The following is a 54,764-nucleotide window of genomic DNA, read 5'->3' on the forward strand; positions in this document are numbered from 1 at the left end:
GGTAAGCCGTATGCGGGAAAACCGCACGTACGGAATTGAAAGGGGGATGGGGAACCGGGCCTTCACGGCACCGCGCCCCTGACTACCAATGGACGACTCGCGGGAGACGCGCTGGCTCGATGCCGAGGAGCAGCAGAACTGGTACGCGCTCGCGTACGCGCTGATCCGGCTACCGGCCGCGCTGGACGCGCAGATGCAGCGCGACGCGGACATCAGCCACTTCGAGTACCTCGTGCTGTCCGGACTGTCGATGATGCCCGAGCGCACCCAGCGGATGAGCGAACTGGCCGTCCACACCGCCAGCGCGCTGTCCCGGCTGTCCAACGTCGTCATCAGGCTGGAGAAACGCGGCTGGGTGTCGCGTCGGCCGGATCCGGCCGACGGCCGAGTCACCCTGGTCACCCTCACCGAGGACGGCTGGGCCAAGGTCACCGCCGCCGCACCCGCGCACGTCGCCGAAGTCCGCCGTCTCGTCTTCGACCCGCTGACCAAGGCCCAGCAGCAGCAGATGGGCCGCATCGCCCAGCGCATCCTCAAAACCATCGACCCGCAGACGCCCCGCATCGAGGACTGCTTCCCCGAGGCCGCGCCCCCGCTCAACGGCGAGTAACACCCACACCAGACCCCGCCTGAGGATGCCCGCCGCACCCAGGCGTAGTTCGCCGCGCCCACAGGGCGTTCCCGTACGCACAGCAAGGAGTAGACGTATGCCCACCATCGCCATCGTCGGAGCCGGACCCGGCATGGGCCTGTCGATCGCCAAGATCTTCGGCCGTCACGGCTTTCAGGTCGCCCTGATCGCCCGCAGCAAGGACAACCTCGACGCCCTCGTGGCACAGCTGGCCGCCTCCGGCATCACCGCCGCGGGCTTCCCCGCCGACGTATCCGACCTTCCGGCGCTGGGCGCGGCGCTGGCCCAGGCCGCCGAACGCTTCGGCGGCATCGACGTCCTGGAGTACTCCCCGCACAGCGGCCTGACCATGGTCAACCCGCCGGAGGTGACCGTGGACAACCTCCAACCCGCGATCCAGCATCTCCTGTTCGGCGCGGTCACCGCCACCCAGGCGGTGCTGCCCGCCATGCTGGCCGCCGGCACCGGCACCCTCCTGTACACCACGGGCGGCGGCGCCATCGACCCGTATCCGATGCTCGCCACCGTGAACACGGCGCAGGCCGCCCTGCGCAACTGGGTCCGCAACCTGCACAACACCCTCGCCGACCAGGGCGTCCACGCCGCGACCGTGGCCATCAACCTGCTGCCCAGCGCCACCGCCCCCGAGGGCGTCCCGCACGCCGATCCTGATGACATCGCCCAGGTCTACTGGGACCTCCACACCCGCCGTGACAGGCCAGAACACCTCGTCACGGCCTCCTGAAAGGATCGCGACACATGATCCGCATCACCACGCCGTTCACCGCCACCTCCACCGCCGCCGACGTGGTGGCCGGCATCGACCTGTCCGGCCGCCGGGCCGTCGTCACCGGCGGATCGTCCGGCATCGGCGCCGACACCGCCCGCGCGCTGGCGGGTGCCGGCGCCGAGGTGACCCTGGCAGTCCGCGACCCCGCTGCCGGACAGCACGTGGCGCAGGACATCATCGCCACCACCGGCAACAAGCAGGTCCGCGTCGCCGCGCTGGACCTCGCCGACCAGGCCTCGGTCGCAGCGTTCGTCACCGGCTGGAGCGGCCCGCTGCACATCCTGGTCAACAACGCCGGGATCATGGGGGTCCCCCTGACCCGAACTCCGCACGGCTGGGAGCTGCATTTCGCCACCAACCACCTGGGCCACTTCGCGCTGACCACCGGACTGCACCCGGCGCTCGCCGCCGCGGGCGACGCCCGGGTCGTCTCGGTCAGTTCCTCACAACACCGGCTCTCCCGGGTCGTCTTCGACGACATCCACTTCGAGCGGCGACCCTACGACGCGCAGGCCGCGTACGGGCAGTCGAAAACCGCGAACGCGCTCTTCGCGGTCGAAGCCGCCCACCGCTGGGCCGGTGACGGCATCACCGTCAACGCCGTCATGCCCGGCGTGGTCCGCACCAACCTGATGCGCCACGTCGACCGTGACCTGCTGGCACGGTTCGAGGCGAGCGGAGCCCCCGCGCTGCCGTGGAAGACGGTAGAACAAGGAGCGGCAACCTCGGTTCTGCTCGCGACCTCACCTCTGCTCGCGGGAATCGGCGGCCGCTACTTCGAAGACTGCCACGAGGCCGAACCCCTGCACCCGGACAACCCCCACGGAGGCGTCGCCGCCTACGCACTGGACCCCGACCAGGCCGCACACCTCTGGCAGCTCTCCACCGAACTGCTCACCAGGCGATCGGATCCACACCCAGGTCACTGACCTGATCCTCAGTAGGTCTGTGGCCGCTCGGAGCGGCGCCGCCGGCGGAGAGCCGACCAACACGCCGGTCCCTTGAAGCGACGGTGACAACGAACACCCCGGCGTGGCGCCGCTCCTCATGATCGATTGTAGGGTGAGGCGTTCACTCCCATCCTCTCCGAACCCCCAGGAAGCGTCCCGTGTTACGTCGTCACCGTTCAGCCCTGCCCGCCCTGCTCGTCACCGGTCTGTACAGCGCCGCGCTGACGGTCGCCGTCGTCGTCGCCCTGATCTCTGGCGACCTCGGCCCGTTGTGGTGGCTGACGCTGTTCGCGTCCGTGACCGAAGGCGTCCCGGCGACAGGGGAGAACCTGCTTCTCCTGGTCCTGGCCGGGCTGTCCTGGGCATGGGGGATCTGGCAGATCCTGCGTGGGCCGCTGGCGGGGCCGCCGCCCCAGCAGGACCGGAACATCCTGCGGTTGCGCGTGGCGCTCTACGTCGCGACGGCTGTGACGTGGCTGCTCCACGTCACCGCGTCGTTGATCTGGGCAGATGCGACGGTGATCGACTCTGCGGCGATGTGGGTGGTCGTGCTGATGTTCATGCGGGTGTTGGGCCGCGACCGGCAGTACACGCGGGGCGCGGGGGTGCTGGGGTACGGCGGTTTCACCGTCATCGGCGTACTCGACCTCGCCGGCTGGCCCGTCCTGGACGGGGCGGAGCTGATCTGCGGCTTGGCCGCCCTGGCCTGGACGGCGCTGGTCCTGCGGGCCCAAGGGTACGACGACCGCTGGGGGACGGCGACCGTCGTGTACGGGATCGCCGCCCTGGTGGCGCCGATCTTTCTGGTACTGGCGGCTTTGCCGTTCCCGGACGAGGGAAGCGCCGTCGAGGCTCTCGGTGTGGTCTCCAGCGTCCTGATCATGATCTGGCTGGCCCGCTCCGCCCACGACCTTGCCGCCCCGCGCCGGCAACCGGCCGCCCAGACCACGTTGGGGGCATGAGCCGACGAGCAGTCGCCGGCCAATGGTCTGAGCTGCACGTTCTGGGCCGGCCGCGCCCGACACCTCCAGCCGGGCAGGGCGGGCGGGGGACGTCCAGGTAGCGGTTGGACGTTCACGGTCCTTCCTGGTGCGGGGTGGCGGTGAAGCGCACGCCGGTGAACGGGGCGCGCCAGGCGCTGACCTCGGCCGCGAGCCGGGCGGGCGCCGTGGCGGGATCCAGGGCGCGGGCGAGGAACGCGGCCAGCACCTGCATGTCGTCCTCGTTCATACCGATGCGGGTGATCTCCGGGGTGCCGAGCCGCAGCCCGTTCAGGTCCCCGGCCACCGGCTCGATGGGCAGGCCGATGCCGCACGCCAGCAGGTTGGCGGCGCGCAGCCGGCGGGCGGCGCGCTGCCCGCCGCCGTAGCGGTGAGCAGGCAGCGCGAACTGGTGCGAGCCGCTCGCACCGCGTTCGGCGGCGAACACCGGCACGCCCAGCGCCGGCAGGTCGCCATGAACGCGTACAGGTTGGCCAGTGCGCCCGAGCCGACCCGGACCTCGGCGTACCCGGCGTCGAAGACCTGCGCGGCCGGCTCGGCCGCGATGATCTCGATCCGTTCGATGGCCTCCAGCCCCGTCTCGTACTTCTCGCCCGGATGCCCGAGCGAGGCGCGCGGGCCGAGCCCGGCCGATAGCAGGGCCTCGGCCTGGGGGTTCATGACGTTCGACGCCGGGTTCAGATTGACGGCCTCGGTGCCGTGGATGCGCTCGTTCCACGCCACCAGCCGGCCGATCTCCGCCAGCGTGGCGGCGGGCGGCTGCCCGGCCAGGGGTTCGCTGACCTCGCGCGTCAGCCGTTCGCTGGCCCTCGACACCCACGGGCGGGGAAAACGGGCACGCATCATGGCGTCATCTCCCTGTTCGGCGCTGCTGCGGCACGACGATAGGCGGCCGACGGCGGCCGGCGCATCGGATCAACGGGCCGGTCGACGGTCAACGTGGGCATCCGTCCGGTCACGGTCGGGGCTGCCGAACCCTTGACATCCGCGGACCTGGCAAGTTAGCGTCCTCGAAACCTGGAATTAACGTTCACGTGAACGTTAATCCTGGTTATGGAATTTCTATGGGAAGGACGCCCTTGAGCGTGGAGACCACCCATGTTCCGGCCGAGGATCTCCGGCGCGCGCTGATCGCGGCGGATCCGAAACTATCCAAGTTCAACCCCCTGCCCCGCATTCTCGCTTTCGACGAGTTCAGCACCGGGACGCACGGCTGGTGCGAGCTGATCGGTAATCACGACGGCCATGGGAATCTCGACACGGTGGACGTGCACATGCGCGACTTCCGGCCGCCGCAGCTCAGCTCGTGCGATTTCTTCGACATCGGCACGCACGCCGCGATGAGCGGCAACTACGCGCTCAAGGTCGCCACGCGTCCGGTGACCGGCCACACGGCGGTCGCGATCCGCCGGCTGACCATGGCCCGGCGGGGCGTGGTGCAGTTCGAGACGTACTTCACCTACAAGAGCGAGGCGGCCACGGCCGAGTCCACGCTCGGCAACAGCTTCGGCGACATCGAATGGGACGGGAACCTGCACCCGTCGGAGGCCCAGTTCGGGGCGTTCACCGTGGCCACGGACCTGTGCGACGGCGAGGGCATCCGCTACCACTGCGTCGCCCGCTACCAGAACACCGACCTGGACAACCGGTTCACCAGGCGCTGGGTCTACCCCGTGGTGCCCGAGCCCACGCCCAGGGAGAACCTGCACAACCAGGAGAACCTCTCTCCCGTCGAGGACTTCACCGCCCCGAACCCCGAGGACTGGCGCCCGCTCGGCGAGGAGCCGCAGTATCTCTGCTACAACGAGGTCCCGACGAAGGTCAACTGGCATTACCTGCGCTGGCAGTTCGACACCAGGACCCGGACGAATATCGAACTCCAGGTGAACGACCGGATCATGGACATGCGGCACGTCCCGGTCCCGCAGTATCCCGACAAATACGAGGGCCTGGAGAACCTGCTCAATTTCTACGTGAGCGTGCGCACCCATTCTCCGGTACGCAACTTCCTCTTCCTTGATTCCGCACTGATTTCCGTGGATTGGTGAACACCGGCATGAGGCATGCTCTTACCGCCGTACTGGAGCGCAACACCACTTTCACCACCGATTTCGCGACCGAGCCGTACGAGGCCGGTTGGGCGGGCGAGGCACGCTGGTTCGTGCGGACCCTGGAGCTTGAGGGCGACGCACCCGCCCTGCGCCTGACCGCCCAGATCTCCCCGGACGGCCTGCACTGGTGCGACGACGACGAGAGCACCGCGCAGATCGCGACGGAGCCCGGAATGGTGTCCCTGCGGGTACGCGAGTTCGGCCACTGGCTGCGGTTGCGGGCCACGCTGACGGGCGGCGACCCGCAGGCGAAGGTGCTGATCTACCTGGCTCTCAAGAGCTGAGCCCCGGCAAGACCTGAGAAGGGAACGGACATGACAACATCGGAGGGAGTGGGCAGGCGGCGGTTCCTGACCCTCCTGGGAGCCGGGGCCGCCGGCGTCTCACTCCCTGCTCTGGTCTCCGGGTGCGCCCCTGGCGGCCCGGGGGCGGGGTCGGCCTCGGGGCGGAACCGGCCGTTCAGCGCCGCGTTCTACCAGGCGATCAACGACCTCGACCCGCACGGGGTGAGCGCGGTCGACGAGGCGTCACTGCTCGCCAACCGGCAGATCTACGACACGCTGGTGGCAAGGGACGGGGAGCAGATCGCGCCGCGCCTGGCCACGTCGTGGCGCCAGCCCGACGACAGGACGTGGGAGTTCACCCTCCGCGAGGACGTCGTCTTCCACGACGGCGCCAAGCTGACCTCGGCCGACGTCAAGGCGTCGCTGGAACGGCTGGTCAAGTCCGACGGGCCGCAGAAGCCCCTATGGACCGCGGTGGACGCCGTCGAGGCCCCCGACGCGCGCACCGTCAAGATCACCACCACGGACCCGCTGGGCACGCTGCTGGTGAACCTGACGCTCGCGTTCGTCATCCCGGCCGCCCAGATCGGCAAGGCCGACCTGTCGCGCAACGCCGTGGGCAGCGGGCCCTTCGCCGTCGAGGCGTTCACGCCCTCGTCCCAGCTCCTGCTCAAGCCCGCGCCCCGCTACTGGGGCGGCCCGGCCAAACTGTCCGGGCTGCGGCTGCCGTACATCCCGGAGGCCTCCACGCGCATGACCTCGCTGCAGAACGGCGAGGTGGACGTCACCTGGATCATCCCTCCCGACGAGCTCAAGCGGCTGGGCGGCGTCAACGGCGTGAAGATCGACAGCAAGCCGGGCGTGAACTACTTCCTCGCCTGGTTCAACTGCGGCCGGAAACCCTTCTCCGACCCGCGGGTGCGCCGCGCGCTCTACCACGCGCTCGACCTGAAGAGCATCGTCTCCAGCCTGTACGGCGACGCCGCCGCGGTCATGGACGCCCCCATCCCCTCGGCCGTCTTCGGCCACGCGCCCCAGCAGCCCTACGACCACGACCCCGAGCTGGCCAAGCGCGAGCTGGCCGAGGCCGGTTACGGCGCCGGCATCCGCACCTCGATGATGTGGTTCAAGGACACCGGCCCGCTGGCCACCGAGCTGGCACAGTCGATGATCTCGGCCTGGGCCAAGGTCGGCGTCATCGTCGAGCCGCAGCAGATCGAGAAGGCGGCCTGGCTCAAGCGCCTGACTGCGCTCGACTGGGACATCGAGCTCCAGGTCAACACCGTGACCACCGGAGACGCCGACTACACGCTCGGCCGGCTCTACACCAGCGAGGCCAACCGCATGGGCTACCGGAACAAGGAGCTCGACGGCATCCTCGCCAAGGCGCGCTCCACCTCCGACCAGGAGGAGCGCAAGTCGCTGTACGCCCGGGCATGCGAGATCATCTGGCGTGACGCGGTCGGCGTCTTCCCCGCGGGGCTGTCGGCCACGTACGGGCTGCGCTCCACGGTGACGGGATTCGTGGCGGCGGCCAACAGCCAGCCCGAGTTTCGCGCGGTGTCGACCGCCGGATGATCCCTACGGAACGAGAGTGACATGCGCGAGGCACGCCGTACCACTCTGAAGGACATCGCCGAGAGCCTCGGCGTCTCGGTGAACACCGTCTCCCGCGCGCTGGCCGACAAGGACAGCGTCGGCGTGGAGACGCGGAACCGGGTCAAGGCCGAGGCCGAGCGGCTCGGCTACGTGCCGAACGTGACCGCCCGATCCCTGGTCCTGGGCTCGGCGAGCACGCTCGGCATGGTCATCACCAACCCGTCCAACCCGTTCTACGCCCAGCTCATCAGCGGGATGGAGCAGCACTGCCGCCGGCACGGCTACTCCCTGCTGCTCATGGCGACCGAGGAGAGCCTGGCCAACGAGCGGCGCGCGGCCGAGGAGCTGCTGCGCCGCGGCGTGGACGGCGTGCTCGTGGTGACCGTACAGGAGGGGGCCGAGCACTGGCGGCGGTTCAGGTCGGCAGGCGTGCCGCTCGTCCTGATCAACCGTGACGTGCCCGAGCTGAACACCGACCTGGTCGGGGTCGACCACGTCCGGGGCGGCTACGAGGCCGCCAGGCACGCCGTCGCCCAGGGCGCCAGGAAGATCTACTTCCTGGAGGAGGACCTGCACGTCTCGTCGGTCGCCGATCGCGTCGAGGGCTACCGGCGGGCCATGGCCGACAGCGGGCTGCCCATCGAGCCGGACACCCTGATCAAGGTGCCGACCCGGCGGCTGGAGCAGAGCGCGATGCCGTGGGATCCGAGCGAGGCGTACCGGCTGGCCAGAGAGGTCGTGCGGACCGCCCGGCGGCCGATGGCGTTCGTGGCCGGCAACGACTACTTCGCGCTCGGCGTCTACCGGGTGGCGAACGAGGAGGGTCTGCGCATTCCCGAGGACATACTGGTCGTCGGCTACGGCGGCCACCCGTTCGCGCCGTACGTGATCCCCTCGCTGACCACCGTCGAGCTGCCCGCCGCCGAGATCGCCGTGTCGGCGGTCGACCACATGCTCCGGCGGCTGCGGGGACAGGCGCCCGAGGGGGCGCCGGAGCAGATCCTGTTCCCGCCGCGGCTGGTCAGCCGGGCGTCGAGCGGCGGGAGCGTCACATGACCGCCTTCGTCGGACGGCGGCTCGCCCAGGCGCTGCTGCAGATCTGGGGCGCCGTCACGGTCGTCTTCATCGCCCTGCGCGTGCTGCCCGGCGACCCCGCCGAGCTGATCCTCGGCAGCCAGGCCACGCCCCAGGCGCTGGAGGAGCTGCGCGGCCGGCTCGGGTTGCACGAGAGCCTGCCGATCCAGTACGTGCACCACCTGCGGGACGTCGTCACCCTCGACTTCGGCCGGTCCTGGCGGCAGGGCGTCAGCGCCTTGGACGCCTGCCTGGAACGGCTGGGCCCGACCCTGTCGCTGTCCGCGTGGGCCATGGTGATCACCATCGTGCTGGGGTTCGTCGCCGGGTCCTTCGCCGCCCGCCGCGCGAACACCTGGGCCGACCATCTGGTCTCGGTGTCCTCGCTGGTCGGCCAGGCCCTGCCGCCGTTCTGGATCGGCATCATGCTGTCGCTGATCTTCGCGCGGTGGCTGCAGGTCCTGCCGAGCACCGCCGACGGGACCATGGCCGGGCTGCTGCTGCCCGCATTCACGCTGGCGCTGCCGTTCGTCGGCTGGCTGGGCCGGCTCGTACGGACCGGAGTCCTCGAGGAGATGAACCAGGACTACGTCCGCACGGCCCACGCCAAGGGGCTGAGCCACCGGGTCGTCTTCTACGTCCACGTGCTGCGCAACACCCTGGTCCCGGTGGTGACCATGCTGGGCCTGCTCATGGGCTACTTCATCGCCAACGGCGTGATCGTCGAGGTGATCTTCGCCTGGCCCGGGATCGGATCGCTGCTGATCGACTCGATCACCTTCCGCGACTACGCCGTGGTCGAGGCCGTCCTCACCGTGATCACGGTCTGCTACATCGTGCTCAACCTGCTGGTCGACGTGCTCTACGTGTACCTCGACCCCAGGATCCAGTTGGAGAACGCCTGATGTCGGTGAAAGCCCCGAGCCGGTCGGCCGGGTTGCCGCTGCGGGCCCGCCTGGCGCTCGGGACCGTGCTGCTGTTCGTGGTGGCCGGCGTGCTCGGGCCGCTGCTGGTCCCGTTCGACGCCGCCAGTACCAGCCCCGTCGACCGGTTGCTGCCGCCGGGCACCCGCCTGTCCGACGGCGCCGTCGCCTGGCTGGGCACCGACCAGGTCGGCCAGGACATCCTGGCCGAGGTGCTGGCCGGTATGCGCACCTCGCTGACCGTGGCCCTGGTCACCGTGCTCGTCGGCGGGACGGCCGGTATGCTGCTCGGCCTGTTCGCCGGCTACTTCGGCGGCTGGGCCGACGGGATCATCTCCAGGATCGGCGACATCCAGCTGGCCTTCCCCAGCCTGCTGCTGGCCATCCTGCTGGCCGGCGTGCTCGGCCCGAGCATGATGAACGTGATCATCGCCCTCGCAGTCACCCGGTGGGTGATCTTCGCCAGGGTGGTGCGCGGCTCGGCGCTGGCGGTGCGCGACCGGGAGTTCGTGGACTCGGCCCGGGTGATGGGCGCCTCGCACGGGCGCATCCTCCTCCACTACATCCTGCCGTCGTGCCTGCCGCCGCTGCTCGTGGCGGCGACGGTGCAGGTCGGCCTGACCATGGTCGCCGAGGCGTCGCTGAGCTTCCTCGGCCTCGGCGTGCCGGCTTCCCAGGCGTCCTGGGGCGCGACGATCGCCGAAGGGCGCGACTACCTGGCCTCGGCCTGGTGGATCGCCGCCGCGCCGGGCGCCGCCCTGGCCCTCGTGGTGGTGAGCATCGGGATCCTCGGCGACCTGCTGCGCGACGCCTCCGACCCGATGACGGAGCTGTGACGATGGCAAACCTGCTGGAGGTCGAGGACCTCGCCGTGGAGTTCGACACGCCGAAGGGGCCGCTGCGCGCGGTGCGCGGGGTCTCCTTCGAGGTCGGCGAGGCCGAGACGCTCGCGATCGTCGGCGAGTCCGGCAGCGGCAAGAGCGTGACCGCGCAGGCGCTGATGGGCCTCGTGCCGCTGAACGCGCGGATCGCGGGCGGCCGGGTCGCCATCGAGGGCCGCGACGTCATCGGCCTGCCGGACCGCGAATGGCGCGAGCTGCGCGGCGAGCGCATCTCGATGATCTTCCAGGATCCGCTCAGCGCCCTCAACCCGTCCCTGACCGTCGGATACCAGATCGCCGAGATGTTCCGCAGGCACCGCGGCACCCGCCGGGCCGACGCCCGGCGGCGGGCGGCGGAGCTGATGGCGCAGGTGGGCATCCCGGACGCCGAGCGACGCCTGAACGACCACCCGCACCGCTTCTCCGGCGGCATGCGGCAGCGCGTGATGATCGCGATGGCGCTGGCCCTCGACCCCCTGCTGCTCATCGCCGACGAGCCGACCACGGCCCTCGACGTCACCGTCGAGGCGCAGATCCTGCGACTGCTGCGGCAGCGGCAACAGGCTCAGCGGCTCGGCATGATCCTCATCAGCCACGACCTCGGCGTGGTGGCGCGTGCCGCCGACCGCGTGGCTGTCATGTACGCCGGCCGCCTCGTCGAGACCGGCACCGTGGCAGAGGTGTACGAGCGGCCCGCCCACCCGTACACGCTGGGCCTGATGCGGGCGGTGCCCGATCCCCGCGACATCGGCGCCCCGCTGGAGGCGATCGAGGGCCACCCGCCCGACCTCACCGCGCCGCCCGCGGGCTGCGCCTTCCATCCGCGCTGCCCGTTCGCCAGGGACCTCTGCCGCACCGACGACCCCGTCCCGCGTGAGCTCGGTCCTCGCCGGGCCGGCGCCTGCCACTTCGCCGAGGAGGTGACCGCGCATGCCGGCCGAGGGTGAGCCGCTGCTGGAGCTGACCGACCTGGTCACCACCTACCGCCTGCGCGCCGGGATCGGCCGGCCGGGCGGTGCGGTACGGGCCGTGGCCGGCGTCAACCTGACCGTCCGCGCGGGCGAGACCGTCGGCCTGGTCGGCGAGTCCGGTTGTGGCAAGTCCACGATCGCGCGGACCATCGTCGGGCTGGCACGCCCGTCGGAGGGCAGGGTCCTGTTCGAAGGCCGTGACCTGGCCACCCTGCCCGCGAAGGAGCTGCGCAGGCTGCGCCGGGAGATCCAGCTCGTCTTCCAGGACCCGTACGCCGCCCTGAACCCCCGCATGACCGTCGCCGCCCTGATCAAGGAGGCCTGGCGGATCCATCCGGGGCTGGTGCCGCGCGAACGGTGGGACGAGGAGCTCCGTACTCTGCTCGACCGCGTCGGACTGCGCCCCGAGCACGCCGACCGCTACCCCCACCAGTTCTCGGGCGGGCAGCGGCAGCGCATCAGCATCGCCCGCGCGCTCGCCGTCAGCCCCCGGCTGATCGTCTGCGACGAGGCGGTCTCCGCCCTCGACGTCTCGGTACGGGCCCAGATCCTCAACCTGCTGCGGGAACTGCAGCGCGACCTGGGTGTCGCGTACCTGTTCATCTCCCACGACCTGGGCGTCGTCCGGCACCTGTGCGACCGGGTGGCGGTGATGTACCTGGGCAAGATCGTCGAGAGCGGATCCAAGGAGGACGTCTACCGCAGCGCGGCGCATCCGTACACGCAGGCGCTGCTGTCGGCGGCGCCCAGCCTGGACGACTGGCGGGACGGCGGCCACGGCGAGATCGTCCTGTCGGGCGATGTCCCCTCACCGCTGAACCCCCCTTCAGGCTGCCATTTCCGAACGCGCTGCTGGCGGGCCCAGGATCGGTGCCGCGACGAGGAGCCGGCGCTCGTCGACCGCGACACGGGTCACCCGGTCGCGTGCCATTTCCCCGAAGCGTCGGCAACCCCCGCGGCCGGTGGCGGCCGCCTCGTGAAGGAGTGATCCATGCCAGGCCGGTCCCTCTCACTGCTGACCGCGGGCACCGTCGTGGCCGCGGCCACGTTAGCGGGCGCCGTCCCGGCCTCGGCCGCGGCCACTGCCTGCGCTGACGCCCCCGTCCCCGCGCGCGTCACCACGACCGCCGTATTCAACGACCCGGCCGGTGGAGACCCGGCCGCCCTCGTGCGCGCGCTCTGCGGCCTCGTCCGGCAGACGCCCGCCGGGGCCCGCATCCAGGTCGCCCACTTCGTCATGTCGGGCGCCGCGGGCACCGAGTTCGCCGACGAGCTGATCAAGGCGCACCAGCGGAACGTGAACGTGCAGGTCATCCTGGACGGAGACACGCGCGGGGCGGCCGTCGCCGCCAAGCTCGCCGCCGAGCTGGGCACCGACACCGCCGCCGGCTCCTGGACGCACGTCTGCACCGGCCCGCCCTCCGGCGGCACCGCCGCGTGCATCGGCGACAAGGGCCAGCACAACAAGTTCTACCGGGATGTGGGCCAGTGCTCCGGCATTCACTCACGCCGGGGGTGAAGGCCCACGCGGGAAGGCGCTCCAGCGCCTGAGCGTGCCTTAAACCGGTCGGCTTTGCTGCTCGATGTACTGGCGCAGGACCGAGATCGGGGCTCCGCCCACCGACCCGGCGAAGTAGGAACCCGACCAGAAGCGTCCGCCCCACAGGTATTGACGCACGTGAGTCGGGTATTCCTGGCGCAGATAACGGGCCGAGACGCCCTTGAGGCTGTTGACCAGCTTGGACAGGGCGACTTTCGGCGGGTAGTGGATGAGGAGATGGACGTGGTCGTGCCCGCCGTTGAACTCGCGCAGCTCGACCTCGAAGTCCGTGCACACATCCCGCATGATCTCCTCGCAGCGGGCCAGCATCGCGTCGGTGAACACTCCACGCCGGTATTTCGTGACGAAAACCAAATGCGCGTGGAGGTCATAGACGACATGACGACCAGTTCGGACATCGGGATTGGCGTTCCATCGAGGTGACATAAACCAAATGATATGATCCGATCGTGGAGAGGGTGAAGTGGGTGCGCGCGCAGGTAACGCGCCTGAACCTCAGCCCGGCCCAATCCGGGGCGCTGGACGGTCAGGCGCACACCGCGCGCGCCCTGTGGAACCTGCTGCACGAGTACGTCACTTTCCGGCAGGGCAAGCTCGCGAGGCTCAAAGACTGCGACGAGGCGATCCGGGCGGCCCGCAAAGAGATCGACTGGCTGGGGCAACTGCCCGCCCAGGCAGCCCAAGCCGTATTGAAGATCTACCGGCAGGCGTGGGCGAACTTCTTCAACCCCGACCACCCCGCGCAGCGGCCCACGTTCAAGGCCAGGTTCCGCTCCCGGATGGCCGTGGACGTCCCCCAGGCCCGCGACCTGCACATCTCCCGGATCAACCGCAGATGGGGCGCGGTGAACCTGCCCAAGGTCGGCCGGGTGCGGTTCCGGTGGACGCAAGACCTGCCCGGCCTCACCAAGGGCGGTCCGGCCGGGCGGATCACCGGGGCTCGCCTGGTCAAGGACGCCCACGGGTGGAACATCGTGTTCCGCATCGAAACCCTCGCCGACCCACCCGCCCCACACCAAGGGCCGGCCCCATCGACCGGGGCATCACCATCCCGTTGGCCCTGTCCACCGGGGAGAAGATCACCCACCGCGAACAGTGGCTCTCCACCGCAGAGCGGGAGCGCCTGCTTCGCCTGGAACGCAAGGCCGCCCGCCAAAAAGCCCACCGCAAGCCGGGGCAGAACACCAGCACCCGGCTCAACCGCACCTACGACCAGATCGCCCGGCTCCGCGCGACAGCCAAGCGCCGCGCCCTCGACTGGCAGCACCAGACCACCACCGACCTGGCCGCCCGGTTCAGCGTGATCGTGGTCGAAGATTTGAAGATCGTGAACATGATGGCGTCGGCGGCGGGGACACCTCAGGAGCCGGGGACGAACGTCGCCCAGAAACGCGGCCTGAACCGCGCCATCGCGGGCGAAGCCTGGGGCCGTACCATGGAATTGCTGACCTACAAGTGCGCTGAGCGGGGCGGCCGGGTCGCCACGGTTCCACCGCACGGCATCTCCCGCCAATGCCACCGCTGCCAGACCACCATTCCCGGCAGCCGGGAGACGCAATCCCGGTTCGCGTGCAAGAACCCGCGGTGTGGGTGGATCGGCAACGCCGACACCAACGCCGCCCGCAACCAGCTTCATCGGTACACCTCTGCCGCCGGACGGGCGGTCACAGGACGTGGAGACTCCGGGATGCCGGGGCCTGTGAAGCGTCAAGCATCCTGTCCCACAGTCTCGCCCGCACCCGCGCCGCGAGCTGCTGCGTGAGCAGCACAGGAACCTCCGTCATTTATGGCGGAGAGCACGTCAACGCCAGTACGTGGCCAACTTTCGAACGCATGCGCGCCGTCGCACCCCTGGCCGGCTGATCCCGCGCCGGCGCCGGCCTGGTGGCGCTCTGCGAAAAGGCGCCTTCTCCGCTCATCACGGACCGATCCATCATCGCCACCTCGTCGCCGACCACGAGGCGATCCTGCGGTGTTTCGGCCACGTCGACGCGGAACCGGCGACCATGGTGCGGCACCACAGCCGGGTGCCCGAGGGCGCCTGCTCGGGGCGTTCGTGCCCGACAAGGCCGCCGTGACCCGTGAGCGAAAATCGCATTGCGGCCCTGCCCGAGTCTGCGGTATTGATCGCCAATGTCGTTGATAAGGGTGATCAGCGCAGTCGCCGACCTGCTCGACAAGACCTCCGGGATGCGGATGGGAAAAGCGTGGGAGGACCCCGCGCTGGACCTGGCTTTGCCGCAGGTGAAAGCAGGACGGTTGCACCACGGGCTCGAACTGATCAAGCAGGCCCGCGGGAACAACGAGCTGCGGGCGCTGCGCGTCGAGAAGCTGGCCGAAGCCGCCGGCGCGCACACCGGCGCGCTGTCACGGCAGGCGCAGGACGACCCTGACGCCCTGCTCTGGCTCGGCGCCGCGCACATCAAGCACGCCTGGGACATTCGCGGCGGCTCCTTCGCCGAGTACGTCGGGGCCAATCGGTTCCAGCGCTTTTGGCAGGTGCTGGCGGAGGCCGAGGCCCCCCTCCGGCAGGCGGCGCAGGCGCTGCCCAAGGACCCCGTGCCCTGGGACCAGTTGCAGTGGCACGCCATCGGCATGACATCCGGCCGGGACGAGCTCGACAGCATCTGGAAGGAGCTGACCGCTCGCGACCCGCACCTGTACCCCGGGCACTACGGCCGCGCCCAGGCCCTGTGCGCGAAGTGGTACGGCTCGCATCGAGAGCTTCTCGCCTTCGCCCGCGAAAGCGTGGCCTCCGCGCTGCCCGGCGATCCGGTGACCGCCATGCTGGCTCTGGCGCACTTCGAGATCGCGTGGAGCCAGGACCGCGACTCCGACCGCTCCACTCAGGACGGTCTGGAAGCGTACTTCGGCGACCCGGAAGTGGCGGGCGCGCTGAGCCGGGCGGCCGACAAGTGGCGAGAGGGCTCCCGGCCGCACCCGCGTTCCCTGGACGCCGCCCATCTGTTCGGCGCCGCCTTCTATTTCGGCGGCCACCTCCGCCGCGCGCAGGGCCTCTTGGGGGAGGTGGGCAGGCGGGTGCCGGAGGTCCTGCCGTGGGCGGCCGCGTCGCTCACCCCGGGCCGCCGCTACGCCCGCGCGATACGCGACCTCGGCCTCACATAGCCTTCGCCGGACAGAGCCCCGCCCCGCCCGGAGCTGGTCGCCCCGACGGACCCTTCGGATGCGCCCGTGCTCCTGCGGTCCCACCCAGCGAATCAGGATGAGCCGAGGTCACGGAGGTCGGCGGCCTGACCGTCGAAGACCTGCGGTGACCCGGGTTCGCTAGGTGGTTGAGGAGGCGGCTCCCGTGGTGCGATCGGGTTCCGGCAGGAAGGTGACGCGTTCGGCTGTCTCGATCATCTGGAGGGCGAAGTCGCCCGAGGTGAAATCCGCCCGGCTGGTGTGGAGCGAGGAGGCAATCGCCGACACGAGGTCCCCGATGGGGAGGGTACGGCGGGAGGTGAGGCGAAGTGAGACCGTCGGCGCGTGGCCGCCGCCGGGGGAGCGCAGAACCTTGGAGAACGTCGTCCGGTCCTCGGACACGCCGACCGCCGCATGCTGGGATTCGGGGGCGTGGTGCACGTCCAACCGGGCCAGCAGGCCCTCGAAGAGGCAGAGCAGGATGTTGGGTGAGAGCCGGTCGGAGCGCAGGAGCGGAAGCCGGGTCCGGCCATCGGTGTCGGCGTAGGCGTCGATGAGCAGGCCGGGGTAGCCGGAAACCAGGTCAGAGCGAATCAGTGCGCCGCTGACCTGCGGATACGTCAGCCCCAGCGGATAGGAGGAGTCGAGGACGGCGTCGGCCTGGGTGAGCCGGCCGACGCTGTAGGCGCCGTCGACCAGACATCGCACCCACTGCTGGTCCAGCCCGAAAAAGCGGATCGTTTCGACGGGGAGCAGGCGCTCGTCGGGGATCAGATAGCCGAAGGGAATGCCCTGGAGCCGGCTGAGCCCGCCGAGCCAGTTCCGCGCGGTCTGGGGGAGGACGGCGTCGATCTCCGTAACGGACAGCGGGTAGTCGTCGGCTTGGCCCATCGCCCGTTTGTGGTTCTGGTCCCGGCGGCGGCGCCACTGGTAGAGCGTGGTGGCCGCATCGGGGCTGCGCAGGGTGAGCAGCCGCCCGAGCTGCCAGGCCGCGGCGTAGCTGACGTCGAACATGCCGACCTGGGGGTGGAAGCGGAGCAGGGCGTCGGCGGTGCGGACGGGTGTCAACGGCACATCATCGCTCGCTGTCGGGCCCGTCGCCAGCGGTCCCCGATACCAGGCGATACTGCGCCCGCCCTGGCGCAGCCGGTGCCGCGCGGGCAGGAAGCCTTGGCTCAGAAACGTGTCCGTGAGCGGCTCGCCGCTGTCGGGGAGCCGGAAGGTGCCCGGGTCGTCGGCCAGCCGGCCGGCCATCCACCCGAACGTCTGCGCCTCGTCCACGCAGGCGAATCGCCAGCTCGCCAGGGTGACCAGGCGGACCAGCGGGCCGGTGCCGTAGTCGAACACCGGCGTCGGCGATGCGGCCGGAGCGTGGAACCGTCCTTCCAGAGAGACGAGGTGGACGGTGGTGGAGACGCCGGGTGCGGGCAGGCGGGCCGCTGTGATCACCGCGGCGGCCTCGCCGTCGCCCTCGCGTACATGGGCGAGATACCGAAGCTCGTCGTAGCTCGGAAGGAGCTCCGCCAGCAGTTCCTTGGGGACGTCGATGACCGTCACCTGGTCGGCCGGTGACTGGTGTGACTCACGCTGTACGGCCGGCAGGTCGGCGAGGGTCACCACGGCCGGTTCCGGGCGCTCGTCCTCGGAGAACACCAGGAGCGCCAGCCAGGGCGGCAGGTCGTCGCCGGTGCCGCCGGGGTCGCGTTCCCAGGGCAGGGTGGGCCGGTTGAGCGCGATGTGGGGCAGCACGCTGCTGTGCTCGCCGAGGCTGCCGTCGGGCGGGAACATCTCTCTGATCGCCGACGGCGCCAGAGAGAACCGTTCGCCGGCGATCGCGAAGGAGCCGGTGGCGGGGAAGCTGTCTTTCCCGATGGAATCGAGGAAGATGTCCTGCTCGACGGTGATGTGGTAGGTGCCGCTCTCCAGCGCGGGGCGCCAGTGGGAGGCGAAGCTGACGCGGGGCGTGCCGGTCGTCTGTGTCTCAGGCATACGAGGCCACCTCCGGGATCTCGTGGTATTGGGCGATGTCGAAGCCGTGTAGATCGAGCTGCGCTCCGGCGATCAGGGCTTGGGCGATGCTCGCGCGGGCGGCCACGACCCCGGGCTCGGCCAGGCTGCTCATGATCGCGTCGGCACGCGCGCGTGCCGAGTCGCCGGTCGAGGTGAACGGTGGTGGGGCCGCCAGGTCGATCGCCCCGTACGCGTCGAACAGCGAGCCGGCCGCCTGGAGCTCCGTACGGTCCAAGGAGGGCGGGTTCGTGGGCTTCGACGCCGCGATCGGCCGGATCTGGTAGCCGGTGAGCATCCCGGAGACCAGGCGGGGATCGCTGATCGAGGGGGCCAGTTTGGTGCCCCACAGCGCGAAGGGCAGGTTCTTGCGAACGGGCGTGAAGTCGAACCGGTCGAGGTCGACCACCTGGCCGTCCTTGGTGATGGTGATGCGGTGGGTGACCGCGACCTTGTCGGGGCCTTTCCCGGTGGGGCCGATGCCGAACTTCGAGGGCGCGCCGCCGAGCGGCAGCCCAGAGCCTGCGCCGGGTCCGTACAGGGCCACCGTGCTCGGGACGACCGAGTCGGTGGTGATCACGAGTCCGGCCGGGTCGGCGACCCCGAGGTCGATGCCTTCCACCGCGTTCCCCGAGGCCTGCTGGGTGTCGCTGCTGAGCGAAAGCGTGAGGATCGTTTCAGGCAGCAGAGCCGTTCGGAACTCGGTCCATGACAGGGCCGCCGGCGGGCGCTTCTTCTCACCTCCGAAGGAGATCGTGAAGGAGATCACGCTGAGGTGGATCTTGGCGGTGCCGGTGAACTCCGGGCCCCACAGCTGCACGTCGGTGCCGACGTGCGCGTTGATGGTGTGTTTGCCGAAGAACGAGTACGTGTAGCTGACCCCCACGCTCACGTGCATCGAGGCTTCGTAGTGGTAGGGCTGCCAGGCGATGAGGAAGTCCATCGAGGCGTCGAACCAGGCGCGCAGCGACCCGTCGTGGTAGGTCGCCGTCAGGCTGCCGCCGGCCATGAGCGCGCCGGGGGTGAGCGCGTAGTACGCCGTGCCGGTCAGCGAGAACTGCCGGGTCACCTGCCAGGAGAAGCTCAGCCTGGGCACGGCCGGGTAGTGCGCGGGGACGGGGAAGTGCGGATGGTATCCGCCTGCCGTGACCACGAAGTCGCCGTCGTGCTCGCCGGAGAACCAGGTGGAGAACGCCAATCCTCCGCTGAGGTGGCAGTCGCGGGACAGCACGAACGAGTTCCTGGTCAGCTGGGCCGACGCGGTGAGGTAGCCGTCCTCGGGCACGAAGGTCGCCCGCAGCGCGAGCTGCACTTCCGCGATGGACGTCTTGTTCGCGGACGTGGCGTTGGGGGCGGGCAGAATGAGCGTGGACAGACCGAGCAGATCCATCTCGAACCGGTGCCCGAACGCCGCCGTGAGCAGCACGAACGAGTCGATCATCGCGAACGAGGTGAAATGCACTCCCGCCGCCAAGAAGCTGTCGCCGAGCGCGGGCGGCAGATACGGCGCGAGCGCCTCCAGTTCCCCGGCCAGGGTGGTGCCGGCCGGCCGGGTACCGAGCGCCTCGGCGACCAGGGGGAACGTCGCGATGGCGTCGAGAGCCGGTGGCACCAGTTTCCGGTTGTAGCCGAACCCGGCCGCCAGCCCCTTCACGAAGAAGAACGGCGGCCCGCCGATGGGATCGTCCAGGTAGGCGTAGACGAACAACGTCGGGCCGCCTTTGAGCACCTTGTCGGGAAGCTGAGCGTAGGAGCCGAGCGCGGCCAGGCCGAACTCCTCCGTCTTGATCTGCGCCCCGCCGCCGTAGGACGGATAGGACGTCCCGTCGTACTTCACCGCCCCTTGGAGGAAGGCGCCGTCGATCTCGACCGGGCCGGAGGCATAGGACAGGCCCAGGCCGGTCAGGTCGAACGCCGGGAGGGCGGCCGGGTCCGACAGCGCCAGGCCGGCCTCCAGCCCGTTCAGCGAGAGCGTCAGACCGGCCGCGGTGATCGCGGCATCGAGCAGCACCGCGAGCCTCGGCTCGTCGCCCTGCCGGTAGGCAAGACCGACCCGCTCGATCTGCACCGGCCCGAACCCCCGATGGATCTTGACCCACTTCACGTTGTCACCGGTCTGCGCCTGCCCCTGGTCCGCAGCCCCCGCGGTCGCCGTCGCCGGCGCTGCCGGGGCGTCGGCCACGGGCAGGGCGAGCGGCTGCTCCAGCGAGCCCAGTTTGAGTACGCCGTCGATCGCGAAGCCCGCCGCGATGTCGCGCTCCGGCAGCGGGGAGATCGTCTCGGGCCGCATCGCGTTGAACGCTCTCACCTGGGCCTCGGAGAGAGCCGCGGACGCCGCCGTGACGCGCAAGGGGGAGACGCCCATGCCGCCGCCGAAGTGGTCGCCGACCAGGGGCAGCTCGGCCAGGTCGATGGTGGCGTCGATGTCGACCCCGAACAGGTACGCCCTGCCACCTTCTGCCGTCTGGTCCAAGGCGAAGAAGGCGTCGCGAAGGTCGACGGTGAGTGTCGCGGGGATGTGGTCCGCCGCCGTCGGCGAGAACGCCGCGACCAGGTTCCTGACGCCGGGCACGGGGCCGGTGTCGTCCGTCCGCGAGTAGGTGGCCGCGAACCGCTTGCCGGTGGCGCCCGCGTCGAAGTGCGCGTCGAACCGCAGGTCCAAGGTGCCGTCGTCGATGGGCACGGTCACGTCGAGCCGTCCGTCGAAGGTGGCGGCATATTGCGCATCGTTCCGAACGGTCTTGATCGTCGCGACGAGCCGCACCGGAACCTCGGTGATCCGCATGTCGCCCACGCACACGAAGTCGAACGCCCCGGTCCCGCTCGTGTAGGAGACGCCCAGCCGTTTCAGCGTCAGGGTGCTGATCGCTTCGGGCACGCCGGAGACGCCGAACTTCGCCGCCAGGTCGGTCACCAGGTCGCCGATGTCGAGAGCGGAACCGGGCCCGGTGGCACCCCTGAACGTCCATCCGAGGGGCTCACTGCCGTAGTCCGCCTGAACGAGTAGGTGGATGGACGCGCCGATGTCGATCGCTCCGTGCACGGCGCAGGTGAAGCCGCCGGTGCTCGTGTAGCCGACGACAACGTCCACGCCCGCGATGTCGATCGGTCCGGCCGCCCAGACCCGGTCCACGGCGAGCTCGGCCAGGTAGCGGCCGTCCGCCGGCCGGGCCAAGAATCTCACGTCCGCGATCCGCGTCTCCGGGTCGATCCCCTGGGTGGGCAGGCCGAACGAGCTCAGCACCTCGATCAGCGGCACCGTCGTGCCCCCGGCGAGGGCACCCCGTACCTCGAGCTCGGGCAGTCGCACCGCCACTTCGAGGGGGAGCTTTCCGAGGGTGAGCCGGCTGACGACCTCAAGGTAGTCGAGCTCGGCCTGCTCCGGCCCCCAATAGAAGCCGATCTTGACCGCCTCGATCGCGAGGTCGAACGCCGTCAGGTCGAACCCGACCGACCGGAAGGCGGAGCTCACCTCGGCGCCCGGGTTCTCGGAACCGCCGATCCAGTCCGCGAGCGCGGCCAGGCCGGGGAAGGCGGTGCCCTGCGATGGTTTCACGTACCCGTACCAGTCCTGCCCGACCTGCATACCGACGCCCACGTCCAGCTCCACGTCGTCCACGGTGATCCGGCCGGCGAGCAGCACCCCGTACGAGCGGGTGGAGAATGTGGCCCGCATCTCGACCCTGTCGAGGGTGAGGACCGAAGGGATGATCGTCCACGGATTGGCGGCCGGGAGCGGAATGTCGGCCGACAGGTACGCCTCGTCGGCGGTGTTCGGAAAGAAGGTCAGCTCGAATCCCGACACCGGGATGGACACGGCCCGATCAAGGAAATCCAGGCCGGGCGGGATCGAGAAGGGCAGGGACTGGCCGGGCTTGCCGAGCAGGAGCAGGTCGGTGGGAGAGACCTGGAACGCCTCGGGCACCTCGGCGGCGAGCTCGACCCGCCACGCGCCGGGCGTCTCAGGACGGGAGGTGACCGTGACCGGTGTCGTCGTGGACGCGCTGAGCGGCATGACCCCGGTCGCGGACGCGGTGACGGCGGCGGCGTCGGACACGACTAGCGTGATGTGGTCGAGAGTGATCGCGACGCCGGTGAGCCCCTGCACCGGCCAGACATCGGCCGATGGGCCGCTGATCGTCAGGGAAACATCATCTGAATTGAGCGCTGCAGAGAGGGTGATCCCCTTATTGGGGGTCACGGTCAGGAAGTCGCGTAATTCCTGAGGCAGGTTGTGGTCGTCTGCCATGAGCTGCAACGGGTCGGGGCGCCCGGAGAGATAATCATGGAGCTCTTTTAATTCCATGGCTCATCCGATTCTAGAGTGTAGGTTTCTACGATGATGGTGTCGGTCCGCGGAATTTCGTGCTCATTCAGGTAGGAGATCAGGAGTTGCACGAGCGTGTTACGGTCGAGGGTGAATGATTGTGCTTCGCTGATCAACAGCATGATGTCGCCGCGGACGCGTCCGGGGGCGCCGTGCGGCACAGTGCCATTGCCACAGGGCCGTGATTTCCCAGCAGTCGCGATCGGGGACATGTACGTCGAATAAAAGAATTGCACGGAGTCCGCCGCCTGCAGGCGGTCCACCACCATCTGCGACGGATTCTGGACCAGGGCGGGGCCGTTCGTGATGAGCGCGGCATGCGGCAGCGCGTCGCGGAGAAATTTATGGCTCGTGGACGTGCTGGATCCATGGTCTCCCCACTTGACGGACGAGAACGGCATGATTTCGTCGTGGTTCGCATGGAGCCTGCACAACATGCCTTTCGTCACGATGGCGTCGGCGACGCGTTCCGAGACGGCGGCCGGCAGATCCGCTGCCGTGTAGTGGAAATAATCGTTGAAACGCACGACCAGGCCGATGCTCTGCCTTTCCGCCCCGGTGAGGTTCGGCACGAAGGACCGCCTCGTGGCAGCCTCCGCGTCCATGACCTGCCCCCCGGCGTAGGCCACGAAGACCGCGGGCACGCCGTCGAGAACTTGGTCGCTCGGTCGCGCGTTCCAGAAGATCTCCGCACCCACCGCCGGGTTCTCGACGTGGGCGCGTGCGACCCCGGGCGGGACCAGCAAAGGCCGATCGGAGATCTGCTCGCCCTCGGGGAACGGCAGGTCGCCGCCCACTGCAGTGGTCAGCTCCCTGGTCTTGTTGGCGTAGGCGGTTGTGCTGTTCATGACGGGGCCCATGTCGATGACCTGCGTCGTGGTGTAGGCGTCACCCGTGTCGAAGCGCAGGTTCGCCGGCGTCACCGGGTGGAGCGTGACCTCTAGCAGGGTTTTGCGAACCCCCGGTTTGACGGCCTGCTGAGCGATCAGGGTCGGCGCGCTGCCGCCGTGTCCCTCTCTGATGAACGCGTCTCCCACCGCCAGCCCGGCGGCCCACGCGATCTCTTTCACCAGGGCGGGATCGAGGACGAGGAGAGGGTTGCCGTTCACCGGCGCCGGCTTGTTCGCATCGAGGTACTGCCAGGTCTGGTGCAAGGCGGCTTCGTCGGTCATGCCGGCTTTGATCTGGCCGCGTGCCTGCTGGGCCAGGTTCTGCGTCCACGCCCGCGCGCCGACCGCGTTGCCGAAAGGCTTGTCGTATCCGCCCATGCATACCGCGTAGGCGCCGGCGGTTGCGCCGGCGACCTGCCGGCCCGTATCGATGCCGGCTGCCCCCTCCCGCACGGCGACTTCGGCGAGCGTGGTGGCGAAGCTGGAGACGTTGTCGGCCACGAGCAGTCCGGCCACTCCTTGATAGTGCTCGTCGTTGTAGCTGCTCACCACGATCTTGTCGAGCCGGGGGATTTCCAGGCGGTCGAGCTTGCCTTTCACGTAATCGTGCACACGTAGGGCGGATGTCGCGGACCCGCCGTCGATCAGCATGCTTCGCGAATTTCCCTCATCATCGCGCGCGATGATGAGGGAACTGTCGCCATATCCGACGTCCATGATGTCGATGAATAGATTCCAGGCCATGAGTTTGCTCGATTCCCGCTCAGCCGACCGTGCCGGAGGCCAGCGCTTTGAGGACCCGCAGGATGGTGCATATGTCTAAATTCCATGGCATTGGCTTCTCGATTCTGTATCCGTTGTGACGGCCCGCCCCTTGTCGGGCGGGGCACGTCGTCGATCGCTCTGCGGTGTCTTGACCTGTGACGCCTGTGATCAGCGTCTTGAGAGCGTCGGGTGCACCGGCGCAGACCGTTGCGCCGCTGGGCCCGTAGATGCGGACGGGTCAGTCGCTCGCGCGGAACGGAGACCGGATCCGCCAATGCCCCACGTTGTCCTTGGGAATTAGGGGGTAGTTGGTGGGCGGACTGGTCCTCGTGTTCATCATTCGCCGTGTCGAGTCAACTCGACTTGCGTCGACGTAGGCGTTCTCCGAATACACCGTGTTCTGCAGGTCGAACTGAAGTTTTCCGTCGGCCAGGGCCTTCAGAATGCGTAGCTCGGCGGCTCCGACGGTGACGTCACCGATGGTGAGCGTGCCCTGACCGATCGCGGCTCCGTCCAGTACGGCCTTCTGCGCGTGGATGTTCCGCAGCGCATCGACCTCCAGATCGCCGTCTTTGAAATAGATTCCTTCGGCCCGGGCTTCGATCCGGTGAGAGAACTTGTTCGCGTGCGCGAATCGGATATTGGGAAAAACCGCTTCGGGGGTGGTCGTGTCTCCCTGGTACAGCTCCAGGAACAACTTCGTGCCGCTCCCGGCAGGCGCGTCGCGGCGCAACTGCAGATGACTTTGGTCCGAGCTGACCGTCAGCCTCGCTCCTGGCGCGGTGGTGCCGATGCCGACATTGTTCCCGCCGGGGTTGATGGCGAGGGGTTTGGCGAAGTGGGACTGGATCCAGCTGTAGTCCTGGTGGTGGCCGAGACGCAGGTTGGAGGCGGTGGTGGGGCCGAGGACGAGGGTTTTCCCGTTGATGTCGGTGTTGGCGCCGATGATGTGCAGCTTGGCATCCGGCGCGGTGGTGCCGATGCCGACATTGTTTCCGCCGGGGTTGATGGCGAGGGGTTTGGCGAAGTGGGACTGGATCCAGCTGTAGTCCTGGTGGTGGCCGAGGCGCAGGTTGGAGGCGGTGGTGGGGCCGAGGACGAGGGTTTTCCCGTTGATGTCGGTGTTGGCGCCGATGATGTGCAGCTTGGCATCCGGCGCGGCGGTCCCGATGCCGACGTTGCCGCCCTTGAACAGCAGCGGCGTCCGCTCCACCATGACGGAGACGAATCCGTCCTGGTAGCCGGGGATGTTGCGGTAGGCGACCACGACCGGCGCGTGGCCCGGTGACGCCAGCGCGTAGATGTCGTCCAGCTCTACGTTCAGTGGTTTGCCGCTGGTCAACGCGGTGTCGCCACGCGGGGTGAGCGTCCACTGCGCCCGCTGCCCCAGGTGCTCCTCCCGGATGTCCCAATCGACGTCCGGCAGAAGGGTGTTGACGGTGACGTCGGACGCCTTGCCTCCCCGGGTCAGAGCCCATTCGCGGCTCTCGTTCTCCAACTGCGTGTCGAAGGAGATCACGAAGGCGGAGGCGGCGTCCGCGGCGGACGCGGAGCCCGCGAGCCGGATCGTGTCGTCCCTGGACACGTTGGCGATGCGCAGGAGCAGCGTGCTCGCGCTGCTGCCGTCGCTCAGCACCCGGTCGCCGCCGACGAATCCGACGTCCAGCGGGATGTCGGGCCGGCCCCGGTGGTTGACGATGTCGAGGAACTGCAGGCGGCTGCCGGTCAGCTCGTCCGGTTCGCCGGTGTAGCCGAGTCGCTGGTGGTCCAGTTCGACCCGGGTGCCGCGGGTGCCGCCGGCCCCGTCGGCGTTCAGGCCTGTCAGGTCCAGGTCGATCCAGGCGCCGGGCTCGATCGCGGTGCGTTCGTCGGCGCGCAGGTAGAGGGTGGTGCCGTCGGCGGTGGCCTGCATGGACCAGCCCGGCGTGGCGAGGTGCGGAGTAGCGGAGGCGGCGAGGACGTCGGCCCGGAACCGCAGGGCCACATGGTGGTCGCTCACTGAGGCTTCGGGCGCTGGTACGTTCCCGCCGGTTGCGGGGACGCGGAATTCGAGCTGCTGCCGGGAGGAGTTGGTCAGCCGCAGGGTCATCGCCTGCCCGGCCAGGCTGTCGTCGATGTAGAGCACGCGCTGGTGGGCGGCGTTGAACAGCTCGAAGTCGAGCGGGTGAGTGCGGACGAAGGCCGCCAGAGCCGACTCGTCGGCGGCCATGTCGCGCTGGATCTCCTGCGCGCTCAGCGCCCCGCCGTACATCCTGAGGTGCGCCAGCGCGCCGGTCAGATAGTACGTCGGGGCGTCGGGAGACCGGCCCGCGATCAGCGCCGCTCCGGTCAGCAGATCACCGGGCACCGGGCCTTGCGCGATCTGGACGCCGTCGAGGTACGTTCTGGCGGTCGTCCCGTCACTGGTGACCGCGACGTGATGCCAGACGTCCCACTCCAGCGAACCGGTCGGGCTGGCGTAGCCGGCCTGCGTGTTGCCCGGCTTGGGCAGGGTGTGGACGATCGCGCCCTGCGGGGTCACCGCCACCCGATAGCCGCCCGCCTTACCCGCGATGGAGCCCACGGTGGCCATCGCCGCGGCGAGTTTCCGCTGGTACTCGGCGACCTGTTCGGCGCTCGCCCCTGGCGGGGGCGGGTCCACGACCGGGGGAACGGGCCGCGACGCCTTGACCCACGTCTGGACGGTGTAGGTGCGCGAGCGCAGGTCGGTGGAGTCCGGCGCGGACAGCGCGTCGCCGTTGCCGTCGAAGGCCAGGCAACTGCCCAACTTCCCGTCCGGTCGCGGCTCAGGCGTGCCTTCGACGGTCCCCTCGAGGCCGTTGCCCGAGGAGTCGACGGCGCGGCAGTCGGCGGACAGGTCGTCGAGTTGCCAGTGCAGCAGCAGTTTCGCGCTCATGACGCCATCTCCAGTCGTTCGCTGTCGTGGTCGGCCTGGGTGCTGGCCTGGCGGTGAATGTCGTCGACCAGCTCGTACACCTGCGCGTACGGCAGCCGGCCGAGCGCGTCGAGGATCAGGTTCGCCTGCGGTATCGACAATGTGAGAGTGATCTTCGGCATTACGCGTTCCCTTGTTCGGAGGGGGTGGTTTCGGTAGGCAGGGGGCGCAGGAGCAGCCAGCCTTCTCGTACGGTGAGGTCGGCGGGGAATCGTTCGGCCGGCTGCGGCGGGCTCGGCGTCTCCGCCCATCCGTCCGGCGCGTGTTCCCGCCAGATCCAGGCGAAGCCCGGCTCGGCGGGCCACGGGACGGTGACGCCGTCGGCGTCGGTCAGGACGGGAGCGGCCAGGAAGCCGGTTTCCATGTTCGCGACGGCGTCCTGGTAGTGCTCCACGGCGAGCCGGACCGACTCGGTCGGCAGGATGCCGCTGGTCGCGTGGATCTCGCCGCGCGGGTCGACCAGGAGCGTGAGGCGGCGGAGCGGCAGGTCGAGCGCCACTCTCAACGAAGGTTCGGACTCGCTCTGCACCGGGTGGAAGTCCGGCTCCATCGCCCCCGAGCGGTCTTCCGGCCAGTAGCCGAGCGTCCCGTCACCCAGCCGGCCGTGCTCGCCGATCCGGACCGCATAGCGCACCAGGGGAAAACCGTTGGTCTCCCGGCCGGCGCGCTCCATGTCCTGCCGGAAGACGTTCCAGTCCTGGTGGACGGCGGGCGGTTCCATCGCCTCCAGCCCCACCTCGGCCCGGACCACCGCGATCGGCCGGCCCGTGAACATGACCTTGCCCGCGGGCTGGGCGTGGTCGTCGGGCTCGATGGCCATCAGAGCCTCGTCCATCACCGCCCGGAACCTCTCGACCCCGGCCGGGCCGGAGTCGCGCAACCGCTCGACCACCGCACGCAGGTGAGCGTTATCGATCTCCGTCACGGCTTCGCCGGCGCCGGGCTCCCAGTACGCCCAGCCGTGGGTGATCGGATCCTCCGTGGGGTACAAGGTTCCCAGCAACGACCCTTGCGCGGCGTGGACCAGCAGGCCGCCGCCGAGGTGGTCGGGAACGATCCATCCGCACACGGGTGAGCCTCCGGGTCCGGAGAGCGGCCTGGCGTCGTGGTCGGCGTCCAGCAGTCGCAGCACGATCCGCGCGGGCTGGGCCAGCCGCGGCGGCATGGCCACCCAGTCGGGGTGATCGGCCATTCGGAGCTGGGTGGTGGTACGGAGCCGGCGCACGTCCACGTCGTGGCTGGCGCCGAAGTTGTCCAGAATGCGCAATCGGCGCACCTGAAGGCCACCGGCGCGGATCGGGTTGAAGTCGCTGAGCGGCTGCGGGGCGTGCCGGTTCTCGTCGCCGACGCCGGCCGCCACCCGCGCGGTGAACCGGCGCCAGGGCTCGAACCCGAGCGGGTCGTCGACAGGGATCTGGCGTGCGACCTTGAGCATGATCAACGCGTCGTTGAATCCGCCCAGGCTCTGCGCGAGATTGTCGGCCTCGTGGACGGCCAGATGGCGGTACGCCGCCACCAGCGTCTCCAGCCGCTCCTCGTGGCCGTGCGTGTCGTACCAGGCCAGGACGTCGGTCGGGTCGGCGCGGAAGGCGTCGACCTCGACCGGGGGCAAGTCCGCGTCGGCCCGCGCCTGGTTGTAGTCGGCGAGGACGTTTCCCGCCAGATAGCGCAGGATCCGGGACGACATCACCGGTCGCGCGGACGGCGACAGGATCGTCGTCCCCGAGTAGACGTTGGCGGCCTTGTCCGGAACCTTCCGCCCATCGAGCAGGCGAAGCTCCACGTCCCCGGCGGGCAGCTCGTAATTGTCGGTGACGAAGTCCCGGTCGTAGTCCCGGTCTCCGGTGTCGAGGTTGTTGCCCGCGCTGGTAGGGAAGAACTCCGCCTCCCACTGGAGGAGTACCGGGTGCCAGGGCGGGTGCTGCCAGGTCCTGACCGCGGGGCTCGGCTCGGAAAGCGACAGGACGGGCGCGCTCGCCCGCTCGCGCAGCGCGGTGACGGCGGCGGCGTCGTCCAGGCCGCCGGCCGGTCCTTCGACGGTCCAGCAGGCCAGGAGCCCGTCCGGATCATCCGCGCCGTCCTGGCCGTACCGGTCGGACGGCGTGGCCGCCGACCCGGTCAGCAGGACCACCGGCTCGTTGGGCAGATAGAAGGGGGACGCGGGCACCTGCTGCAGCACATAGGTGGTGCGCGCCAGTGCCTCGATGGTCTGGTTGACGTCGTCAAGGGCCGCCTCGACAGCGGCGCGTGCCGCGGTGAGGCGGTGCGCGAGTGTGTCGCCCGGGTCCTGCACGGGCAGGAGACCCGCCCGCCCGATCAGGTCCTCCACTTCCGCCACGGTCCGCTGCACGAAGAAGGCGACCTGGTCGGGGTCGGGGTAGCTGTCGCGGCTCGTCTCGGGCGGGTAGGCGCAGAGCATGTACTTGTGCCAGTCGGCGAACAGCCGCCGACGCAGGCCGGTGATGGTCCGCCACGCCTGGTCGTAGTCGGCCTGGGCCTGGTTGAGCGCGTCCAGCAGGTCGTCCAGGGCGGCCGGCGGCGTGAGCAGCTCACGGCTCTGCTTCTGCTGCGCGGTGATCGAGGCGGCGGTGCCGTCCTGCCGTCGGATGGTCCACAGCGTGCCGCCGGGAATTGGCGAGAAAGAAGCGGAATGCCGGGATTCTGCGAGCCCGATCGACAGATCCACGGTGGTGCTCTCCAACTCGTCGGCGTAGGTGAGCGCCTCCAGCAGATTCTCCAGTTTGTCGGCGGTTGCACCGGTGATCTGCGATCCCAGGTGCGCGGCCAGGGCTTCGGTGGCGGTGTTCCCGATGCAGACACCGGACTCGGAGTCCGCCACCAGAGGATTGACGGCGGCTGGGGCGGGCGCGAAAACCAGCCGGCCGAAACACGCCATCGACTCGGGCCGCTCCGCGTCCGGCGCGGCCGTCCAGCCCAGACGCTCCGCCACGGCGTCCTGCCAGGAGTCGGTCGGCGGCACCGTCAGCAGCGTCGCCGCCAGTTCGTCCTGCCGCGCGTCGCCGTACCAGCCGACGACGTCATAGCTCAGGCCCTGGATGTCGCCGTGATCCGGGTCGTGGAATCCGAAGACGCTGTGGCAGTTCGGGTAGAACGCGGCGAAGGCCGGCTCGCCGTAGCCGCTCACGGTGAGTTCCGGCAAGCGGTCCCACTGTTCCCGGGCCGGATCCCACTGCGACAGCCGCATCTTGCGGCCCAGGTGACGGTACGGCTTGCCTGCCGGGCCGGCGACCGGGTAGGCCACGCCCGCGAGATTGTCGTCGCTGAGCGCGTCGCTTTCCACCACCCACTCCTCCTCGACGGCTCCGCCGCGGCGGCGGGTCACCAGCCAGCGGTTGGGCACCACGGGGATCCGTGTCTCGTCCTCGCCCTGGACGTGCCGGGTCAGCGCGTCGGGCAGCGCCCAGTGCAGGTGGATCCCGCGTCTCAGCCGGAGGTTCTGGTCCTCGAACGGGGCGGGCAGCAGGACCTCGCCCAGGTACGGCATGCCGGCCCCCACGTCGCGGCCGGTGGCGGCGTCGACGTACGGCAGACGGGTGAAATCCACCGACGGGCCGGCCACGTCCAGGTCGGCGGTGAGCCACAGGGCATCGATACGCATCGGAACAATGAGCACGCTCAACGGAGCATCCCTCTCAGTGGGACCGGTTTCAGTGCGCCGGATTCAGCGGGGCCGGCGAAGTGGCCGGATCACAGGCAGGCAGTCGTTCCGCCCCCGGCCTTTGGTGCTCGCATCGCGTAGCCTGTGCTTCAACTCATGCACTACATGTACGGCTACGACTTAGCGCTACATGTAGAGTGAACCGGGGAATGACGTATGTCAAGGGCTCGCTTCGGTTGAGGGACTTTGGAGGGGCAACAGGTGACATCGCCCCCGGATCAGACCCCACGTCACACGCGTAACAGACGCGGCCAGGGCGAACGGCTACGGCAACGGCCTCGGGGAACAAGGAAACACCGCGGGTGCACGGCTGACTCAGAGACCGGCATCACGCATGGCGTACTCACGCCCGCGGCACCATCTCGACGGTGGAAGCGGGTCAGCCCGGCCCGGGGTGTTAGCCGGCTGCCGGCCCTGTGCAGACGCGCGCCGGCGCGTTCGGCACGTGGGCCGCGGTCAGGGTCGCCGTGTGGGCGACAGCGTTCGCCAGGACATCAGGGCGGCGATGGCCGAGGCCGCGCCGGCCAGTGTGACGACCAGCTCCGGGGCCGCGACTTCGCCCAGCGCGCCTCCGGCCGCGGCGGCCAGGCCCTGCAGCGTCATCGTTCCGGTCAGCAGCAGCCCGAACGCCTGACCGCGCTGCGTCTCGGGCACCGCGTCGAGAAATCTGCGGGCCAGTGCGAGCTGGTAGGCGACGCCGAAACCGGACACCGCCATCAGGATGGCGGCGTATCCCGGTGCGGGGCGCAGCGCGAACCCCAGCAGCGGCAATCCGAGCGCAAGCGCGAGGGGGCCGGCCAGCCGCTCCCGGCCCGCAGGGCGCACCAGGCGGCCGACGATCAGGTTGCCGGCGAACATCCCGGCGGCGACCGCTGCGAACAGCAGACCCGCCGCGTCAGGCGCGCCGGCCTGCGCGGCGTACGGGACCAGCACGCCCTCGGCGCCGACCATCAGCGCCGGTGCCAGCCACTGCGCCAGCAGCAGCGCCCGGACCGCAGGCCGGTGCAATAGCGCCCGGTTCACCTGCCAGGTCTCGCCGATGCCGGCCGAACCGCCGGTGCGGCGGCGTGGGTGGTCGGCCAGGCGCAGTCGCAGCAGGCCCGCCGAGGCCAGGCAGGTCGCGGCGGTGATCCAGAGCGCGCCGGGCGCGCCGACAGCGGCGATCAGCATGCCGCCGGCGGCGAAGCCGAGCACCTGCGTGCCGCCGGCCGCCATGGAGAACACGGCACGGCCGAGCACGTAGCGGTCGCCGTCCAGCAGGTCGGGCAGAAGGGCGGTGCGCGAAGCGGAGGCGACGGCGCTGGGTAGACCCGTGACGAACACCAGCGCCAGCATGGCCGGTACCGGCAGCAGACCGGCGGCGAGCACGGCGCTGACCGCGGCGCGCAGCACCTCGTAGCCGATCATGACGGTGCGCGGGGGCCAGCGGTCGGCGAAAGCCAGCAGCAGCGTGCCGCCCAGGGCATAGGGCAGGAAGCCCGCCGCATACGCCAGCGCCGACATCAGCGGTGACCCGGTTGCCGCGTAGACGGTCACCGACAGTGCGAGCATCCGCACCGTCTCGCCGATCAGGAAGAGCGTGTAGCTGCCGAACAGCACGCGGAACTGGCCCACAGCGAACACCTCGCGGTAGGTGGCCGGGCGTGACGCGACGGACGTGGTGGTCATGGCCGACAGCATCACGGCAGCCCGGCCACGGTGACTATGCTTTCGTGTGGAGGCGAAACATGCTGGCCATCGAGGTGGGACCCGTCGACGTGGCGCGTACCCGCTACGCGATCTCGCCGCTGGGCGAGGCGATGCAGGCGCTGCGCGTCGCAGCCGGCGTGCAGGCCGCCGGCCCGCTCCGGCCGTGGGCCGGGCGCATCGCCCCCCGGTACGAGCAGCTGCGCCGGCAGGTGCCCGCAGTCGGGGCGCTGACGGCGCTGTTCCGCCGCCACGGCTACAACGCCGACTTCATCCATCCGCCGCCGTCGGGCCCCGGTGGCGACTTCGCCGCCGAGCTGGCCGCCGTGCGCGCCACGCCGCTGCGCCGCGCACGCCTGGAACTGGCCCGCAACCTGGCGGGACTGCGGACGCCGCCACGCTACGTGCAGCGCATCCTCGACGCGCCGGACGTGGTCACCCGGCTCGCCGATGCGCTCGAGGCGAGCTGGCAGGCGCTGGTCGAGCCGGACTGGCCGCGGCTGCGGGCGGTGCTGGAGCGTGACCTGGTCCGCCGCGCCGGGCACCTGGCGATGTACGGCTGGGCGGCAGCGCTGTCCGATCTCGACCCGCGGGTGAGCTGGCGCTCCGAGGGGCAGGCCGGGACCATCGAGGTGCGTACGGGCTCGCGTACCGAGTGGGACCGGCACCGCCTGGCCGGCAAGGGCCTGCTGCTGATGCCGACGGTGTTCGGCACGCTGATCAGCTACGTCGAGCCGCCATGGCCCTACGCCCTGGTCTATCCCGCCCGGGGCATCGCGGACCTGCTCGGCCCTGTGGCGCGGGCACCGGGCGGTGAGGCCCTGAGCCGGCTGGTCGGCCCGCGCCGCGCGGACGTGCTGCGCGCGCTGGACGTGCCCGCTACGACGACGCAGCTGGTCGCCCAGCTCGGCCTGAGCCTGGGCACCGTCGGCAGCCATCTGGCGGTGCTGCGCGATGCCGGCCTGGTCACCCGCACCCGCGCCGGCCGGTCCGTCCGCTACGAGCACACGCCGCTGGGCGCGGCCCTGGCGGACAGCTGAACGCCACCGGGCGGCCCGCCTGCCCGCCCGGCTCACCGGGGAGTGGCTGCCGTCTCGACGTCCAGCGGGGCGCCGGTCCGCGACGGCAACAGCACGACGATGAGTACGGCGCCGAGCGCCACGCAGACCGCGCCCGCCGTGAGCCCGCCCGAGTAGCCCATGATGGCCAGCGCGGCCACCCCGATGGCCCCGCCGACCTGCTGGACAGAGGTGAACAGGGCCGAGCCGAGACCGGCGTCCTCCTCGGTGGTGCCGTCGACCGCGGCCACGGCCATGACGGGCAGGCTCAGCCCGTTGCCCACGCTCAGAATGAGCATGCCGGGCAGGACGTGGGCGGCGTAGGAGTCGCCCGCCGCCACGCCGGACAGCAGCAGCAGGCCGGCGATGTTGACCAGGAACGCCGGCAGGAGCGCCCAGCGCGTCCCGACCTTGATCGACACCCGGGAGGACAACCACATGCCCGCCAGGATGCCGGCGCCGTAGGGCAGGTACGCGATGCCGGCCAGGAGCGGGCTGTAGCCCAGAACGGTCTGCACCTGGATCATCAGCAGGAACGACATCGCGTACATCGCCATCGAGAACAGCAGGGTCGCGCTGTTGGCCACCGCCCGCGTCCGCGAGGCCAGGAACGACCCGGGCACCAGCGGCGCCGCCGCCCGCGACTCGACCACCAGAAACGCCACCGCCAAGGCGACCGAGAGCACGACGGCGCCGACGACGATCGGATCGCTCCAGCCGGTCTCCCCGGCCCGCAGCAGCCCGTACACCAGCGACACCGCAGCGCCGGTGACCAGGACCGCGCCGGGAACGTCGAGGCGGCGCCGACCGGGCGCGCGGGACTCGGGGACCAGGCGGGGGAGCAGGGCCAGAGCCACGGCGACGACGGGCAGGTTGATCAGGAAGATCCCGCGCCAGGACACCAGATCGGTCAGCGCCCCGGACACCACCAGGCCCGAGGTCCCGCCCAGAGCCGCGATGCCGCCCCAGATACCCAGCGCCTTGGCCCGCTCCTCCGGACCCGGATACAGCAACGTGATCATCGACATCGCCGCCGGGCCGGCCATCGCGGAACCCGCGCCTTGCACGAACCGCCCGATCACCAGCTGCCACGGCTCCTGCGCGAGCCCGCAGGCCAGGCTGGCCACCCCGAACAGCGCCACCCCGACGAGGAAGACGCGACGGCGGCCCAGCAGATCCGCCATCCGGCCGCACAGCAGCAACAGCCCGCCGAAGGCCAGGAAGTAGGCGTTGACGACCCAGGGCAACCCGGACGCACTGAAGCCCAGCTCATCGCGGATGCTGGGCAGGGCCACGTTCACGACGGTGTCGTCGAGCACGAGCATGAACTGGACCAGACACAACACAATCATCGGCACCCGACGACGCTATGATCCACCCCATTTGGCCACAATCCGCGATGGGGCCAAACTATGTCGCATGGAGGTCATGGGCGCGATCATCGTCGGCCATTTCCCGCTGGTCTCCGGGGACTGGATCCCCCCGCACAGCCACACCCACCACCAGCTCGCCTGGACCCGCCGCGGCGTCCTGAGCGTCAACGTGGGCGAGGTGTCCTGGGTCCTGCCGCCCGCCAGGGCGCTGTGGCTGCCCGCGGGTGTCACCCACGCGACCGGCGCGACCCGCGACGCGGTGCTGTGCAGCCCGTACCTGGCGCCGGAGCGCTGCCCGCTGGACTGGCCCGAGCCCACGGCGGTCGGCGTCGACGGCCTGCTGGCCGAGCTGATCGGGTACCTGGCCCGCACCGACCTCACCGACGGCGCGCGGCTGCGTGCCGAGGCGGTGGCGTACGACCTGCTGCGCCCGCTGCCCACCCGGCCCATCGACGTGCCGCAGCCCACCGACGAGCGCGTCCGGGTGGTGGCGTCCGCCCTGCTGGCGGTCGACGATTTCGAGGCCCTCCGGGCGGCCATGACGCCGTTTTGACCGGTTGCGGCGGCCCGTCCACCAGGCGAGCCGCCGCCCACAGCCCGGCACCCCCACGCCCGGCGGAGGCGGCGCCAGTAGCGAGGACGCCACCGCCTTCTCCCGGGCCGGGGCCGCCTGGAACCCGCACAACCTCCTCCGCTTCAACAAGAACATCACGCCCGCCCTCAGCCGACGGACACCACGACCATCCCGGCACCTTCCGCGAACTCGCCGAGCTGGAAGCTGCCGTGCCCGATCCGGGCCACCCGGTCACGGTCGCCGAGGAGTCCGGCAACCGCCGGCCGCTGCACCTGATGCCGCTGCACCTGTACGGGACGTTCCTGCGCATGCTGGATGCGGAGATCGCCGCGGCCCGACACCCGCCATCCGCGAGCGGCGCCGCCCGCTCGGCGAGCGCTTCGGGGCCCGGTACGGCCAGGCCGAGGCGGACCCTCCCGGCCCGTCGATCGAGCTGCGCAGGCTGGTCGCCGTCCTGACCGCGGCGATCCACCCGGCCGCAGGATGACAGGTCTGCCGCAGCCTGAGCCGGGTGGCGAGCGGTGGCAGCGCCCGGTCAGCCGGCCTGGCCGGTCGGCATGATGGTGACCTGCTGAAGGTTCGCCCGCGGCGGGAGGCTCGCGAGGAACCCGACCGTCTGAGCGATGTCCTGCGGCGTGAGCCACTCCAGCGTCTGCTTGGAGCCCTCCAGCCACTCCAGCGCCCCCTTGTCGGTGACGTGGTTCTGCAGCTCGGTTCCGACGATGCCCGGCTCGATGGCAGAGACCCGCACCTTCTTCGGGCCCAGCTCGACCCGCAGGTGGCGGGAGAGATGGGTGACGTACGCCTTGGTCGCGGAGTAGACGGCGAAGTTCGGGAAGATGTTCTGCGCCGCGATCGACGAGGTGTTGATCAAATCGGCCACCCCGCGCTCGGCGGCGGCCCGCACCAGCTGAGGGGTGAAGGCGGCGATGGCGTTCATCAGCCCGGTGATGTTGAGGTCGATCTGGCGCTGCCACTGGTCGGTGGCCAGCTCCTCGATCGGGGCGGGAAGCATGACGCCCGCGTTGTTGAAGAGCAGGTCCGCGTCGCCCAGCTCGGCCGCCACGCGGTCGGCGGCCGACCGCAGCGCCGCGGCGTCGGTGACGTCGACGGCCAGGGCCAGCGCCTGGCCCCCGGCCTTGTCGATCCGGGCGACCAGGTCGTCCAGCCGCTCGGCGCGCCGTGCCAGGACGGCGACGCGGGCGCCCAGCTCGGCCAGGTGCTCGGCGGAGGCCTCGCCGATGCCGCTGGAGGCGCCGGTGATGACCGCGACGCGGCCGGTGAGAGGACGGGCAGAAGTCTGCGTGGTCATGGTGAACACCTTTCAGGGTGGGTGGAGTGACAGGTGGCCGCGGCCGATCGCCGCCGGCTCCGAGACCAGGACACCACCCGCCCGGCCCGTCAAGGGCCGCCAAAATGCGCCCTGACCAGGCAGGTCTTGGCGAAGCTGGTACTGACAGGGCTACCCGTGCGGGAGCGGGGCATGCCCGGCTTGGCCACACTGGAGACATGGACCGAAGCAGCGAGATCGCCGACTTCCTGCGCTCACGGCGGGCCGGGATCAGCCCGGAGGGGGCCGGGCTGCCCGCCGACGGGCGCATCCGCCGGGTGCCCGGGTTGCGGCGCGACGAGGTGGCCCGCCTGGCCGGGGTCAGCACCGAGTACTACACCCGTCTTGAGCAGGGCCGCGGCGGCTCCCCGTCACCCGAGGTCATCGAGGCGCTGGCCCGGGCCCTGCAGCTCAACCCCTCCGAGCGCGAGCATCTCACCAACCTGCTGACCCGCCCCGCCACCCCGCGCCGAGCCCCGGCCGGCCCGCAGCGGGTCAGGCCCGGCCTGCACCTGATGCTGCACACCCTCGACCACGTGCCCGCCTTCATCCTGGGCCGCCGCACCGACGTCCTGGCCGCCAACCGCCTGGCCCACGAGGTGCTGACCGACTTCGACGCCCTGCCCGCGCCCCGGCGGAACCTGGCCCTCTACTACCTGCTGGATCCCCAGGCCCGCGAGAAGGTCGGGGACTGGGAGCGGGTCGCCGCCGAGACCGTCGCCGTGCTCCGCCTGGAGGCCGGCCGCCACCCCCACGACCGCCGGCTCGCCGATCTCGTCGGCGAGCTCACCCTGAAGTCACCCGAGTTCTCCACCTGGTGGAACGACCACCGCGTGCTGCGCCGCACCCACGGCGCCAAGTCGTACCACCACCCCCTCGTCGGGGACCTCCACTTCGCCTACGAGTCCTTCCAGGCGCCCGGTGACGCCGACCAGACCCTGTGCGTCTACAACGTCGAACCGGGCTCCACAACCGAGCAGGCCCTCCAGCTCCTCACCAGCTGGACGGCGCCCCAGCGGCAGGCACGCCTCCCGTCCGAGCCCCGCACTCCGCCCGCGGGAGCGTTGTAACCAGGGTGCCGCCACCCCAAATCCGCAGCAAGGTTCACGATTATCGGCAAGAATCGCCAAAGTGGATCTCCATTCGCAGAGGGGGCGAAGTGGTTGAAGCTGTGGGGGAGACCGCGGGCGCGGCCGGACGCGGCGGAAGGTTCGCGCGTGCGGTGACCGAGGTGTTCGCCCCGCAGTACGTGGGGATCGCCATGCCGCCGGTGGCCGGGCTGCTCGCCGAGGGCTGGGCGGGCCTGGCGTGGGGGGTGCTCGCCGCGGCGGTGTGCGCGGGCGTGCCAGCGACCGTGATCGCGGTGGGTGTGCGGCGAGGCCGGCTCGACTCGATTCACCTGGTCGAGCGGAAGTCGAGGAAGGGGCCGATGCTGATCGGGCTCGCCACGGTGGTGGTGGGCTTGATCGCGCTGGCGCTGCTGGACGCGCCCCGTGCGGTGGTGGCGTCGGTGGCCGTGATGCTGGCCTGGGTGCTGGTGATGGGACCGGTCACCCTGCTGTGGAAGATCAGCTTCCACACCGGGGTGTCGGCCGGCACCACCGTCGTGCTCGCGCACGTACTTCCTGCGGTGCCGGTCCTGGTGGTGGGCGCGGTGGTGGTGGCGGTGATCGGGTGGGCCCGGGTCCAGGTGTCGCACCACACGATCGCCCAGGCGCTCGCGGGCGCCGTGGCGGGGACGGCAGCGGCCTGGGGGACGCTCGCGCTGCTGCTCTGAGGCGCTTGCCGGGCCTCGGCCGTACCGTAGCGGAGGTCGGGGGTCCGTTCGACGGCGCGATGATCGGCGAGGTCAGGCTCGTCGCCGGGCGAGCCCAAGGACGAGCACGGCGCCGACGACCAGGTGCAGCAGGATCAGCACCAGCGTCGCGGCGGCGCCGGCGGCGCTGCCGAGCGGGCCGGTGAGGGACAGGACGAGCACGACCAGGGCGGTGATCGTCCAGACGCGGCCGGGCCGGGGCGCCCACCGTTCCAGGGCGGCCAGCAGCGCCCAGCCGGCGAGCCCGGCCACCAGGCTCGCCACGACGACCGATACCGGGCCGACGGTCTGCGTTCCGGCGCTCATCCGCACGGTCAGGGTGGTTCCGGCCAGCGGCACCGCCAGGGCCCACACGGCCAGGGCGGCCGCGGGCGCGCCGATCACGGTGAGGAGCAGTCTTCTGGTGGAGGTGTTCATGCCGATCAGGTTCGCCTGGCGGGCCGGGCCGCCACATCGGGCGCGCGGTCGCGCTCGGTCCTTCCCCGGCGGGGTACGGGTCCTCCTTTAGTAGGTGATGGCGCCTTTGTGGCGAGGGCTAGCCTGGGCCGGTGAGCAAGACGCTGGTGGCGGTGGCGAGCGTGGTCCTCGGGGTGAGCGCGCTGGCCGGCGTGACGCTGTGGGGGCTGGACGGCGGGCCGATGCTGGGGCTGGACATCGCGGTCGCGGCGTTGAGCCTGGTCGCGGCGGTCGCCCAGCTGTGGTGGCCGGTCCCCGGGGCGCTCGCCGCCACCCTCCTCGCCGCGGTCTCCCCGGTGGCCACGCCGGCGGCGGGCATGGGGGCGCTGCAGGTGGCCCAGCGCAGGCGCTTCCCCGTCGCGGCGGCGATGGCGGCGGCGGGCATGGCGGCGCACCTGGTCCAGGGGCTGTGGCGGCCGAACTCCGGCGTCTCCTTCAACTGGTGGTCGCTGCTGATCTGCGCCTCGTACGGCGCGCTGCTCGGCTGGGGCGCGCTGGCACGTTCCCGCCGCGCGCTGCTCGTCTCGCTGCGCGAGCGTGCCCGCCGCGCCGAGGCCGAGCAGGGCAGGCGGGTCGCCGAGGCCCGGATGGCCGAGCGGCGCCGGCTCGCCCGGGAGATGCACGACGTACTGGCCCATCGCCTGTCGCTGGTGGCCACGCACGCCGGGGCGCTGGAATACCGCCCGGACTCCTCGCCCGACCAGCTCGCCCGGGCCGCCGGGGTGGTCCGCTCCGGGGTGCACCAGGCCCTGGAGGAGTTGCGGCAGGTGATCGGCCTGCTGCGCGAGGAGGACGATCTCCTGGACGAGCTGGAACCCCAGCCCACGCTGTCCGAGGTGGCGCGCCTGGTCACCGAGGCGCGCCAGGCAGGTCAGGCCGTACAGGTCAGTGACGAGACCACCGGCGCCGCCCCGCCCGTCGCCGGGAGGACCGGCTACCGCGTCGTCCAGGAGGGGCTGACCAACGCCCGCAAGCACGCCCCCGGCCAACCGGTGGAGGTGCTGCTGAGCGGCGCCCCCGGCGCGCGCCTGCTGATCGACATCAGCAACCCCCTGCCCCCGCCCGGCTCGGCCCCGGCCGCGCCCGGCAGCGGCGTCGGCCTGGTCGGGCTCACCGAGCGGGTACGGCTGGCCGGCGGGCAACTGGACCACCAGAGCACCGGCGGGCAGTTCCGGCTCCAGGCCTGGCTACCATGGCCGGCGTGATCCGCGTGCTCCTGGTCGACGACGACGCCCTGGTCCGCGCCGGGCTGTCCATGATGCTGGACGGCACCGCCGGCATAGCCGTCGTCGCCGAGGCGGCCGACGGCCAGGAGGCCGTCACCGCCACCGACGCCCACGCGCCCGACGTCGTCCTCATGGACCTGCGGATGCCGCGGGTGGACGGCATCACCACCACCCGCCGGCTGCGCGCCCGCGCCCGCCCGCCGGAGGTGATCGTGCTGACCACCTTCGACACCGACGAGAACATCCTGCACGCGCTGCGCGCCGGCGCCAGCGGCTTCCTGCTCAAGGACACCCCGCCGCCGCAGATCGTGGAGGCGGTCACGCGGGTCGCGGCGGGGGACCCGATCCTCTCCCCGCGTATCACCCGGCGGCTGATGGAGCGCACCGTCGCCCAGGCCGGGGCCTATGAGCGGGCCCGCGCCGCGCTGGCCGCCCTCACCCCGCGCGAGTACGAGGTCGCCGTCGCGATCGGGCACGGCCGGGCGAACGCGGACATCGCCGCGGAGCTGGCCATGGGCATCACGACGGTGAAGGCGCACGTCTCCAACATCCTCACCAAGCTCGACCTGGACAACCGCACCCAGATCGCGCTCCTCGCCCACGACGCGGGCCTCGCCTGAACGCTCCAGGGCCTGGGCAGGGGGCTGACCCCGCGGCGTGATCAGGGGCGATCGTGGCCGAGCTCGGCGAGGCGGGTCAGGGCGGGGAGGGCGGCGGCGATCGCCTGGCGCTGCTCGGGGGTGAGCCGGGCGATGAGCGGGGCCAGGTGGCGGGAGCGGTCGTCGTGGCGGGAGCGGCCGATCCGGCGGCCGGCCTCGGTGATGTGGACGAGCACGGCGCGGCCGTCGCTCGGGTCGGGGCGGCGCTCCACCAGCCCGTCACGCTCCAGCCGGGTGACGAGCTGGGTGATGCCGGGCTGGCTGACCTGTTCGGTCCTGGTCAGGTCGGTCAGCCGCATCGGACCCTCGCTGAACGCGAGGGTGTCCAGGACCGACAGCGTCGTGAACGGCAGCTTCTCCAGCACCGGGAGCCGGATGTAGAAGCGGTTGAACTGCTCGATCGCCGTGGTGAAGGCGTCCACATCGAGGTCGTCGCGCGAGGTCTCGTCCACGCCGAGAACCTATCGAATCTCGGTCGGGGCGGGCTCAGTCGGCGAGGCCCTGCCGGCGGCACCACTCCTCGACGCTCTCCGCCCGGCTCTCGACCGCCTCCCGCCAGTGCGGATCCGCGGTGATCGCCTCGGGCACGGAAGGGTGCGGGGGGAGCACGGTGACGAGCCCGGTGATGCGGAAGACGCGCAGGATCCGCTCCGTGTCGGTGACCAGGGTGAGGGAACCGCCCTGGGTGCGCTGCCGCTTGAGGCCGCCGATCAGGACGCCGAGGCCGGTCGAGTCGAGGAACCCGACCCCGCGCAGGTCGGTGATGACGTGACGGACGCCCTTGCCGGCCAGCTCCACCAGCCGCGCGCGCAGCTCCGGCGCGGTCTCCACGTCGATCTCGCCCGCGATCCTGAGCACGGCGCAGTCGCCGACCGGCCCGATCACCTCTAAATGAAAATCACGCATCGCGACTCGCTTGTCATCGCAGAAATTGACATGTAAATCTGTATCGCTACAGTAGCTCCATCGAACCGCTGGTGTCAACGCGGACATATCAGCGTCATTGCCCACGATGACAGGGGGACGAATGCGGGTCGAAGAGGCCATCGGGCTGCAGATCGCACGATTGCGGGCGGAGCGGCAGCTGTCGCTCACCGAGCTGGGCGAGGCGCTGGGCCGCTACCTCGACAGGCCGTGGAGCCGGCAGGCCGTCCACCAGGCCGAGCGCGGCCAGCGCTCCTTCACCGCCATGGAGCTGACCGGCCTCGCCCTGGCGCTGGACACGTCCATCCCGGCCCTGTTCCGGGTGGAGGACGGGGGCGTCGAGCTTCCCGGCGGGGCCGTCCAGCCCGAGGACTACCGGGGGATTCTCCTGAACAGGGAGCGGGAGTCACCGATCGACGGGGTCGAGGAGCTGATCGTCGCGCTGCACGACATCGAGGAGGTGCTGTCGCGTCCCGCCCTGGCCCGGCTGGCCCGCATCGGACGGGTGGCCGAGCAGGTGGCGGGGCCCGAGCGGGTGTAGGCCACGCCACCTGCCGGGCGGGATCAGCCGTTCAGCAGCGGTACGAGGTGCTCCTCCTCGTAGTCGAGGTGGGCCTCGACCTCCCGCGTGAGCCGCTCGACCTCCGCCAGCAACGTGCCGGGGGAGAGGCCGTCGTCGGCGAGGAGCGTCTGGAGCTGCTGGAGGAGCCGCTGGACGGCCTCGTGCTCGGCCCGCAGCCGGGCCATCGCGGGCGCCAGCTCCGGGTAGCGCCCCTCCATCGCGGGGAAGATGAAGCCGTCCTCGCGCGTGTGGTGCTCGTGCAGGTTGTGGCACATGGTCAGGCAGTTGACGCGCAACTGCGCGACCACGCGCGGGCCCGAGCGGGCGACCTCGGTGCGGATGCGGGCCAGCTCCCTGCGGAAGGCGTCGTGCACCTGCTTGAGCACGTCGCCCAGGCGGCCCGCGGGCGGCCCGTCGAAACCGGGCAGCAGCGCGACCACGGGCAGCACCCGGCCCGCGTTCTCCTGATAGCGGCCCCAGCCGGGGTCGGCCTCCACGGCTCGGGCGAACATCCGATCGCGTTCCTCGCCCTCCAGCACGACCGCCTTCGCCTGATAGGTGAAGACGCCGTCCTCCACGGTGACCTGAGGGTTGGCGACGAGGTTGTGGTACCAGGCCGGGTGTCGCGGCGCGCCGCCGGCCGAGGCGATGATCAGGGTGCGCTCGCCGTCGGGCAGGTAGCCGAGCGGCGTGGTGTGACGCGCGCCCGTGCGCGCTCCGACGGTCGTCAGAAGGAGCAGCCTGGCTCCCTCGAACATGCCGCCGACCTGGCCGCGGTTGGCCCGGAATTCGTCGATGATCTGCTGGTTGAAGTCAATGGGCATGCGTGTTGGCACTCCGAAGAGAGATGGTTTCAGTCGATGACCTGGGAAACCCGGAACGGCACGCCGAAACGACGTGCTCGGGTCAGCTGCGTTCAGGCACGCCCAGCGATGTGAGAAGTCATCGGCCTCATCCCCTTCGGTACGGCGCCTCCATGCCGCCGCCGTGCAAACGGCCGGCGTCACGCGACGCGACGGCCATTACACGTTGATCCACGGCGGATGTCAAGCCGTGTTCGGTCGGCCTGGCAGGAGTCGAACCTGCGACGCCCGGTTTGTAGGACCGGCGCTCTGACCACCTGAGCTACAGGCCGTTCTGCAGCCCCAGCAGGATTCGAACCTGCAACAGACCCGGCTTCGTAGGCCGGCGCTCTCTCCATTGAGCTATAGGGCTATGTAAATCAAAACTCCGTACCCCGTACCGGACTCGAACCGGCGATTTCCCGGGTGAAGGCCGGGCGTCCTGACCGCTGGACCAACGGGGCCTTGTCCTTACGTACGTCCGGCGGGATTCGAACCCGCACCGTCCGGTTCCTTAGACCGGTGCCTCTGCCATTGGGCTACGGACGTGCCAGTACTTTCGTGGACCGACAGGATCTCGAAACCTGAACTCCTGCTTGCAGGGCAGGTGTGATGCCTTTTCACCATCAGCCCAAAGAGAAAGGCCGCCCGGATGCGTGCCCGGCGGCCTCTGGAGGATCCTTGAGAGGGATTATCCAGAAGCCCGCCCGGCTAGCACGAGCGCGCCGCCGCACGCCGCGCCCCGGCAATAGTGGCGTTCGGCTGCGAATCGCATGGCGGGCCTTTCCTTTCGTTCTTCCGACAAACCTGACAGTAGCGGGTGTGCGGCGGCCGATGCCATTGATTTATGGTGGAGCATGCGGATCGGAGAGCTTGCCGCGCTGCTCGGGGTGTCCACCCGGACCGTGCGCTACTACCACCAGCAAGGCATCCTGCCGGAGCCCGCGCGCCTGGCCAACGGCTACCGCGAATACGGCATGCGCGACGCCATCGCCCTGGCCCGCGTGCGGCGCCTGGTGGAGCTCGGGCTGAGCCTGGAGGAGGCCCGCGACGTCATCGCGGACGACCGCTCCCGCGAGCTGCCCGACATCCTCGCCGAGATCGACGCGGACCTGGCCCGGCAGGAGCACGAGATCCAGCAGCGCCGCCGGCGGCTGGCCGAGGTGCTCAAGCAGGCTGAGGCCGGGTCGCTCGGCCCCGACGACACCTCCTCGCCCGAGCTGCTGGCGTTCCTGCGCACGGTGGAGCTGCCGGCGTCGAAGGCCGCGGCCTGGGACCGGGAGCTGCTGGTGCTGATGGACAGCATGGCGGCGCGCGGCGAGCGGAAGCAGGCGTTCGCGATGTTCGACACACTGGCGGCCGATCCTGAGGCGACGGCGCGCGGCCACGACTTCTACCGCCGGCTCGACGCGCTGGCCGACGCCGCGCCGGACGATCCCCGGGTGGGGCCGCTGGCGGAGTCGCTGGCCGACTACAGCGCGGGGCACCTGCTGGCCGGCTCCGGCCCGCCCGACTGGGATCCGGGGGCGGTGGAGCCGTTCCTCGACGGGCTCGCCCCCGCGCAGGCGGAGGTCGTACGGCAGGCGATGCGCCTCATGACCCGCCGGTGACGCGCGGGGCGACCCCGTCGAGCACCCAGTCGAGACCTTCGTCGAAGTCGGGCTGGACGTCCTCGCCCGCGATCATCCTGGCCGTCGCCGGGTAGCGGCCGGTGGCCAGCATCCGGGTGAGGTAGGGGCCGACGGTGCGCCGCCACTCCTGTTCGTCCAGGCCGGAGGCGCGCTCGGCCCGCAGCTCGGTGATCTCCCACCTGACCGCACCCATCACGTACGCGTTCACGGTGCCGACGACCCGCAGCATCGTGGCGACCGGCGTGTCCGCCAGTGCCGCCAGCGAGGCCTCGCGGAAGGCCATCGCGTTGGGCCCCAGGTGCGGCCGCCCGCCCAGCAGGTCGGCGAACCACTCGTGGCGCAGCGCGGCCTGCCTGGTGCGCTGGGCGAGATCCTTCAGCGCCGCCCGCCAGTCGTCGCCGGCCGGCTCCGGCGGGACGATCTCGCCGTACACCTCGTCCACCATGAGGTCCAGCAGCTCTTCCTTGGTGGACAGGTAGCCGTACAGGCGCATCGGGCCCGCGTCGAGCGCGGCGCTGACCTTGCGCAGCGACACCGCGTCGAGTCCCTCGCGGTCGGCGAGGTCGATGGCCGCGCGCACGATCCGCTCCCTGCTCAGCGGGCTCGGCGTGGGCCTGCTCGGCGGCTCGGGCCGCTCCCAGACGAGCATGGGCTCACCTCCTGGGGAATGAGAGTACACCGCCTTCTGTTGATACAGTGTATTGACCAATGCGCTGTATCAATGGGCTCGTCTCATGACAGTTCCGCGCGCTGGCCCGGCCGGAGGGGCAGGAACGGCGCACCCTCGACGAGCACGGGACCCTGCATCACCACGAGCAGCCCGCCGACGGCGACGAGAGCATGCCGGAGATCGACCGGGGGCAGTTGCGCGGCCTGTTCATCGACTCGCTCGCCGACGGCACCATCCGCTGGGGCCACGGCGTCGAGGATGTCGCCGGGCGGAGCGTGCGCTTCGGCGACGGCTCCAGTGAGGAGTTCGATCTCGTCGTGGGCGCCGACGGCGCCTGGTCCCGGGTACGCCCGAGCGTGTCGGAGGCGCGACCCGCCTGCACCGGCGTCACCTTCGTCGAGACCGGTTTCGAGGAGCCGGTCGGCCACTCCTGGACCCACACTCCGGGCGTCACGCTGCTGGGCGACGCGGCCCACCTGATGCCGCCGCTGGGCGTGGGCGCCAACCTCGCCATGCTCGACGGCGCCGAGCCGGCCGACGCCCTGGCCGCTGCGCTGACCACCGGGCCCGACGTGGACGCGGCTGTCCGCGCTTACGAGAGCGTCATGTTCCCCCGCGCGGCGCGCTGGGCCCGCTTCACCGTCGACGGCCTGGAGGCTCTCTTCTCCCCGGAAGGCGTCAAGGGCGCCCTGCGCCTCTTCGACGGCCTCAACCGCTGACCGCGAAAGCCTGCCGGCCGCGGGCGAGGAGCTCCCGTACGGCCGGGCCGTGACCGGTGCGCCAGACCAGCGCCAGCAGAGCGGGCTCCGCGGCGTCGGAGATGGTGCGGGCGACGAGCCGGTCGCGGTGGCGGGCGGCCATGGAGTCGCTGAGGATGCCGACGGCGACGCCGCGGGCGGCGAGGTCGGCGATGGCGTCGGCGGCGCTGGCCTGCAGGGCGATCGCGGGCCTGCGGCCCTGCGCGGCGCAGGCCTGGTCGAACACCGCGCGCAGCCCCGTGCCCGGCGGCATGCACGCGATCGGGTACGCCTCCAGCTCGCGCAGGCCGACCTGGGGCAGCTCGGCCAGGGGATGGTCGGGCGGGACGGTCACGACGAGGCGCTCGCTGATGATCGTGAGCGCCTCCAGCCCTTCGAGGGCGTCGGTGGCCGTACCGACGAGGGCCAGGTCGATCGTGCCTGCGCGGACCCCGTCGATGAGCCGGTCGGAGTTGTCCTCCAGCAGCACGAGCTCCACGCCGGGGTGCGCCCGGTGGAAGGCGGCCAGCGCGTCGAACAGCGGCGTGACCGTGCAGCCGATCACCATCCCGACCGTGAGCCGCCCCCGGATCAGGTCGGTCACCTCGCCCACCGCCTCGCCGACCGCCCCCGCCGCCGCGAGCGCGGCCCGGGCGTGCTCGAGCGCCGCCCGGCCCGCGACGGTCAGCGTGGCGGTGCGGCCCGACCGGTCGAACAGCTCGGCGCCGAGCTCGCGCTCAAGCTGGCGGATCTGAGCGCTGACGCCGGACTGGCTGATGTGCACCCGCTCGGCGGCACGGGTGAAGTTCTGCTCCTCGGCGACCGCCACGAAGTACTCCAGCTGCCTCAGTTCCATAACTGGAAATTCTAGCTTCCATCAGAACCATCTGTTGGACTTCTGATGGGGTGGCCGGGCAGGCTGGGAGCCATGACGGAACACGAGAAGGCCATGCGGCCGGAGGACATCACCCGCCTGTTCGTCGAGCGGTCCAACGCCGGTGACGCGGCCGGGGTGGCGGCGCTTTACGAGGAGGACGCCGTGCTGGCCTACCCGCCCGGCAGCCAGACGGTGGGCCGGGAGGCGATCCGGGAGCTGTGGGAGAAGGTGCTGGCCGGGCGGCCGCGCTTCGAGCCCGAGCAGCCGCTGCCGACCCTGATCCACGGTGACATCGCGCTCACCTCCACCCCGCCGAAGGACGGGGCCGGCGCGCGGGCGCAGGTCGTACGCCGCCAGCCGGACGGGAGCTGGCTGCGCGTGATCGACCAGCCGGAGTTCGTCCCGCCTGCCCGCTGAGGGGCCGGGCTCAGAGCCGCTGCAGTCCGCTGAGCACGCGTTCCAGCAGGCCGGCGTCCGGCCGTCCGCCGGGCAGGCGCGGGTGGTACAGGTGCAGCAGCCCTTCAGCCGCCATGTCGGCGATCAGCACGCGGGCGACCCCGAGCGGGATCTGCAGCACCGCGGCCACCTCGGCCACCGAGCGCACCTGCCGGCACAGCTCGCTGATGGTGGCGTACTCGGGCGTGATCAGGGCGAAGGTGTGCGGCGGGGCGTCGGCGGAGCACACCAGGGCCTCCATCGCCAGCTTGATGCGCGGCGCGGTGCGCCCGCCGGTGACGGCGTAGGGCCGGACCGGCGAATCCTGGTCCTGCTCGTCGGGGTCGGGCGGCGGCCGCCAGCCGCCACCCCAGGGCGGGTCGGTCATGCCCGCTCACCAGGTCTGCCGGGCGCGAAGTGCCGGGGTGAGCACCTGCCCGGCGCGGTCGGCCAGCAGCGTCATCTGGTACGCCACCACGCCCATGTCACAGTCGGGGGCGGCCAGCACGGCCAGGCAGGAGCCGTCGCGGATGGCCACGTTCAGCATGAGCCCGCGCTGCATCTCGATGGCGGTCTGGATGACCGGGCCGCCCTCGAACAGGGTGGCCGCGCCCTGCGTCAGGCTGGCCAGCCCCGAGGCGACGGCGGCCAGCTGCTCGGCGCGTTCAGGGGGGAAGCCGGCCGAGACGGCGAGGGGCAGTCCGTCGGAGGAGACGACCGCGGCGTGGGCGACGCCGGGAACGGACCGGGCGAAGTCAGTGATCAGCCAGTCGAGATTGCCGGTGCGGGTCATGGGCCTTCCTCGCGGGTCGTGCTCCCTGCATCGAAAGGAGGGATAGCGAAAGGAGGGATGCTGCGCATGCAGATGTCGTCGCGGGCCGTTCGGAACCCCTGCTGGTAGCTGGCCATGCGGTCGCGGACCTGCTCGGGGGAGATCTGCGGGATGGGGGCGACGCCCTTGGGCACCGAGGGGGTCTCGGCGCTGCCGGGCACCAGATTGGCCTTGGGCACTCGTTTGGGCAGGCCGGAGGCGGTGGTGCCGTCGTTGGCGGGGCTGGCGGCGGCCTCGGCCGCGCTCCATCCGGCGTCGGCCTGGAGAGAGCTCCAGGCGCCGTCGGAGGTGTCGTGGTTGAACCAGGCCGACTCCACCGCCGCGAAGATCGGCAGGTAGCCGTCGGGCGTGGGATCGATGTTCACCCCCATCGACAGGGGGTCCGCGGGGGCTCTCCCGACGGGGCCCGCCGCGCCGCCGAAGGCCGGGTTCCCCGGGACCGGGCCAGGCCCGCCGCGCAGGAGGTCGAAGCGCGCCCTGGCCCCGGGCGTGTCGAACATGCCGGGCCAGATGGAGGGCGCCGACCGGCCGTTCGAGGGCTCGTCGGTCGCGGGATCGGTGGCGAACGACGGCCAGTTGGCCGCGCTCGGCTCCATGGACGGCGAGTACGGCCGCGGCGGCGGGACCACGGTCGGGGGATTGGTGGCCCAGGAGTCCGATATCTCGAAGGGCCGCCCGAAGGAGGCCGCCGCTCCAGCCGTCGCCCCAGCCGTCGCCGTCTGCTGGGCGGGCGCCTGCAGCAGCGCCTCCGGCAGGAACACCGTCGCGGTCAGGCCCTTGGAGTCGTTGAGGTTCAGCTGCACCCGGATGCCGTGGCGATGGGCCAGGCGGGCGACCACGAACAGCCCCATGCGGCGCGAGACCGAGACGTCCACCGTGGGCACGTGGGACAGGCGCTCGTTGGCCTGCGCGAGCTCGTCGGGGACCATGCCGATGCCGCTGTCGGAGATGGACAGCACGACGCCGCCGCCCTCGATCGCGGCGGCGGTGACGACGACGGGCGTGGTCTGGGGCGAGAACGACAGCGCGTTCTCCACCAGCTCGGCCAGCAGGTGGATGATGTCGTTGACGGCCTGCCCGGAGACGGCGCTGCGGGTGGCGACCCGGGGGGTGACCCGCTCGTAGTTCTCCACCTCCGACAGGCAGGCGCGTACGACGTCGGCCAGGCTGACCGGCTTGTTCCAGCGTCTGGGAGGCTCCTGACCGGCCAGGAGCAGCAGGTTCTCATTGTTGCGCCGCATGCGCGTGGCCAGGTGGTCGAGCGTGAACAGGCTGGACAGCCGCTGCTCGTCCTGCTCGCCCCGCTCCAGCCCGTCGATGAGCTTGATCTGCCGCTGCACCAGGGTCTGGCTCCGCCTGGACAGGCTGACGAACATGGCGTTGACGTTGGCGCGCAGCCTGGACTCCTCGCCGGCCAGCCGGACGGCCTCGCGGTGGACCTCGTCGAAGGCCCGCGCGACCTCGCCGACCTCGTCCAGGGAGTCGACCCCGATGGGCGGGATGGCCATGGGGATCTCGTCGCCGGTGTCGCGCAGCGAGCGCACAGTCTGGGGCAGGCGTACCCCGGCGATGTGCAGGGCCTCGGTGCGCAGCCGGCGCAGTGGCCTGACCAGCGACTGGGCCATGATGGCGGTGACCATCAGCACCGCGAGCAGCAGCAGGAGGCTGTAGGTGGCGGCCAGCAGGGCGTCGCGGCGCGCGGAGTCCTGCAGCGTGCGGCTCTGCACGTTGATCGACTCGCCGAGCCGCCGCTGGACGGTCCACATGCCGTCCACGGTGCCGCTGATCGCCTCGAACCAGCGCTCGGCGTCGTCCTCGCGCTCCGGGTCGAGGTCGATCCGGCGGCCCTCGGTGACCTGGGCCAGCGCGCGCAGCCTGATCACCTCGGCGCGGTCCACCAGCGTGCCGGTGACGGTGTCGTCGTAGGTCTGCAGCTGGTCCAGCGTGGCCACCGACCTGAACACGGCGATCTCGCTCTCCTGCTGGGCGCGCGCGGCCATGAAGCGTTCGAGCTCGCCGCTCTGGAAGCGGCCCGCCGAGGCCACCGCGGCGAGCAGGCCGCGCTGCTGCGAGGCGGCGTCGTGCGCCTTGGACAGGGCCGCCAGCGCGCGGACGCTGTTGCCCAGGGTCTCCTCGTCGCCGCCCTGGGCGATCTGGTCGTGGAACTGCTGGAAGGCGCTGATGATCTGGGAGTACTTGGTCAGCGCGGGCAGCGCGGGCAGCTGGGTCGACTGCACGATGCCGCGGGTCGCGGGGATCTCCGGCAGGCGGCTGATCATCTGCTGGGTGATGGTCCAGGCGATCTCGCCGTGGTCGGGGCTGATCACCTGGGCCTTCGCGCGGACGGCGGCGACCGCCTCGTCCACGGGGCCGAACTGGCGGCGCAGCGGCTCCGCGCGCGCGGCCGAACGGCCGGCGGCCACGAAGTAGACCGCGAGGTCGCGCTCGCGGGCGAGCTGGTGGGTCAGCTCGATGACGGTGTCGCCGAGCCCGGCCTTCTCCAGGACCCGCTGGTACTGGCCCGCCGCGGCCCACGAGGTGATCACCTGCTGGGCGCCGAGCACGACGCCCACCCCGGTGGGGATGAGGATCAGGGCCACGAGGCGGGCCCGCACCCGCCAGTCCCGCAGCCGCAGCCCTCGGTTCTGCCGCCTGTGAGGGTGCGTTAATCGGGGGCGACGGCCGCGCGCGGTCGGTTGCTTCGTCACTGGCTCCCCACTCTGTCGCCTGAACGCACGCCGGCATGCGAGGCGCGTGATGCGCGCCCTGAGACGAAGAGCAATTTGAGCACACACCGACGAGGTAGGCCAACCTTACAAAGACCGTGACTTCCATTGGAATGGCTGATTGACCTGGAATCCCTCCTCTCTGCCCAAGGCTGCCGGAAATAGGACACTTTTGGACAACCCGTAATGATCCGACGAGTCATGACTTATGACATTTCATGGCAATTGTCGCAAGTCCTGCTGTACGATCACCGGCGGCCTTTCGGTTGCGTGGACTCTCCAAGGAGAAACCCTCGATGGAATCCGGTTCTGCTTTTCGCGCGATCCTGGCGTTACTGGCCGCCGTCGCCCTCGCCGGGTGCGGCGGCGGCAGCCGCCCCGCCGCGAGCACGGGCGTGCCGGGCGACCTGGAGAAGACCGCGCTGACCATCGGCGTCAGCCCCACCCCCTCCTCGGCGCCGGTGTTCATCGCCGATCGCAAGGGCTTCTTCAAGGCCGAGGGCCTGACCGTCAAGACGGAGATCATCCAGGCCCCGCAGGCGGTCATGCCGAAGATCCTCAACGGCAGCATCGACATATTCAAGGGCAGCTACGTCTCCCTGATCAACATCCAGGACAGCGGCGCGGCCAAATTGAAGATCCTTTCAGACACTTTGCAGGGCGCGCCCGGCATCGCCGGCGTCGTCGTACGCAAGGACTCCCCGCTGCAGACCCCCAGAGACCTCATGGGTAAGACGATCGCGGTCAACTCCCTGAACAATCTGGGCACCATCTCCATGAGCGCCCATTTGAAGGCGCATGAAGTAGCGCCGAAACAGGTGAAGTTCGTCGCCATCGATTTCCAGGCGCAGCTGGGCGCGCTGACGAGCGGGAAGGTGGACGCGGCCTGGATGGTGGAGCCGTTCCTGTCGGCCGCCCAGCAGGCCGGCGCCCGGCTGCTGCTCGACACCAACACCGGCCCGACCGACGCGCTGCCGATCGACGGCTGGGCGGGCACGGCGGACTGGGTGAGCAGGCACCCGAAGACGACCGCCGCCTTCCAGCGGGCGGTCGCCAAGGCCCAGCGCCTGGCCGCCACCAACCGCGCCGAGCTGGCCGAAGTCGTCCCGCTCTACACCCAGACACCCAAGCAGGCGGTGATGACCATGGCGATGGGCACCTTCCCGACCTCCCTGAACCCCAAGCGGATCCAGCGGGTGGCCGACCTGATGTACGAGTTCGGCTACCTGAAGTCCAAGGTGGACGTGGCCTCCATGGTCGTCGCCGAGCCCGTCGCCCAGCCCGGTTAGTCGCCGGGGCCGTACAGGCGCTCGATCGCCTCGGCCTGCCTGGCGGCGAACCAGGCGCGGTCGCGCGCGCCCTGCGACAGCCCGCCGGGCCGCTCGCCGTCGTGCCTGGCGTACTCCTCGGCCCACAGCCCGGTCTTCACCCGGCTCAGCAGGTTGCCCATGCCGGGCCGGCGCCGCAGCCGGCGCAGCGCGCCCACGTCCAGCTCGGCGGCGGCCACCAGCGACTCGCCCGCGCCCGCCCGGGCCAGCACGCGCCCCTGGTGGTCGAGCACCTCCGAGCCGCCGTTGGTGGAGTCGCCGGGGATCGGGATGCCCCGCAGGCCGCCGCTGTTGGCCGAGACGACGTAGGCGAGGTTCTCGGCGGCCCGGGCGCGGCGGGCGATTGCCTTCGGGGTCGGCTCCGGCGAGGAGGCCTCGGAGGTGGGGTGGCAGAAGACCTCGGCGCCGCGCAGGGCCAGCGCGCGGGCCAGCTCGGGCATGAGGATCTCCTCCGAGGCCAGCACCGCCAGGTTGCCGATCTCGGTGCGGGCCACCGGCAGCACCCCGTCGATGCCGTAGACCTCCAGGTAGCGCTCCCACACGTCGTACGGGCTCGGCGTGAACATCGAGTGCAGCCTGCGGTACCGCAGGACCGGCGCACCCTGCGGGGAGAGGATGACCGACGCCTGGAAGTACAGCTCGGGGAAGTGCTCGTCACGTTCGTAGGCGTTCACGCACAGGTAGAGCTCGTGCCGGGCGGCGATCTCGGCCAGCGCCTCGTACTCCGGGCCGCCGGGGTCGAGCGCGGCCCGGTCGCGCCACTCGGCGAAGCTCTCGCGCATCGGGAAGCCGGTCAGCACGTATTCGGGCAGCACCACCAGCCGCAGGTCGCGGCCGAGCCAGGCTTTGCTGCCGCCGACCTGCTCGCCGATCCGCCCGATGGCGGCACGGATGGCGGCCCTCGGGTCGGCGGCGGCGTTGACGGCCCTGGTCTCCACCTGGAGGGCCAGGGCCGTGTAGGCGGTCATGAGCTTCCGTTGGCCGCGCACCAGGACGACCAGGTGGTGGCGCCCTTGCCGAGCTGCTTGTTGTAGAAGGAGGTCCAGGAGTTCTCGCTGGCGCCGGGCGCGGTGGGGGCGGAGGTGAAGAGCGGGTGGTTCGCCTCGACCTCGGCGCGCAGCCACGGCTCGATCTCGCCGTAGGAGTTCAGCGACCAGCTGCGGGCGTGGTAGGTGAGCTGGCCGCGCACGTCGCTCTCGGCCAGGCACATGAACGGCGCCCACGGGCTCGTACGCGCCCAGCTGATCTTCGTCTTCATGGCCCCGGAGGGGACGGTGCCCGCGACGGTCCTGGCCGACGCCTCGCGCTCGTCCACGGAGAAGTCGAACATCTCCTGGGCCGCGTACACGCCGCCCACCAGGCCGAACCGCTCGCCGAGGGCGGTGCCGAAGTCCGCGCGCACGGGGATGTCACTGGTCCACACGTTCTCATCATGCAGCTGACGCACCGGCGGGCCCACGTAGGAGGAGGTGATGTTGAACGGGCCGAAATTCACCGTGTCGTTGTTGATGGGGATGACCGGATAGGTCTTCCGGTCGACGGGGTTCGTCCATTCCCGCAGGATCCGCGTGGGGTCGGCGGGGTCGGTGTAGAAGACGATCTCGCGGGAGAGCTGGTAGAGCTGCGTCGTGTCCGGCACCCGGTACAGGCGCCTGATGTTGTAGCCCTCGATGTTGAACAGCTTCTGGCCGTGCCGCATCGCCGGGTCGAGGCTGTTGCCTTCGATGTTGGCGTACACGCTGCCCGAGATCCGGAAGACCATGTCCTTGCCGTCGGGACGGCCGAAGGTCTGGAGCGAGAGCAGGCCGCTGCGATCGGTGACCGTCTTGTAAACCGGTCCCGGAGAGGTCGGATCGGCATTCCTGTCGTCGGCCGACGCCCCCGGAGCGGTCACGCTCAGGAAGAGGGCGGCGAGGGCTAAAACCCGGAGGAAAGGGCGCTTGACCATGGGTCCACTCCGAACACGAAGGCGATTGAGCGAGCCCAATGTGATCATGTCACGCTCCACGCTGTCCATCGCGGGCCTAAAACTGAAATGGACCCCAAATTTGGAGTAGACTCCAAGTATGATGGAGGGGCTCCGGGAGCGGAAGAAGCGGCAGACCCGGCGGCGCATCAGCGACGTGGCCATCGGCCTGTTCGTGGAGCGCGGCTTCGAGCACGTCACGATCGCCGAGGTCGCGGCGGCCGCCGAGGTGTCGGTGAACACCGTCTACAACTACTTCCCGGCCAAGGAGGACCTCGTCCTGCCGCCGGAGGAGGCCTCGCCGCACCGGCTGGCCGACATCGTGCGGGAGCGCCCGCCCGGTCGTTCGGCGGCCGGGGCGGTGCTGGCGCGGCTGCGCGAGGAGGTGCGCGGGCGCGAGCGCCGGGTGGGGCTGACGGAGGGGTTCGGGCGGGTGCTGGAGATGATGCGGGCCGCGCCCACGCTGGCCGCCCGGCTCGACGAGCTCAGCCGTCAGATGACCGACGAGCTGGCCGCCGTGCTGGCCGAGGAGA

The 54,764-nt window shown here is 70.7% G+C and carries 50 protein-coding genes, 5 tRNA genes and 1 pseudogene (1 of these 56 running past the window's edge); 27 read left to right on the forward strand and 29 right to left on the reverse strand.

The features are described from left to right. Nucleotides 1-88: 88 nt before the first annotated feature. From ACIBQ1_RS50935 to ACIBQ1_RS50950, 4 genes are all read left to right on the forward strand, one after another. Nucleotides 89-610, forward strand: coding sequence for a MarR family winged helix-turn-helix transcriptional regulator (locus ACIBQ1_RS50935; RefSeq protein WP_397289344.1), 522 nt, complete (start codon nt 89-91; stop codon nt 608-610). A 97-nt stretch (nt 611-707) separates the two neighbouring features. Then, complete coding sequence (locus ACIBQ1_RS50940) at nt 708-1,376, forward strand: SDR family NAD(P)-dependent oxidoreductase (RefSeq protein ID WP_397289346.1); 669 nt, start codon at nt 708-710, stop codon at nt 1,374-1,376. A gap of 14 nt (nt 1,377-1,390) precedes the next feature. Then, nucleotides 1,391-2,350 carry an SDR family NAD(P)-dependent oxidoreductase gene (locus ACIBQ1_RS50945; RefSeq protein WP_397289348.1) on the forward strand — a complete coding sequence of 320 codons (960 nt, stop codon included), beginning with the start codon at nt 1,391-1,393 and terminating at the stop codon, nt 2,348-2,350. A gap of 179 nt (nt 2,351-2,529) precedes the next feature. After that, nucleotides 2,530-3,333, forward strand: a complete 804-nt coding sequence (locus ACIBQ1_RS50950) for a hypothetical protein (RefSeq protein WP_397289350.1) — start codon at nt 2,530-2,532, stop codon at nt 3,331-3,333. Between the two features lie 112 nt (nt 3,334-3,445). On the opposite strand, the gene ACIBQ1_RS50955 is transcribed toward ACIBQ1_RS50950, so the two are convergent. Together ACIBQ1_RS50955 and ACIBQ1_RS50960 are read right to left on the reverse strand one after the other, a co-directional pair. Beyond that, nucleotides 3,446-3,658 (reverse strand): hypothetical protein, encoded by a 213-nt coding sequence (locus ACIBQ1_RS50955; protein ID WP_397289352.1) that lies wholly within the window; start codon nt 3,656-3,658, stop codon nt 3,446-3,448. Next, a complete protein-coding gene (locus ACIBQ1_RS50960) occupies nt 3,643-4,218 on the reverse strand; it encodes a hypothetical protein (RefSeq protein ID WP_397289354.1) in 576 nt (191 codons plus the stop codon). The genes ACIBQ1_RS50955 and ACIBQ1_RS50960 overlap by 16 nt, the downstream gene beginning before the upstream one ends. A gap of 239 nt (nt 4,219-4,457) precedes the next feature. On the opposite strand from ACIBQ1_RS50960, the gene ACIBQ1_RS50965 reads away from it, so the two are divergent. Genes ACIBQ1_RS50965 through ACIBQ1_RS51005 form a run of 9 tightly spaced genes read left to right on the forward strand, consistent with a single transcriptional unit; the run spans nt 4,458 to nt 12,734 of the window. Further along, the gene (locus ACIBQ1_RS50965; RefSeq protein WP_397289356.1) at nt 4,458-5,420 is read left to right on the forward strand and encodes a DUF6772 family protein; all 963 of its coding nucleotides are present in this window, start codon (nt 4,458-4,460) and stop codon (nt 5,418-5,420) included. A gap of 8 nt (nt 5,421-5,428) precedes the next feature. Continuing rightward, a complete protein-coding gene (locus ACIBQ1_RS50970) occupies nt 5,429-5,767 on the forward strand; it encodes a hypothetical protein (protein WP_397289358.1) in 339 nt (112 codons plus the stop codon). 30 nt (nt 5,768-5,797) lie between these two features. After that, the gene (locus tag ACIBQ1_RS50975; protein WP_397289360.1) at nt 5,798-7,345 is read left to right on the forward strand and encodes an ABC transporter substrate-binding protein; all 1,548 of its coding nucleotides are present in this window, start codon (nt 5,798-5,800) and stop codon (nt 7,343-7,345) included. Nucleotides 7,346-7,366: 21 nt separating this feature from the next. Next, nucleotides 7,367-8,422 (forward strand): LacI family DNA-binding transcriptional regulator, encoded by a 1,056-nt coding sequence (locus tag ACIBQ1_RS50980; RefSeq protein WP_397289362.1) that lies wholly within the window; start codon nt 7,367-7,369, stop codon nt 8,420-8,422. Continuing rightward, complete coding sequence (locus ACIBQ1_RS50985) at nt 8,419-9,345, forward strand: ABC transporter permease (RefSeq protein ID WP_397289364.1); 927 nt, start codon at nt 8,419-8,421, stop codon at nt 9,343-9,345. Before ACIBQ1_RS50980 ends, ACIBQ1_RS50985 begins: the two co-directional genes overlap by 4 nt. Continuing rightward, nucleotides 9,345-10,199 carry an ABC transporter permease gene (locus ACIBQ1_RS50990; protein WP_397289366.1) on the forward strand — a complete coding sequence of 285 codons (855 nt, stop codon included), beginning with the start codon at nt 9,345-9,347 and terminating at the stop codon, nt 10,197-10,199. Before ACIBQ1_RS50985 ends, ACIBQ1_RS50990 begins: the two co-directional genes overlap by 1 nt. A 2-nt stretch (nt 10,200-10,201) precedes the next feature. Further along, nucleotides 10,202-11,191, forward strand: coding sequence for an ABC transporter ATP-binding protein (locus ACIBQ1_RS50995; protein WP_397289368.1), 990 nt, complete (start codon nt 10,202-10,204; stop codon nt 11,189-11,191). Then, on the forward strand, nt 11,175-12,203 hold the full coding sequence (locus tag ACIBQ1_RS51000; RefSeq protein WP_397289370.1) for an ABC transporter ATP-binding protein: 1,029 nt from the start codon (nt 11,175-11,177) through the stop codon (nt 12,201-12,203). Before ACIBQ1_RS50995 ends, ACIBQ1_RS51000 begins: the two co-directional genes overlap by 17 nt. A 3-nt stretch (nt 12,204-12,206) precedes the next feature. Then, the gene (locus tag ACIBQ1_RS51005) at nt 12,207-12,734 is read left to right on the forward strand and encodes a hypothetical protein (protein WP_397289372.1); all 528 of its coding nucleotides are present in this window, start codon (nt 12,207-12,209) and stop codon (nt 12,732-12,734) included. 39 nt (nt 12,735-12,773) lie between these two features. Here the strand turns inward: ACIBQ1_RS51005 and tnpA are convergent, their stop codons facing one another. Continuing rightward, a complete protein-coding gene (tnpA, locus tag ACIBQ1_RS51010; protein ID WP_397289373.1) occupies nt 12,774-13,202 on the reverse strand; it encodes an IS200/IS605 family transposase in 429 nt (142 codons plus the stop codon). A gap of 409 nt (nt 13,203-13,611) precedes the next feature. On the opposite strand from tnpA, the gene ACIBQ1_RS51015 reads away from it, so the two are divergent. After that, nucleotides 13,612-14,538 (forward strand): RNA-guided endonuclease InsQ/TnpB family protein, encoded by a 927-nt coding sequence (locus tag ACIBQ1_RS51015; protein WP_397289375.1) that lies wholly within the window; start codon nt 13,612-13,614, stop codon nt 14,536-14,538. A gap of 386 nt (nt 14,539-14,924) precedes the next feature. Beyond that, nucleotides 14,925-15,902 carry a hypothetical protein gene (locus ACIBQ1_RS51020; RefSeq protein ID WP_397289377.1) on the forward strand — a complete coding sequence of 326 codons (978 nt, stop codon included), beginning with the start codon at nt 14,925-14,927 and terminating at the stop codon, nt 15,900-15,902. Nucleotides 15,903-16,061: 159 nt separating this feature from the next. Here ACIBQ1_RS51020 and ACIBQ1_RS51025 read toward each other — a convergent pair whose 3' ends face one another. The 7 genes from ACIBQ1_RS51025 to ACIBQ1_RS51055 all read right to left on the reverse strand — a co-directional run bounded on the left by ACIBQ1_RS51025 (nt 16,062) and on the right by ACIBQ1_RS51055 (nt 32,191). After that, nucleotides 16,062-17,909, reverse strand: coding sequence for a hypothetical protein (locus tag ACIBQ1_RS51025; protein ID WP_397289379.1), 1,848 nt, complete (start codon nt 17,907-17,909; stop codon nt 16,062-16,064). Further along, a complete protein-coding gene (locus ACIBQ1_RS51030; RefSeq protein ID WP_397289381.1) occupies nt 17,902-22,233 on the reverse strand; it encodes a DUF6603 domain-containing protein in 4,332 nt (1,443 codons plus the stop codon). The genes ACIBQ1_RS51025 and ACIBQ1_RS51030 overlap by 8 nt, the downstream gene beginning before the upstream one ends. Then, nucleotides 22,224-23,888 carry a hypothetical protein gene (locus ACIBQ1_RS51035; RefSeq protein WP_397289383.1) on the reverse strand — a complete coding sequence of 555 codons (1,665 nt, stop codon included), beginning with the start codon at nt 23,886-23,888 and terminating at the stop codon, nt 22,224-22,226. The genes ACIBQ1_RS51030 and ACIBQ1_RS51035 overlap by 10 nt, the downstream gene beginning before the upstream one ends. Nucleotides 23,889-24,147: 259 nt before the next feature. Then, nucleotides 24,148-26,805 (reverse strand): LamG domain-containing protein, encoded by a 2,658-nt coding sequence (locus ACIBQ1_RS51040; RefSeq protein ID WP_397289385.1) that lies wholly within the window; start codon nt 26,803-26,805, stop codon nt 24,148-24,150. Beyond that, on the reverse strand, nt 26,802-26,966 hold the full coding sequence (locus ACIBQ1_RS51045) for a hypothetical protein (RefSeq protein WP_397289387.1): 165 nt from the start codon (nt 26,964-26,966) through the stop codon (nt 26,802-26,804). The genes ACIBQ1_RS51040 and ACIBQ1_RS51045 overlap by 4 nt, the downstream gene beginning before the upstream one ends. Further along, nucleotides 26,966-30,463, reverse strand: a complete 3,498-nt coding sequence (locus tag ACIBQ1_RS51050) for a hypothetical protein (protein ID WP_397289389.1) — start codon at nt 30,461-30,463, stop codon at nt 26,966-26,968. Before ACIBQ1_RS51050 ends, ACIBQ1_RS51045 begins: the two co-directional genes overlap by 1 nt. Before the next feature lie 516 nt (nt 30,464-30,979). After that, nucleotides 30,980-32,191, reverse strand: a complete 1,212-nt coding sequence (locus tag ACIBQ1_RS51055) for an MFS transporter (protein ID WP_397289390.1) — start codon at nt 32,189-32,191, stop codon at nt 30,980-30,982. Between the two features lie 59 nt (nt 32,192-32,250). Here ACIBQ1_RS51055 and ACIBQ1_RS51060 point away from each other — a divergent pair, with 59 nt between their 5' ends. Then, complete coding sequence (locus ACIBQ1_RS51060; RefSeq protein ID WP_397289392.1) at nt 32,251-33,249, forward strand: DUF5937 family protein; 999 nt, start codon at nt 32,251-32,253, stop codon at nt 33,247-33,249. Between the two features lie 32 nt (nt 33,250-33,281). Here the strand turns inward: ACIBQ1_RS51060 and ACIBQ1_RS51065 are convergent, their stop codons facing one another. Continuing rightward, a complete protein-coding gene (locus ACIBQ1_RS51065; protein WP_397289574.1) occupies nt 33,282-34,619 on the reverse strand; it encodes an MFS transporter in 1,338 nt (445 codons plus the stop codon). Nucleotides 34,620-34,686: 67 nt separating this feature from the next. Here ACIBQ1_RS51065 and ACIBQ1_RS51070 point away from each other — a divergent pair, with 67 nt between their 5' ends. Next, nucleotides 34,687-35,193, forward strand: coding sequence for an AraC family ligand binding domain-containing protein (locus ACIBQ1_RS51070; RefSeq protein ID WP_397289393.1), 507 nt, complete (start codon nt 34,687-34,689; stop codon nt 35,191-35,193). A 167-nt stretch (nt 35,194-35,360) separates the two neighbouring features. Here the strand turns inward: ACIBQ1_RS51070 and ACIBQ1_RS51075 are convergent, their stop codons facing one another. Continuing rightward, nucleotides 35,361-35,555, reverse strand: a complete 195-nt coding sequence (locus ACIBQ1_RS51075) for a hypothetical protein (RefSeq protein WP_397289395.1) — start codon at nt 35,553-35,555, stop codon at nt 35,361-35,363. Between the two features lie 194 nt (nt 35,556-35,749). Further along, nucleotides 35,750-36,526: an SDR family oxidoreductase gene (locus tag ACIBQ1_RS51080; RefSeq protein WP_397289397.1), complete on the reverse strand. Its 777-nt coding sequence runs from the start codon at nt 36,524-36,526 to the stop codon at nt 35,750-35,752. Between the two features lie 197 nt (nt 36,527-36,723). Between ACIBQ1_RS51080 and ACIBQ1_RS51085 the strand changes: the two genes are divergently transcribed. Both ACIBQ1_RS51085 and ACIBQ1_RS51090 read left to right on the forward strand, forming a co-directional pair. After that, entirely contained in the window at nt 36,724-37,614 is an 891-nt protein-coding gene (locus ACIBQ1_RS51085) for a helix-turn-helix domain-containing protein (protein ID WP_397289399.1), read from the forward strand. Between the two features lie 89 nt (nt 37,615-37,703). Further along, nucleotides 37,704-38,321, forward strand: coding sequence for a hypothetical protein (locus ACIBQ1_RS51090; RefSeq protein WP_397289401.1), 618 nt, complete (start codon nt 37,704-37,706; stop codon nt 38,319-38,321). Nucleotides 38,322-38,393: 72 nt separating this feature from the next. Here ACIBQ1_RS51090 and ACIBQ1_RS51095 read toward each other — a convergent pair whose 3' ends face one another. After that, nucleotides 38,394-38,777, reverse strand: coding sequence for a DUF6069 family protein (locus ACIBQ1_RS51095; RefSeq protein WP_397289403.1), 384 nt, complete (start codon nt 38,775-38,777; stop codon nt 38,394-38,396). A gap of 131 nt (nt 38,778-38,908) precedes the next feature. Here ACIBQ1_RS51095 and ACIBQ1_RS51100 point away from each other — a divergent pair, with 131 nt between their 5' ends. Next, on the forward strand, nt 38,909-40,021 hold the full coding sequence (locus ACIBQ1_RS51100) for a sensor histidine kinase (protein ID WP_397289405.1): 1,113 nt from the start codon (nt 38,909-38,911) through the stop codon (nt 40,019-40,021). Then, entirely contained in the window at nt 40,009-40,662 is a 654-nt protein-coding gene (locus ACIBQ1_RS51105; RefSeq protein WP_397289407.1) for a response regulator, read from the forward strand. The genes ACIBQ1_RS51100 and ACIBQ1_RS51105 overlap by 13 nt, the downstream gene beginning before the upstream one ends. Before the next feature lie 41 nt (nt 40,663-40,703). Here the strand turns inward: ACIBQ1_RS51105 and ACIBQ1_RS51110 are convergent, their stop codons facing one another. Both ACIBQ1_RS51110 and ACIBQ1_RS51115 read right to left on the reverse strand, forming a co-directional pair. Continuing rightward, nucleotides 40,704-41,153: a MarR family winged helix-turn-helix transcriptional regulator gene (locus ACIBQ1_RS51110; protein ID WP_397289409.1), complete on the reverse strand. Its 450-nt coding sequence runs from the start codon at nt 41,151-41,153 to the stop codon at nt 40,704-40,706. Nucleotides 41,154-41,268: 115 nt separating this feature from the next. Continuing rightward, nucleotides 41,269-41,607, reverse strand: a pseudogene (locus tag ACIBQ1_RS51115) (STAS domain-containing protein); the annotation flags it as partial. Between the two features lie 121 nt (nt 41,608-41,728). Here ACIBQ1_RS51115 and ACIBQ1_RS51120 point away from each other — a divergent pair. Continuing rightward, a complete protein-coding gene (locus tag ACIBQ1_RS51120; protein ID WP_397289411.1) occupies nt 41,729-42,166 on the forward strand; it encodes a helix-turn-helix domain-containing protein in 438 nt (145 codons plus the stop codon). 23 nt (nt 42,167-42,189) lie between these two features. On the opposite strand, the gene ACIBQ1_RS51125 is transcribed toward ACIBQ1_RS51120, so the two are convergent. The 6 genes from ACIBQ1_RS51125 to ACIBQ1_RS51150 form a co-directional block, all read right to left on the reverse strand. Beyond that, nucleotides 42,190-43,011 (reverse strand): nitroreductase/quinone reductase family protein, encoded by an 822-nt coding sequence (locus tag ACIBQ1_RS51125; RefSeq protein WP_397289413.1) that lies wholly within the window; start codon nt 43,009-43,011, stop codon nt 42,190-42,192. 237 nt (nt 43,012-43,248) lie between these two features. Beyond that, a tRNA-Val gene (locus tag ACIBQ1_RS51130) sits at nt 43,249-43,322 on the reverse strand. Nucleotides 43,323-43,327: 5 nt separating this feature from the next. After that, nucleotides 43,328-43,402 (reverse strand) — tRNA-Arg (locus ACIBQ1_RS51135). A gap of 18 nt (nt 43,403-43,420) precedes the next feature. Continuing rightward, nucleotides 43,421-43,493 (reverse strand) — tRNA-Glu (locus tag ACIBQ1_RS51140). Nucleotides 43,494-43,505: 12 nt separating this feature from the next. After that, nucleotides 43,506-43,578: transfer RNA gene (locus ACIBQ1_RS51145), tRNA-Leu, on the reverse strand. Between the two features lie 13 nt (nt 43,579-43,591). Next, nucleotides 43,592-43,662, reverse strand: a tRNA-Ala gene (locus tag ACIBQ1_RS51150). A gap of 224 nt (nt 43,663-43,886) precedes the next feature. Between ACIBQ1_RS51150 and ACIBQ1_RS51155 the strand changes: the two genes are divergently transcribed. After that, nucleotides 43,887-44,639: a MerR family transcriptional regulator gene (locus ACIBQ1_RS51155; protein ID WP_397289416.1), complete on the forward strand. Its 753-nt coding sequence runs from the start codon at nt 43,887-43,889 to the stop codon at nt 44,637-44,639. On the opposite strand, the gene ACIBQ1_RS51160 is transcribed toward ACIBQ1_RS51155, so the two are convergent. Next, entirely contained in the window at nt 44,623-45,309 is a 687-nt protein-coding gene (locus tag ACIBQ1_RS51160; RefSeq protein WP_397289418.1) for a TetR/AcrR family transcriptional regulator, read from the reverse strand. The two genes, ACIBQ1_RS51155 and ACIBQ1_RS51160, sit on opposite strands and share 17 nt — an antisense overlap. Before the next feature lie 191 nt (nt 45,310-45,500). Here ACIBQ1_RS51160 and ACIBQ1_RS51165 point away from each other — a divergent pair, with 191 nt between their 5' ends. After that, nucleotides 45,501-46,049: an FAD-dependent oxidoreductase gene (locus ACIBQ1_RS51165; RefSeq protein ID WP_397289420.1), complete on the forward strand. Its 549-nt coding sequence runs from the start codon at nt 45,501-45,503 to the stop codon at nt 46,047-46,049. On the opposite strand, the gene ACIBQ1_RS51170 is transcribed toward ACIBQ1_RS51165, so the two are convergent. Continuing rightward, nucleotides 46,039-46,923, reverse strand: a complete 885-nt coding sequence (locus ACIBQ1_RS51170) for a LysR family transcriptional regulator (RefSeq protein ID WP_397289422.1) — start codon at nt 46,921-46,923, stop codon at nt 46,039-46,041. The two genes, ACIBQ1_RS51165 and ACIBQ1_RS51170, sit on opposite strands and share 11 nt — an antisense overlap. A 72-nt stretch (nt 46,924-46,995) precedes the next feature. Here ACIBQ1_RS51170 and ACIBQ1_RS51175 point away from each other — a divergent pair, with 72 nt between their 5' ends. Next, nucleotides 46,996-47,361 carry a YybH family protein gene (locus ACIBQ1_RS51175; protein ID WP_397289424.1) on the forward strand — a complete coding sequence of 122 codons (366 nt, stop codon included), beginning with the start codon at nt 46,996-46,998 and terminating at the stop codon, nt 47,359-47,361. Between the two features lie 10 nt (nt 47,362-47,371). Here ACIBQ1_RS51175 and ACIBQ1_RS51180 read toward each other — a convergent pair whose 3' ends face one another. Genes ACIBQ1_RS51180 through ACIBQ1_RS51190 form a run of 3 tightly spaced genes read right to left on the reverse strand, consistent with a single transcriptional unit; the run spans nt 47,372 to nt 50,826 of the window. Next, the gene (locus ACIBQ1_RS51180) at nt 47,372-47,767 is read right to left on the reverse strand and encodes a DUF742 domain-containing protein (protein ID WP_397289426.1); all 396 of its coding nucleotides are present in this window, start codon (nt 47,765-47,767) and stop codon (nt 47,372-47,374) included. 6 nt (nt 47,768-47,773) lie between these two features. Then, a complete protein-coding gene (locus ACIBQ1_RS51185) occupies nt 47,774-48,172 on the reverse strand; it encodes a roadblock/LC7 domain-containing protein (RefSeq protein WP_397289427.1) in 399 nt (132 codons plus the stop codon). Beyond that, entirely contained in the window at nt 48,169-50,826 is a 2,658-nt protein-coding gene (locus tag ACIBQ1_RS51190; RefSeq protein WP_397289429.1) for a nitrate- and nitrite sensing domain-containing protein, read from the reverse strand. Before ACIBQ1_RS51190 ends, ACIBQ1_RS51185 begins: the two co-directional genes overlap by 4 nt. Nucleotides 50,827-51,233: 407 nt before the next feature. On the opposite strand from ACIBQ1_RS51190, the gene ACIBQ1_RS51195 reads away from it, so the two are divergent. After that, nucleotides 51,234-52,226: an ABC transporter substrate-binding protein gene (locus ACIBQ1_RS51195; protein ID WP_397289431.1), complete on the forward strand. Its 993-nt coding sequence runs from the start codon at nt 51,234-51,236 to the stop codon at nt 52,224-52,226. Here the strand turns inward: ACIBQ1_RS51195 and ACIBQ1_RS51200 are convergent. Both ACIBQ1_RS51200 and ACIBQ1_RS51205 read right to left on the reverse strand, forming a co-directional pair. Then, nucleotides 52,223-53,233, reverse strand: a complete 1,011-nt coding sequence (locus ACIBQ1_RS51200; protein WP_397289433.1) for a nitrilase-related carbon-nitrogen hydrolase — start codon at nt 53,231-53,233, stop codon at nt 52,223-52,225. The genes ACIBQ1_RS51195 and ACIBQ1_RS51200 overlap by 4 nt on opposite strands. Then, nucleotides 53,230-54,213 carry a DUF1838 family protein gene (locus tag ACIBQ1_RS51205; RefSeq protein ID WP_397289435.1) on the reverse strand — a complete coding sequence of 328 codons (984 nt, stop codon included), beginning with the start codon at nt 54,211-54,213 and terminating at the stop codon, nt 53,230-53,232. The genes ACIBQ1_RS51200 and ACIBQ1_RS51205 overlap by 4 nt, the downstream gene beginning before the upstream one ends. Nucleotides 54,214-54,331: 118 nt before the next feature. Between ACIBQ1_RS51205 and ACIBQ1_RS51210 the strand changes: the two genes are divergently transcribed. Beyond that, nucleotides 54,332-54,764: the 5' portion of a TetR/AcrR family transcriptional regulator gene (locus tag ACIBQ1_RS51210; RefSeq protein ID WP_397289436.1), read on the forward strand. It continues 206 nt past the right edge of the window; the window shows 433 of its 639 coding nt (coding positions 1-433); the start codon lies at nt 54,332-54,334; its stop codon lies beyond the right edge, outside the window.

It is taken from the genome of Nonomuraea sp. NPDC050153 (genome assembly GCF_044460125.1).
Classification (GTDB): Bacteria; Actinomycetota; Actinomycetes; order Streptosporangiales; family Streptosporangiaceae; genus Nonomuraea.

Coding starts and splice junctions, on each gene's coding strand:
- ACIBQ1_RS50935 (WP_397289344.1), top strand. CDS start 89: ATGGACGACTCGCGGGAGACGCGCTGGCTCGATGCCGAGGAGCAGCAG.
- ACIBQ1_RS50940 (WP_397289346.1), top strand. CDS start 708: ATGCCCACCATCGCCATCGTCGGAGCCGGACCCGGCATGGGCCTGTCG.
- ACIBQ1_RS50945 (WP_397289348.1), top strand. CDS start 1,391: ATGATCCGCATCACCACGCCGTTCACCGCCACCTCCACCGCCGCCGAC.
- ACIBQ1_RS50960 (WP_397289354.1), bottom strand. CDS start 4,218: ATGATGCGTGCCCGTTTTCCCCGCCCGTGGGTGTCGAGGGCCAGCGAA.
- ACIBQ1_RS50970 (WP_397289358.1), top strand. CDS start 5,429: ATGAGGCATGCTCTTACCGCCGTACTGGAGCGCAACACCACTTTCACC.
- ACIBQ1_RS50975 (WP_397289360.1), top strand. CDS start 5,798: ATGACAACATCGGAGGGAGTGGGCAGGCGGCGGTTCCTGACCCTCCTG.
- ACIBQ1_RS50980 (WP_397289362.1), top strand. CDS start 7,367: ATGCGCGAGGCACGCCGTACCACTCTGAAGGACATCGCCGAGAGCCTC.
- ACIBQ1_RS50985 (WP_397289364.1), top strand. CDS start 8,419: ATGACCGCCTTCGTCGGACGGCGGCTCGCCCAGGCGCTGCTGCAGATC.
- ACIBQ1_RS50990 (WP_397289366.1), top strand. CDS start 9,345: ATGTCGGTGAAAGCCCCGAGCCGGTCGGCCGGGTTGCCGCTGCGGGCC.
- ACIBQ1_RS50995 (WP_397289368.1), top strand. CDS start 10,202: ATGGCAAACCTGCTGGAGGTCGAGGACCTCGCCGTGGAGTTCGACACG.
- ACIBQ1_RS51000 (WP_397289370.1), top strand. CDS start 11,175: ATGCCGGCCGAGGGTGAGCCGCTGCTGGAGCTGACCGACCTGGTCACC.
- ACIBQ1_RS51005 (WP_397289372.1), top strand. CDS start 12,207: ATGCCAGGCCGGTCCCTCTCACTGCTGACCGCGGGCACCGTCGTGGCC.
- tnpA (WP_397289373.1), bottom strand. CDS start 13,202: ATGTCACCTCGATGGAACGCCAATCCCGATGTCCGAACTGGTCGTCAT.
- ACIBQ1_RS51015 (WP_397289375.1), top strand. CDS start 13,612: ATGGGGCGCGGTGAACCTGCCCAAGGTCGGCCGGGTGCGGTTCCGGTG.
- ACIBQ1_RS51025 (WP_397289379.1), bottom strand. CDS start 17,909: ATGCCTGAGACACAGACGACCGGCACGCCCCGCGTCAGCTTCGCCTCC.
- ACIBQ1_RS51030 (WP_397289381.1), bottom strand. CDS start 22,233: ATGGAATTAAAAGAGCTCCATGATTATCTCTCCGGGCGCCCCGACCCG.
- ACIBQ1_RS51035 (WP_397289383.1), bottom strand. CDS start 23,888: ATGGCCTGGAATCTATTCATCGACATCATGGACGTCGGATATGGCGAC.
- ACIBQ1_RS51040 (WP_397289385.1), bottom strand. CDS start 26,805: ATGAGCGCGAAACTGCTGCTGCACTGGCAACTCGACGACCTGTCCGCC.
- ACIBQ1_RS51045 (WP_397289387.1), bottom strand. CDS start 26,966: ATGCCGAAGATCACTCTCACATTGTCGATACCGCAGGCGAACCTGATC.
- ACIBQ1_RS51050 (WP_397289389.1), bottom strand. CDS start 30,463: ATGCGTATCGATGCCCTGTGGCTCACCGCCGACCTGGACGTGGCCGGC.
- ACIBQ1_RS51055 (WP_397289390.1), bottom strand. CDS start 32,191: ATGACCACCACGTCCGTCGCGTCACGCCCGGCCACCTACCGCGAGGTG.
- ACIBQ1_RS51060 (WP_397289392.1), top strand. CDS start 32,251: ATGCTGGCCATCGAGGTGGGACCCGTCGACGTGGCGCGTACCCGCTAC.
- ACIBQ1_RS51065 (WP_397289574.1), bottom strand. CDS start 34,619: ATGATTGTGTTGTGTCTGGTCCAGTTCATGCTCGTGCTCGACGACACC.
- ACIBQ1_RS51070 (WP_397289393.1), top strand. CDS start 34,687: ATGGAGGTCATGGGCGCGATCATCGTCGGCCATTTCCCGCTGGTCTCC.
- ACIBQ1_RS51080 (WP_397289397.1), bottom strand. CDS start 36,526: ATGACCACGCAGACTTCTGCCCGTCCTCTCACCGGCCGCGTCGCGGTC.
- ACIBQ1_RS51085 (WP_397289399.1), top strand. CDS start 36,724: ATGGACCGAAGCAGCGAGATCGCCGACTTCCTGCGCTCACGGCGGGCC.
- ACIBQ1_RS51095 (WP_397289403.1), bottom strand. CDS start 38,777: ATGAACACCTCCACCAGAAGACTGCTCCTCACCGTGATCGGCGCGCCC.
- ACIBQ1_RS51105 (WP_397289407.1), top strand. CDS start 40,009: ATGGCCGGCGTGATCCGCGTGCTCCTGGTCGACGACGACGCCCTGGTC.
- ACIBQ1_RS51120 (WP_397289411.1), top strand. CDS start 41,729: ATGCGGGTCGAAGAGGCCATCGGGCTGCAGATCGCACGATTGCGGGCG.
- ACIBQ1_RS51125 (WP_397289413.1), bottom strand. CDS start 43,011: ATGCCCATTGACTTCAACCAGCAGATCATCGACGAATTCCGGGCCAAC.
- ACIBQ1_RS51155 (WP_397289416.1), top strand. CDS start 43,887: ATGCGGATCGGAGAGCTTGCCGCGCTGCTCGGGGTGTCCACCCGGACC.
- ACIBQ1_RS51160 (WP_397289418.1), bottom strand. CDS start 45,309: ATGCTCGTCTGGGAGCGGCCCGAGCCGCCGAGCAGGCCCACGCCGAGC.
- ACIBQ1_RS51165 (WP_397289420.1), top strand. CDS start 45,501: ATGCCGGAGATCGACCGGGGGCAGTTGCGCGGCCTGTTCATCGACTCG.
- ACIBQ1_RS51170 (WP_397289422.1), bottom strand. CDS start 46,923: ATGGAACTGAGGCAGCTGGAGTACTTCGTGGCGGTCGCCGAGGAGCAG.
- ACIBQ1_RS51175 (WP_397289424.1), top strand. CDS start 46,996: ATGACGGAACACGAGAAGGCCATGCGGCCGGAGGACATCACCCGCCTG.
- ACIBQ1_RS51180 (WP_397289426.1), bottom strand. CDS start 47,767: ATGACCGACCCGCCCTGGGGTGGCGGCTGGCGGCCGCCGCCCGACCCC.
- ACIBQ1_RS51185 (WP_397289427.1), bottom strand. CDS start 48,172: ATGACCCGCACCGGCAATCTCGACTGGCTGATCACTGACTTCGCCCGG.
- ACIBQ1_RS51195 (WP_397289431.1), top strand. CDS start 51,234: ATGGAATCCGGTTCTGCTTTTCGCGCGATCCTGGCGTTACTGGCCGCC.
- ACIBQ1_RS51200 (WP_397289433.1), bottom strand. CDS start 53,233: ATGACCGCCTACACGGCCCTGGCCCTCCAGGTGGAGACCAGGGCCGTC.
- ACIBQ1_RS51205 (WP_397289435.1), bottom strand. CDS start 54,213: ATGGTCAAGCGCCCTTTCCTCCGGGTTTTAGCCCTCGCCGCCCTCTTC.